This is a genomic window from Sorangium sp. So ce296 (assembly GCF_051529605.1).
GTDB classification, from domain to species: domain Bacteria; phylum Myxococcota_A; class Polyangia; order Polyangiales; family Polyangiaceae; genus Sorangium; species Sorangium cellulosum_D.
The window spans coordinates 8,064,668-8,122,338 of sequence record NZ_CP150325.1; the positions used below are offsets into that span (position 1 = coordinate 8,064,668).

Sequence of the window (57,671 nt, forward strand, 5' to 3'; positions counted from 1 at the left end):
ATGTCGGCCGGGGTGGCGTGGCCGGTGCGCGCGGCGACGTCGCGGATCAGCGACTGGAGGCGCGGGTGCCGGCCCTCGCCGAGCGGGACGCCCGGGTCCTGGGCGCGCCGCCGCCGCGGGACCAGGCCCCAGGCGACCCAGAGCGCGCCGGCGCCGCAGAGGAAGCCGGACGGCTCGATGCCGTCGCCGTACTCGGATTGCGCGTACGGCACCCACAAGAGCCCGAGCGCGATCCCGGCGGCGAGCAGGTAGAAGCCCACCGCCATGCCGAGCAGCCACGCGGCGCGGTGCGCCAGGCCGCGCGGCCTCACGGCGGCCACGACTCCATCGCGACGCTGACGGCGCCGTGCAGGGCGTCCTCGCGCCGCGCCAGCGCGAGGAGCGACTGCCGCTCCTCGGCGGCGAGGGCGCGGTGCCGGGCCCGGCCGAAGTGCAGGGCGGCGCGCACCGCGTCCGGCAGATCGTCGATCTCGGAGAAGCGGGTCCCGTCGCGCACGTACTCGATGAGCCCGCGCGTGAACGCGCGCCCGAGCGGCGAGTGCTGCTCCAGCCTCGCGAGCGCGGCCCCCGCGCCCTCCGCGTGGACGGCCTCGGCCATGAGCAGCACCCAGACGGGCAGGGACAGGTGGTGGAAGACGGCCTTCTCGGCGCCGGTCAGGCGCGCGACGGCCGCGCGCGGATCGGCGCGCGACAGCACCGCGAGCTCGAGGGCGTCGCGCAGCGCCGGGTCGCTCACCCGGGCGAGCTCGGGCGCGCTCACCTCGAGCCCCGCGTCGACGCGCGCCCGGAGGCGCAGCAGCGCCGTCTCCTCGTCGCCTTTCCCGCGGAGCGAATCGAGCGCGCGCTCGATCGAGGCCTTCGGCTCGAGCTGGGCGAGGAGCAGGGCCTGTTCGGCGAGCTCGCGGCGATCGAGCGAGCTCTCCTGGCCCGCGGCGAGGGCGGCGGCGACGAGGCTCCGCGCCCGCTCCACCTGCCCGAGCCCGACGGCGGCGGTCACCTCGAGCGCGACGCTGTCTTCGGCGAGGGCTCGATCGACGCCGCGCAGCTTCTCCAGGGTGTCGAGGGCGAGCTGATGCTTCCCGTCGTGGCCGGCCTGGTACGCCAGCGTGCGCAGCAGGTAGGGGTGGTCCGGGAAGCGCTCCAGCATGCCGGCGAGGACCTCGTTCACGGCCGGCCCGGAGAGCAGCCGCACGTAGAGGTACGCCGCGTCCGCCGAGCCCGGGTCGCCCTCGTGGCGGCCCTTGTACTCGTCGATGAGCTCGTGGCGGCGCCCGACCATGGTCATCACCTTCTGGTACTGGCGGTGAAGCTCGATGGAATCCGGGTGAGCGCGCCGCGCCCTGTCCGCGACGGCGGCGGCGCCCTGCTCGTCCTCGGCGTTCATCAGGAGCACGACCGCCCGCTCCGAGGCCGGGACGTCGTAGCCCGTGTGCTCCGCGTAGCGCGCCGCGAGCTCGGCGCCGAGCGCCGCTTTCCCGGCGCTGACCAGCGCGAAGGCGCACCCGCCCGGCTCCACGGGCGCCATCGTCACGAGCGTGCGCGAGACGAACGACTCCCCCTTGGGCATGCTGAGCTGCTCGGGCGGCGGCTCGAAGATGAAGTCGACGTCGTCCACGATCACGGCCGATTGCCCGCAAAAGAGGGCAGGGGCCGCCTCGTCGCGCGAGCTCGCGTTGCGGTCGGCCGTGTACCGCACCTCCAGCTGGTAGATGGGCGCGAGCCCGAGCACGTTCCACGCGACGACGTCGGTGCCGCGGGGGACGTCGAGCTCGCCCTCCTCGATCGTCCGGCCCTGGGCGGTGACCTTGACGGGCCTCCGCCCGACGCGGCCCTCGAGCCGCTCCAGGCCTTGCGCCGGCACCTCGACGGAGGCGTCGCCGATGCTCACCTCGACGGGGTAGGGGAGCGCGTTCGCGACTCGGACGGTGGTATAGCGGACGGCGGCGAGCGCGTTCCAGGCGCCGAGCGCGACGACCGTGGTGATCCCGAGCGCCACCGCGCGTTGCCAGGCGTAGAGCGCCGGGCCGAGCGGCGCGCGCGCGATGAACCGCCACGAGCGCGCCTCTGTGCCGTTGGCGACCAGGTAGCTCCCGAACGGATAGAGCGGGACGAAGAGGAAGACGAAGAACAGCGTCTTGATGTACGTGCCGTCCTCCGGGTCGCGGTCGGACTCGCCGTACACCGTGGCTCCGACGCCGTTCATCGTCATGAGCCAGGGGCTCCTCCGCATGGGCTCGAGGAAGAGCCGCCGGCGCGCGAGGAGGGCGTCGAGCAGCGCGCGCAGCTGGGCGCCCGCGGCGCCGGGCCGCGGCAGGAGGCGCTCGCGCCACCGCATCCAGAAGAGCCGCCGGTAGACGGCGTGCGGGCGACCCTGCTCGATCGCCCGGCGCACGCCGGGGTTCATCTTCGCCAGATCCGCGAGCTCTGGCACCCGCTCGAGGAGCCCGGCGGGGTCCCGATCCACACCACCCATGAACGACCACGTTACTGGGCGCTCCGCTCCACTGGGAAGAGGCGCGCAGGAGCGCGTCGCCGCGGGAGGCGCCGCGCCGAGCAGCGCTCTCTTCGGAACGGATCGGGCGCGCCTCGGCGCGCGGCGCGCGGCGTTGGAGCAGAGTCCCGCCGGGCCGCGCCCACCGCCGTCGCTCTCCGGTGAAAAATTCGGTCATGAGCCCTTAGCCGGAGCCGGTAAGCCGGTAAGCCGGTAAGCCGGTAAGCCGGTAAGCGCGGTCACCGCGCGCGCGGTGTCTCCCCGGGGTAGTGCTCAAATTTGCCCGGAGAGAGTTCACATGAAGGCGGGAAGGCAGGAAGATCATGGATCTTTTCTTCCCGCCTTCCCGCCTTCATGTTCAATTTTGAGCACTGCCCTCCCCGGAGCGGGCGCCAACCTCAGGCCCGATGTTGGCGCGCCGCGTCTTGGCGGCCGCGCGTGAAATTTCCGCAATCGGGCACGCCCACAGGGGGCGCCGATGTCGTCGATATGTCGATCGACGTGGGTGCACGTGTCGCGGCGTGCTCGCGCATCTCTTTTGAGAACATCATTGCTCCATATGGGATAGATGAGCTACGCTGTGCGTTTATCATGGGGCATCGGCGGGGCATCGCGAGCGATGGGCAGTCCGAGGCGCGGCCCGGGCCTAGCATCCATGAACGCCCGAGCACCGATCGTCGCGCCCCGAGCTCCTCGCAGCGGCCCCCGCCGCCCTCGTCGGGGCGCCCCAGCCCGCCCAGCGAGCCGTCGCCTCCGCCTTCGCCTTCGTCTCGGCCGCCCGCGTCGCGCAAGGTGCGGACGATCGACGTCCTCGTTCAGGGCGCGACCGTGGAGCTCTTTCACTTTTACGGCGTCGCCATCGCGCCGGCGAATACCGGGGATAGCCGCGAGGAGGTGCGCCTTCACACCGATCCCGCGAGCACGGTGGAGTTCTCGGCGCGCGGCTTCTCCGGCTTTCTGGCGCTGTCCGCGAACCAGGGCGTGTTTCGCGCCATGACGGGGGTGCCGCCCATGGTCGACGGCGTCGGCGACTGGATGCGGGAGGTGGCCAATCAGCTCATGGGGAAGGTGAAGAGCCGCCTCGCCCGGTTCCAGATAGCGCTTCAGACCGAGCTGCCGCAGCTGCGCCACCCGAGCGACGTGGAGCGCCGGGGCCGGAGCTGTAAGCAGCAGTGCTGTTATTCTTTCAGGACATTGAAGGGCGAGGTGCTCGTCACGTTGAGCGGCGACTTCGACGAGAGCTCCCTGGTGTTCTCGAACGCGTCCCCGCTCCCCCTCGACGGCAAAGTCATCCTCTTCTGAGCGGCGGTCGCCCGCTTCGGATACGGGCCCATCTCGACGTTTTCGGTGCTCAGCGTGCAGGAGCACGCTTGCGCGCCGAAAACGCCGATCTGGGCCCGTCTCCTGTGCGGGCGACCGCCGCTCGGCGGCGCGGGTGGCCGGGGCGGGGAGCGACGGACGGACGGGCGACGCGGTTTTCGCTCGGGATCAATGCAGACATCTTCCGTGGTTCGTCGCTCGTCCCCCGTCGCTCGTCCCCCGTCGCTCGTCCCCCGTCTCTCGTCTCCGTGCGCTTCTGCGTGCGCGTGCGCGTGCGCGCTGACTCCGGGCGAATCGCGCACGCGCACGCGCACGAAGACGGAAGAGGGGAGACGGAAGAGGGGAGACGGAAGAGGGGAGACGGAAGAGGGGAGACGGAAGAGGGGAGACGGAAGAGGGGAGACGGAAGAGGGGAGACGGAAGAGGGAGGGCGGATGACGGAGACGAGAGACGGTGTACCAGGACCAGCTGAACACCGCTCTAGCCTAGGGACCTCCGCCGCCGCCACCCCCGCCGGCGGTGCCCATCGCGCCACCGTCACCGCCGCTGCCGCCGGTGCCCGTGGCGCCGTCGTCACCACCTCCGCCGGCGGTGCCCGTGGCGCCCCCGTCACCGCCGTCACCGCCGGTGCCCGTGGCGCTCCCCGTCCCGGTGGCGCTGCCGCTGGCCGTGGTGGGGGGGATCGGCGGGAGAGGGTCAGAGCAGACGTTCCACACGACGAGCTGGCCCGGATCGCAAGGATCGGAATCCCAGCACCCCGCCAGCAGCGCCGCGCACGTGACGACGAGCGCAGAAGCCAAGGCGCCGCGGCGGCTGGGCAGCAACAGGCAAGACGGCTGGATATCCATCGTTCGTTCCTCTCTCGACCGGCTCACGGCGGCACCACCTGTCCGTCGCGGATGCGCGCGATCACCTTGACGGTCGGGTTGAGATCGCTGGCAGCGACGTACCCGATGCCGCCCGCCTCCTCGCCCACCGCGCGGAGGACGGCGCTCGCCGTCGGCACCTTGCGCGGCGGCCGCTCGCCGCCGCGGATCTTCCGATCGATCCAGTAGCGGGCGACGCCGTCGGGATCGAGCCCCAGCACCGCCATGTCGAAGCGCTGCCGCAGCGGGGAGTCCTCGGGGAGGTTCACGGGCACCGCCGACTTGCCGTACCACTCCGTGCGCGTCGTCTGGAAGATCGGGCGGAGCGTGTCGCGCCCGGCCGACCTCACGGGATTGGCCTGGTTGACGACGACGACGATCTCATCCGCGTCGGCGAAGGACGAGACCGACGGGGTCATGCCGAGCAAGGCCAGGAGGAGCAGAAGGGATAAACGCTTCATGATTGCGTTGAACCTCTCTCAGAAGGCCAGAATCAGACGAGCGAGCGCGGCCGTGGTGTGGAAGTCCTCCGGCGACGGGAGCGCCGGCGCCGTGCTCTCCTGCTCGCGCAGGACGGTCATGATCGTGCGCAGCACCTGGGTCCGAAGCGTGACGTCCGGCGTGATGTAGAAGTTCAGACCGCCGCCGACCTGGAACATCGTGTCGTGCCCCAGGAACGGCGCGTGCAGCATGGCGCCGATGACGAACGGCTCCATGTTCAGGAAATCCAGCCGGTGCGCCGCCACGGCATACGTGGAGGTCTTCCAGGCGTCCGGCGCGTAGGACCCGAATCCCCCCTGGCGCTTCCCTTCGTCGTACACCACGCGGACGACCGCCGCCTCCGCGCGCACGCGCGTCTTCCCGATGTCGAGCGAGACGTCTCCGGCGCCGGTGTACTCCTGGAAGGACCACGTCGAATGGATGTCCGGACCGGGGGCGTTGAGCTTGTAATCGACGACCCAGTCGCGAGCGTGGCTCGCGATGAACGACGCCCCGAGCTTCAAGGTCAGCTTGCCGGGGTCCTCGTAGCTGGCGTGCAGGCGGCCGCCGAACCCGCGGTTGTCGTCGAAGGCGAACGGCGCGTTCTCGTTGCGACCGTTGCTCACGTACGCGTTGTACCCGAGCTCCCACGGGCCCGCGAACGCATTGCCGTAGATCATCACCCCGGTCTGCCGCGTGGGAAACAGGCGCGACGTGATGAAATACGGGATGGCGGCGGTGATGAGCACCGGGCTCCCATGGTCGACGTTGTAGATGCCGATCGGGGTGAAGAACTGCCCGACGCGCACCTTGAAGAGGTTGAAGCGCGTCCAGTCGATGTGGGCGCGCTCGATCGACACCAGCCCGCCATACAAGGTCGGCGAGCCGAGCGCGACCGACGTCGAGTCGAAGGCACCGTACTCCTGCGTGGTCATCCGGTACGCGACGTCGGGCGGCAGCGGCGTCGTCACCGGGACCGGGGCGCCGCCGGGCGCGGTCGTGAACCGCAGCTCCCCGAGGAAGCGAAAATGATCGCTCGGCTGCGCGTCGAGGTAGAGGTTCAAATTCCCCACGACGAAGTTCAGGGCGTTGGCCTGCGGGAGGGCGGCCGCGAGTCCCGAGTTCTCCGGTGCCCACGTACGCTGGACGCCGACGTCGATGAACCCGTAGAGCTGGAGTAGCTCTCTGCCCTCATCCTGCGCCGGCGCGACCTGCGCGTCCTCGATCGCCGCGAGGCGCTTCTCGAGGTCCGCCGAGCGCTTCTCCGCCGCCTCGAGCCGCGCGAGGATGGCAGCCTCTCCGGCCGCGGCGGGCGCAGCGTCGGCCGCAGGCGCGGCGGCGGCCGCGCCCGTCTCAGGCGCAGCGGGCGGCGCGGGCGCAGCGGCGGGCCCAGCCGCGGCGGCGGCCGCGCCGGGCGCAGGCGCAGCGGCGGGCGCAGGCGCAGCGGCGGGCGCAGGCGCAGCGGCGGGCGCAGGCGCAGCGGCGGGCGCAGGGGGCGCAGGCGCAGCGGCGGCCGCAGGCGGCGCAGGCGCAGCGGGCCGCGGGGCGACGCCGGCGGCAGGGCTCTGCGCGTGCGCGAGAGATGCCGTGACAAGCACCCCTGCGATCGCAGCGCTCGAAGCGCGCGCGAGGCGCTCTGCTCGCGCTCGCCGCGGTGAACTCCGACCCATGATCATTGCTCTCTCCCTGTCCGAAGAGCTTCCATTGCGGTACAGGCGCGGCGCCGCGCGCGCTCTTGCGGACTCGCGACCTTCACGCGTAGCATACACAGCGTCGATGCCGCGGGGAAACAACGCGATCCGCCCGGGTCCGCAGAACACGGCCAGTGAAACGTCGCAACAAGAAAGAGCCTGAATCAGGAAGACGCACATGGTGCGCGAAGGCGCGGCGATGACGGCCGCGTCCGCGCGCCTCGCCGGTCGCTCGTCAGCTTCAATCCTTTTGGGGCCAACGTGAGGACACGGCGCGCGATTTCATGCGTGCTCGCGGGGCGTCTCGCTGTAGAGAAGGCGAGCCGTCGTCGCGCCGCAGAGGCCGCGTCGAGGAAACGGGGGCATGCCTACCTTGCGTAAGGCGTCGATTCGTCTGAAGCTGTGGTCGCTCGCCGGCGTGCCCGTCGTCGGCGCCCTGCTGCTCGCGGCGATGATCGCGGGCGACGCGCGGCAGCAGGCCGCGAGGGCGGCGGCGATCGGCTCGATTGAGGACCTCGCGCAGCTCTCGTCGATCATGGCGCAGCCGCTGCACGCGCTCCAGAGGGAGCGGGCGTGGACCGCGCTGGTCGAGGGGCTGGAGATCCGGCCGCCGGACGCGCGGGACGCCGAGGCCGCGCGGGGCGCCGCGCGGCCGTTCCAGCGCGCCGTGGCGCTCGCGCGCGCGAGCGCCCAGCTCGAGACCGCGCGGGCGGCGACCGACGAGAGCCTCGCCCACCTCGACGCGTTCCTGGCCGAGCGCGATCTCTCCCGCCTGCCGTCCCGGCTCGCGCGCGACCTCGCCGACGCGCGCGCCCACGTCGGCGAGCTCGGCGCGTTCCGGCGCCAGGCCGACGCGAAGGCGGCGCCGCTCGACAGCGCCCTGAAGATCTTCGGCGGCATCAACGCGAGCCTGATCCGGGCCAACGCCGGGCTCTCCGAGCTGAGCGACGAGGGCGAGCTCCTGCGGAGGATCCAGTCGATCGTCGCCGTGCACGAGCTCGCCGAGCGCGCCAGCCGCCAGCACGCGCTGCTCGCCCACGCCTTCGCGTCGACGCAGTTCGAGCCGGGCGCCTTCAAGACGCTCGTGACGCTGATGACGGAGGAGCAGCTCTATCGCGAGATGTTCCTGGCCAACGCGTCGGAGCCGGCGCGGGCGCTCCACGACGCCGCCCGTGACGACCCGCGCGTGCGGCGCGCGGACGAGCTGCGCGCCGCGGCGATCGCGTCGACGGACGAGGAGCTGGCCATCGACCACGACGCGTGGTTCGACGCGCAGCAAGGGCGCCTCGACCGGCTCGCCGCGATCGAGCACGAGGCGATCGCGGGCATGCGGCGCGCCGCCTCCGACAAGGTCGCGGACACGCGGAGGACGGTGCTCAACGGCATCGCGGTCTCCGGGGTCGTGCTGCTCGTGTCGGGCGCGCTCGCGCTCGTGCTCGTGCGGGGGCTGTCCCGGTCGCTCGAGGTCCTCGGCGAGGCCGCGGCCCACGTCCGGCGGACGCGCGACTACACGACGCGCGCCCGCAAGACCGCCGACGACGAGTTCGGGGCGCTCACCGACGCCTTCAACGAGATGCTGGCGGGCATCCAGGCGCGCGACGAGGCCCTGGAGAGCCACCGGCAGAACCTCGAGGCCACCGTCGCCCAGCGGACGTGCGAGCTCGCGGAGCGCAACCGGGAGATGCGCCTCGTGCTCGACAACGTCGATCAGGCCCTCGTGACGATCCACCGCGACGGCACGATGGAGCCCGCGCGCTCCGCCGCCTTCGAGCGCCTCTTCGGCGTGCCGGCGCACGACGAGCACTTCGCCGAGCGCATCGCCGGCCACGACCCCCGGGCCCGCGCGCTGCTCACGATGGGGTGGGAGGCCGCGTGCGACGACTTCCTCCCGCTCGAGGTCGTCCTCGATCAGCTGCCGAAGGCCCTGCACCGCGAGGGCCGCCACCTCACGCTCGGCTTCAAGCCGATCCTGTCCCACGACGGCCAGTTCAGCGGCGCGCTGATGGTGATCACGGACGTCACGGCCACGATGGACTCCTTGCGGGAGGCCGAGCGGCAGCGCGAGCACGTCCAGGTGTTCGAGCGCGCCGTGAAGGACCGGCTCGGGCTCCTCGGGTTCGTGAGCGACACGAGCAAGCTCGTCGACGCGGTGAGCGCGCGGAGCATCGCCGACGTGGACCACGTGATGCGCCTCGTGCACACGATCAAGGGGAACGCCGGGCTCTGGGACGTGACGAGCGTGGCGAAGGTGGCGCACGAGATCGAGAGCTTCGTCGTCGAGGAGCGCTCGCTGCCGCCCGACGAGCAGATCGACGCGCTGAAGGACGCGTGGTCCGCGTTCGTCGCGCGGGTAGGCGGCCTGCTCGCCGGGGCGGCGCAGGCCTCGCGCGTCGACGTCGACGACGCGGAGGTCGAGGCCCTGCTCGCGATGGTGCAGGAGCGGCGCGACCACGCCGATCTCGAGCGGGCCATCGCGGCCCTCCGCGACGAGCGCACGGAGGTGCGGTTCAACCGGATGAAGGATCAGGCCGAGACGCTCGCGCGGAAGCTCGGCAAGCCGAGGCCCGACGTGCGCATCGACGCGGGCGGCGTCCGGCTCCCCGCGCCGCGCTTCGCCGCGATGTGGCAGGCGCTCGGGCACGTCGTGCGCAACGTGATGGACCACGGGATCGAGCGGCCGGAGGCGCGCGAGGCGGCCGGCAAGCCGCCGCGCGGCGCGCTCACGCTCCGCTCGCGCGCGACGGCGGACGAGGTCCTCATCGAGGTGGGCGACGACGGCGCCGGCATCGACTGGGAGCGCGTGCGCGAGAAGGCCGGGGCGGTCGGGCTGCCGAACGCTACGCGGCGGGATCTCGAGGCCGCGCTGTTCTCGCCCGGCTTCACCACCGCCGAGGAGGTCACGGACGTCTCCGGCCGCGGCGTCGGCCTCGGCGTCGCGCTCTACGAGTGCCGCCGGCTCGGCGGCCGGGTGGAGATCGAGACCGAGCGAGGGCAGGGGACGACCTTCCGCTTCCGGTTCCCCCGGGAGCTCGGGGACGCGGCCGGCGCGCCGCTGCCGCCGTCGAGCCGGCGCGGCGCGCCCCTCGCCGGCCCTCCGCGCGGATCGAGCGCGGGCCCCCCCGCCGGGCGCGAGCCGCCCGGATCGGGTGTCGCGATGAGCGCGTCGACCATGGACAGCGACAGATCGAGGAGAGCGCAATGAACTCGGAGAGCTGGCACCGCATCTATGACGAGCTCGCGGCGTCGTGCGTCCACCTGTTTCGCGACAACGGCGTCGAGCTGCGGCTCCTGGAGCACCAGGACTCCGAGGCGACGCCGGGCAACGCGGTGGTCTCGTTCATCGGCTTCACGGGCGATCACCTCCGCGGGAGCCTGACGATCGTCGCTCCCGTGGCGCTCATCACCCGCTGCCACCCGCTGCGAGGGCGGCGCCAGCTCGACGAGGACATGGTGTGCGACTGGGCGAGCGAGCTCGCGAACCAGCTCCTCGGGCGGGTGAAGAACCGGCTGCGCCACCTCGGGCTCATCATCGTGCTCTCGACGCCGAGCGCCGCGATCGGCGAGCACCTGCGCGCCCGGGAGGAGCAGAGCGAGGGCTTCCGGCGGCTCCTCTTCGACGCCGGGACCGACCGGCTCGCCGTGCTGTTCGACGCGATGGCCCCCGACACGGCGCTGGAGCTCGAGGAGGTCGACATGCCCGATCCGCAGCGCGAGGGGGAAGTGCTGCTGTTCTGAGCCGCGGACCGCGCGCGCCGAAGGAGATACGACAGATGGCCAAGAAAATTCTTCTCGTCGAGGATTCGAACACGGTCCGCCAGCAGGTCGGCATTCTCCTGTCCGGGGCGGGCTACAGCATCGTGGAGGCGGACAACGGCCGGGACGCGGTCGCGGCGGTCAACGCCCACAAGGGCGATCTGGCGATGATCATCGCCGACGTGAACATGCCCGTGATGAACGGCATCGAGATGCTGGAGAGCCTGCGGGACAAGGGCCTCGCGTCCGGCGTGCCGATCCTCATGCTCACGACCGAGGGGCAGCCCGAGCTCATCGACAAGGCCCGCAAGGCCGGCGCGAAGGGCTGGATCATCAAGCCGTTCAAGCCGGACCTCCTGCTCGCCGCGGTGAAGAAGCTCGCCGGCGAGCCCTGACGCGCCGGTCGCGCCGCCTGCGGCTTCCACGACCTGTTCCGCCGTTTCAACCCGTCTGTCGCTCTAGGCTAGCGCGGTTAGCTCCCCCCAACGACGCTGATGCAACAGCTTTATCCATGCATCGAAGGGGGGCAGGGGTCCACGAAGAGGCGCTCACCCGGGGCGCGCGACGCGGCACAGCCGGAAGCCGATCGTGGGGTCGCCGTGCAGATCCGGGGGACTGCCCATCCGGAACGAGACGCGCACCGCCCACGCGCAGTCGGCCCAGGAACCCCCGCGCAGGACGCGCTGCTTCGCGGCGGCCGGCCCGACCGGGGCGGCGCGCGGGCCCTCGGCATAATAGAGCGCGTCGTAGCCGTCGCCCGTCCACTCGCGGACGCCGCCGCTCATGCCGAACAGGCCATATCCGTTGGGCGGGAAGCTGCGCGGCGGGCGGAGCGAGAACTCCTCGAACCGATCGAAATCGCAGAGCGCCGGGGACGGCGGCGCGTCCCCCCAGGGGTACGGGCAGCCGACGAGGCCGCCGCGCGCGGCCTTCTCCCACTCGGCCTCGGTCGGCAAGCGATAGCTGACCTGCTCCTGTTCTGCGGAGAGCGAATCGCCGAGCGCCACCGCCTGATCCCACCGGACCGCGACCATGGGCTTCTGATCGTAGGTCCACGGGCGCGCCGGATCGCCGCGCGCGACCTCCCCGAACAGCTCGCGCGCCGTCATGACACGGCCGCCCGACCGCCACTCGGCGTCCGGCGCATGGGCATGCCAGTCGTGCGCGCGGACCGTCTCGCTCTCGCAGTACTGCCGGCGAATCTTGCCGTCGTTGTAGACCCGGAACGCGTCCGCGTCGATCTTGCCCTCCCTCGTCGGTTTCGACGGAGGCCCGCCGTCCGGCGGGGGCGGCCAGCCGATGAGCGCGTGGTACGCGGCCCAGGTGATCGGCACGTCGGTGATCCAGAACGCGCCGAGCTCCACCGGGTGCACGGGCCGCTCGTCGGGGTCGCCGTCGTCCGCGCCCATGAGGAATGGGCCCGCGGGCACGTAGCGGAACACGAGGCCGTGCTCCTCGATCTGGAGCCGATCGAGCAGGCGGGCGCGCGCCTCGGCGAGCGCCGGGTCCCCGGGCGCGAGGCCGAAGGCGGCGTCGCAGGCGGTGGCGGCCAGCTCGAGGCGCCCCTCCCCGGCGAGGCGCGCGGCGAGGCCGAGGAGCTCCGCGGCCGAGGGGAGCTCGCGGTCCGCGGACAGGAGCCAGGTCGGGTCGGGCGCGCTCACGCGAGCCTCCGCTGCGCGCGCAGCACGGTGAGCGGGTTGTGGCGCTGCGGCGCCGCCTCGTGCCGCGCGAGCCACGGATCGGGGGCGTTCACGTCGCCGGCCATGACGAGCGAGCGCGCGCGGCACCCGCCGCCGAAGGAGGCGGTGCCGGCGCCGTCGCCGGGGAGGCCGCGGATGGCGCGGAAGCGCTCGCTCTCGCGCCAGATGTGCTCGAAGGGGGCGCGGCGGAGGTTCTCGGCGACGAAGCCGGGGCCGAGGAAGCTGCACGGGTTCACGTCGCCGCCGACCGAGATGGAGCACACGGTGTTGCCAGCGCCGCAGCCCCAGTTGTCGTGCACGACGGCCCGCGTCTCGCCGCGGCTCCTCGGCGAGAAGGGGTCGATCGCGCGCGCGGCCGTGGCGCGGCCGTCGCCGGTCGCGCCGAGCGTCCAGAGGGCGCCCAGCGCGGCCTCGTAATCGTCGAACGAGGGCCACAGCTCGGCGCGCGACCCGGCGGCGCCCACCGGGTAGAGCGGCCGGAACACAGCGGTGTGCGCGCCGGCGGCCGCGGCCAGCTCGGCGAACGCCGCCGCCTCGGACGCGTTATGGCGCATGATCGTGAACGCGAGCGAGAAGCGCGCGTGCTCGCGGAGCATGGCGACCTTCTCCAGCACGCGCGCGAACGTGCCTTCGCCGCGGACGGCGTCGTTCGTCGCGGCCGTGGCGCCGTCGAGGCTGACGTTGAGCCACACGAGCGAGCGCTCGCCGAGCTTCTTCGCGGTCTCCTCGGTGAGGAGGAGCGCGTTCGTGGTGAGGCACGGGTGCAGGCCGTGCGAGGTCGCGAGATCGAGGATGTCGAACAGATCCTTGCGGAGCAGCGGCTCGCCGCCGGTGAGGCCCAGCCGGAACGAGCCGAGGCGCGCGAGCGAGGCGAACAGCGTGTCCAGCTCGGCGAGGGTGAGCGGCGGCTCCCGGCGCGGGAGCTCGCCCGCGAAGCAGTGCGCGCAGGCGAGGTTGCACGCGGCGACGACCTCGAGGTGCACGGCCAGCGGCCCGGTGAGGTGATCGGCGGGCGGCGTCACGTCGAGCGCGACGCCGTCGAAGAGGAGGTCGTGCGTGAAGAAGGCCCGCTCGTAGAAGGCGGAGGCGAACGCGGCGAGCGCGCCGCGGCGCTCGGGCGGCGCGGCGTCGACGATCGCGCCGATCGGGGTCGCGCGGGCGCGGAGCAGGATGTCCGTGGTCTCGTGATCGAACGGCAGGTAACGCGACGTGCGGCGGTCGAAGACGGTCGACCCGAAGTGCTGCGGGACGAGGACGAGCGGCGGGCGCGCGGTCACGGCGCGCCCCCGAGGTCGACGTCGAACGAGCACCGGGCCCAGAGGTCGCCTTGCGCGTCCGGCAGCCCGACGGCGCGCGCTCCACGGCTCATGAGGTCGTTGAAGTGCCAGCCGGCGCTGCCCTGCGCGGGCGCGAGCGCGCGCCAGCCGCGCTCGTCGAAGCCGGGCAGCTTCCACGCGTCGCCGCCGGGGTCGCGGGTGGTCCCGACGATCGCCGCGCCGGCGCCCGAGCGGACGTCGAGCGTGCGCCCGATCGACCTGTCGCGCCGGGGCTCGAGCGGGGCGCGGGTGTCGGCCTCGTCGCTGTAGCGCAGGGAGAGCGCGAGCCGGGCGGGCGCGTCGTCCGCGGCTCGGATGGCGACCGCGAGGACGTGCGCGCCCGGGCGGGCCTGGATCCGGCTCGATCGCACGGGCGCGCCGTCGAAGAAGACCTCCGCCTTGCCCGCCGTCCAGAGGCGCAGCGTCAGCGGCAGCGCCTCCTGCGGATCGATCCAGCGAAGGATCCCGCCGCCGCACCCCGCCGGGACCTCGCAGCTCGAGTAGTCCTCGAGCACGAGGCGCTCCGACGATTTCTCGTAACGCGCGAGGTCGTTGACGACGAGGTCTCGCTTCTTGGCCATGCGCCGAGGATAGCGTGCCTGGGCGCCTCGGCGGCGTCCGTTCGCAGGTCTATCCGCCGTGGGCTTCAGCGGAGAGGCGGATGATCTCCCTGGCGACGGCGAGCGCGTGGTCCGTCGCCTTGAACGCGAGCCTCAGCGCGGCGTCGAGCTCCTCCTGGTTCTCGAAGATGTGCTGGAGCCGCCCGCTCATCCGCTCCATCTCCTCGTCGGAGAAGCGCAGGCTCAGCTCCTCGTGCAGCTTGCCGAGCTCCACCCCCGAGTCGAAGGTGAGGCACGGTCGCGAGCTCGACTCGTCCTGTCCGAGCGCCCTCGCGAGCGCCAGCTTCGCGCCCGCCAGCGCGTCCTCGATCTCGCGCGCGAAGCCGCCCGCCATCCGCTTTTCGGCGACCTCGCGCTCCAGCCGGATCACCTTCGCCTGCGCCTCCTCCAGCGCTGCCGTGCGCTCCCGGACCTTCTCCTCCAGCGCGCCGTACAGTGGGCTGTCCTCGATCGAGGTGGCGCCGGGCTCGGGGTTCATCGTCCGGCGCGGAGGCCTCGCCGTCTCCGCCGCGGGCCCCCGCGGCGTGAGCTCCGCGTACGTCTCATGGAGCTGCGCGACCTTGGCCTCCGCGCCCCACCGCGCGTAGCCGTGGACGGCGTCGGCCATGTACATGCGCGCGATCTTCGTCCGCCCCTTCGCCAGGTGGAACCGCGCGGCGAGCTCGTTCGAGAGCGCCTCGTGGTGCAGGAACTCGCTCTCCTGAGCGGCCCTGATCGCCTCCTCGTAGAGATCCGTCGCCGCAGCGTCGTCCCCCGAGACGCGCGCGCGCTCGGCGGAGATCAGGAGATGCTTGTGGCGGAAGTTCTCCGGGCAGCTCTCCGCCCACGCCGCGACGTCGGCCGCGTGGCGCGCGATCTCGCTCGCGTAGCGCGCCTGCTCGGCGCCCGGCGCCTTCGGGCAGAGCGCCAGCAGGATGAGGCTCGCGTAGAACGGGACCTCGGTCGACATCCACATGTTCGCCAGGTGCGGGCGCAGCGGCTCCGCCAGGGCGATGAGCGCGCGGGCGCGCTCGTGGTCGCCGTAGAGGAACGCGAGCTGCGCTCTCTGGATATGATAGAACGCCGCCATGAACTCGTGGTTCGGCGCGCCCAGCGTCGCGCTGAACTCGTCCTCGTCGAAGACGCCGTCGCTCAGGGTGTGGTGACCCAGCGTGCAGCCTCGCAGGTTCGCGATCATCTGCTTCGACGAGGTCACGATGAGGCCCGACATCACGTCTCTCGTCCGCTGCAAGAACGGGAGGAACCGCTCGATCTCCTCGGACACCGCGCCGAGGGCGACGCCGTGGCTCAGCCGGCTCGTGACCCCGTGGAGGAGGGAGTAGCTGGCGAACTGGAAGTCCCCCGTTTCGCGCCCGTCCCGGTGCGCCTGCGCCAGGTACGCGAACGACCGCCGGAGCGGCTCCCGATAGGGCGAGATGAACACCGCGAAGCTCGACTTCACCTTGGACGACATCACGGCGCAGCCCATCTTCTCGTCGAGATCCATCGCGAGCCTGCCGAACTCGTAGGCTTCCGCGTACCGGCCCTGCTCGATCAGGACGATCGCGTAGATCAGATATCCCCAGGCGGAGACCTCCGCGTGGCCGTGCTTGAGCGAGATGTTGGCGTGCTTGACGCACACGAGGGCGTGGAGGGACGGCTCCGCGCCGAGGATGGCGGCGCTCACGTTCGTGAGGATCGTCAGCGCGGCCTTGTGCTCGGGGCTCTTGAGCTCCGGGGCGTCGAACAGCTCGGTGATCTGGCGGCTCGCCAGGTTGCGCGGCACCTCGGCGAGCTCCGCCGCGAGGGCCGCCCGGATCCGGTCTTCGCGCTCGGGCAGCTCGATCCCGAGCAGGGCGAGCGCCGTGCGCGCGCAGCGCACGGACTCGTCGAACCTCGCGACGGTGTTGAAGAGCAAGATGCGCCGGGCGTAGACGTGCGCGCGATCGAGGTCGGTCCTGGCGCGGGTCAGGGAGACGTTGAACAGCGGTTCGGCCTCCGCCGAGCGGCCGCTCAGGAACCCGCAGTCGGCGCCCTCGAGGTGGAGCGCGAACGCGAGCTCGTAGTCCTGCTCCCACCCCTCCTCGTCGACGAGCGACACGCCGGCGCCGAAGTAGCCGGCGGCCACGTCGTAGGCGGCCGACGCCTTCGCCTTCATGCCGGCGGCGAGGTTCAGGCGCGCGAGGATGGTCCGCTCGTCCGGCGAGGCGATCCGCGAGGCGCCGAGGTTCAGGTGGTTCACCGTGTCGAACAGGTGCTCGTCCCGCTCGCCGAGCTCCCGCCGCGCGAGCATGAGGCGCCCGATCCGGAGGTGCAGGTCCTGCTTGCGGTCCTCGTCGACGAGCGAGTAGGCCGCCTGCTGCACGCGATCGTGCAAGAACCGGTAAGAGGCGTCGATGTCCCCGGCCGGCAGCCCGCCCTCGCCGCCGTGGTCGGGCGCGGCGCGGACGTACCGGTGCTCGGCGTCCGCAGGCAGGACGACGCCCTCCCGGAGCGCCTCCCGGAGATCGGCGGCGGTGGCCTCGGGCGGCCGCTCGTCGACCAGCGCGAGCGTGCCGAGGTCGAACTTGTGGCCGATGCACGCGGCGAGCGTGAGGACCCGCTGCGCGCTCGGCGAGAGACGCCGCAGCTTCTTCGCCATGAAATCGACCACGTTGTCCGTGATCCCCGCCCTCCGGATGCGATCGAGATCCCAGGAGAACGCGCCGGACTGCGGATCGAAGGCGATCAGGCGGTCCTTGTAGAGCGAGACGAGGAACTGATTGATGAAGAAGGGGTTCCCCTGGGTCTTGTCGAGGACGAGCGTCGCCAGCGCGGCGGACCGCTCCGGGCCGCAGCCGAGCGCGTCGGCGAGGAGCTGATTGACGTCCGCGGGGCGCAGCGGATCGAGGGTGATCTCGACCATGCTCGCCCCCGCCTTCCGGAGCTCCGCCCGAGCCGCGGAGAGCGGGTGTCCCGCGTCGACCTCGTCGTCGCGGTAGGCGCCGATCACGAGCAGGTGGCCGCGCTCCGGATCCGACAGGAGCAGCGTGAGGAGCCGGAGCGAGGCGAGATCCGCCCACTGCAGATCGTCGAGGAAGAGGACCAGCGGGTGCTCCGCCGTGGCGAAGACGCGCAGGAAGCTCTGAAATACAAGGTCGAGCCGGTTCTGGGACTCGGCCGCCCCGAGCTCGGGCACGGGCGGCTGGGGGCCGATGATGAGCTCCAGCTCCGGCAGCAGGTCGACGAGGACCTGGCCGCTCTGGCCGAGGGCGGTCGCGAGCTTGCGCCGCAGGCGCGAGAGCGCCTCGCCGCGCTCGGTGAGCAGGTGCCGCGCGAGCTCCCGCAACGCCTGCGCCAGCGAGGCGTACGGGACGCTCCGGTTGAACTGGTCGAACTTGCCCGAGATGAAGCGCGCGCCGTGCCCGGCGATCGCCCGGTGCAGCTCGCTCGCCACCGCCGACTTGCCGATGCCGGCGTGACCGGAGATCAGCGCGAGCTCGGCGGCGCCCCGGCTCGCCCGCTCCCACGCCGCGAGCAGCGCCGCGATCTCCGCGTCTCGGCCATAGAGCTTCTGCGGGATGGGCAGCCCGTGACCGCGATCGTCGTCACTGCCCATCATCGTTGAATAACACCCGCGCACCACGTGGGTAAATGGCTTCCACGCGGGACTGTGATGCGCCCAACGCCGGTTTGCTGCGCGGCGCGGGAGCGCTCCGCGGGATCGCCCCTCGAGGCCGGAGGGTGATCGCGCGGATCGCCTCGCGCTGGCGAGGGGCGATCCCGCGGATCGCCCCCGGGCCCGCCGGATCTCGGCGACGCCCGGTGGAGCCTCGGCGGCCTGGCCGTGCGCGCCCGCGGCCTGGCCGCGCGCGCCCGCGCCGCCGGCGTGGAACGTCGCGTGCACTGGCGCCTCGACCAGCGGTCGCGCCGGCATCCAGGGCGCATCGCAACCACGAGGAGGGCATCATGGCTCGCAAGATCGCGGTGGGGGGTCTGTCGCTGGCGCTGGGGTGGATCGTGCTGCTGGGCGGGTGTCTCGTCGCCGACGACGAGGCGGCGCGGACCGAGGCCAGCGCCGAGGACGCGGACGCGCTGCTCGTGTCCAGCGTCACCGAGGGGGACTACGTCATCCGCTCGGTCGCCACGAACAAGTGCCTCGACGTGCCCGGGGCCAGCACCGCCGACGGCACGCGGATGCAGCAGTGGACCTGCAACGGGACGAACGCGCAGAAATTCCACATCTCCCCGACGACCGACGGCTACTGGAAGATCGTCAACGTGGGCAGCAACAAGGCCCTCGACGTGCGCGACGTGAGCACCGCGCCGAACGCGGTCATCCACCAGTGGACCTATGTCGGCGGCGCCAACCAGCAGTGGAAGCTCGTGAATCGCGGGGGCAACCAGTTCAGCATCCACGCGCGCCACACCGATCAGGTCGTCGACCTCGCGTGGGGCAACGCCGCCGACGGGACGGATATCCTCCAGTATCCCTACGGCGGCACCACCAACCAGCGCTGGACGCTCGACAAGGTGAGCGGCGGCTCCTCCACCGGCTCCGGCGCCCGCACCCTCACGATCGTCAACAACTGCTCGGCGCCGATCTGGGTCGCCCACTCGACCAACGTGCAGGGCCCGCAGAACGTCAAGCTCACCCGGGGCGCCGCGTACACCTACGACGTGCCCGACGGCGGCATCAGCGCGACGCGCTTCTGGCCGAAGACCGGCTGTGACGACGGCGGCCGCAACTGCACCACGGGCGACAGCGTCGCCCCTTGTCCGGCGGGCGGCTGTCAGCCGCCGATCGAGTCGAAGTTCGAGGCCACCTTCGCGCCCAGGGGCAGCGCGGACCAGACCTGGTACAACCTCAGCCAGGTGGACGGCTACACGCTGCCCTTCAAGGTCGTCCCCAAGGGCGCCGGCGCCGAGCAGGGCAGCTGCATCACCTCGGACTGCTCCGGGCTGTCGCTCTCGCTCTGCCCCGGCGACGAGGATCTCGGCAACGGCCAGTTTCCCGGATACGCGCACCAGGACCTCCGGGTGCGCGACAGAAACGGCGTCGTGGTCGGCTGCATGGCCCCGTGCAAGAAGTGGAATTACCCGGCGCCCTGGGGCCTGGGTCAGCCGGAGAGCGCCGATCCCGGGCTCCACCTCTGCTGCCCGACGCCCATCGATCCGGCCACGGGCCAGTGCACCGCCGAGCGAGGGTGCATGACGTCGGACGCGTGCCGGAACACCGCGGATCCGCGGAGCGTGGAGCACACGGACTACGTGATCCGGATGCACCAGATGTGCCCCACCGCGTACAGCTATGCTTACGACGACGCCGCCGGGCTCCACGCCTGCTCGTCGGAGACGAGCTTCGAGGTCACCTTCTGCCCGTGATCCGCGGCACGGAGCGCGTTCGGCGCGTCGATGCGGAGGGCGCGGAAGGCCAGCGCGACGCCGGAAGGCCCGGCGCGGGATCGCCGGTCGCTCACGTCGACGCGCAAGCGTGAAAATCGCGCGAAGCGGGGCTCGAAGGGCGGCCGCTCCGCGCGTCAGGGCCGCGCGGGCAATCGCCTGCTGATGAGGCGGTGCGCTCCTGGCCGCCCTCGGCCGTGACGTCTCCCGCGAGCGCCAGGCACAATGTTCCCGCCGGCGCGCTGGCACGGACGATGCTCGAAGACGAGGCTCGACGACGATGCTCAAAGAGGACGCGGTCCCGGCCACCTCGTCCGCGTGGGGCGGGGGACCGACGGGATACGCGTGCTCCACGAACCAGAGGGGTGCCCATGGTTGGTCCGCTCGAAGAGTCCACGAAGCCGCTACGCTTTGCGCCGGTCGACCTTCACACCGTGCGGGAGAACCGCGGCTGGTTCCTCGCGATCGGCGTGACCTCGATGGTGCTCGGGGTGCTCGCGTTCCTCCTGCCCTTCGTCGCCTCTCGGGTCGCCGCCATCGCGCTCGGCTGGTTGATCGTGGTCGCCGGCGTGGCCGAGGGCTGTCACGCCATCCAGAGCCGCGGCTGGGCCGGGGCCGGCTGGGAGCTCGTGAGCGCCCTGGTGCAGGTGGCGTTCGGCCTTCTCCTCGTGGCCTTCCCGATGACCGGCAAGCTCGCGCTGATGGTGCTCGCCTCGGCGTACTTCGCCGCCGAGGGCGCGCTCAAGCTCGTCCGCGCCTATCAGCACCGCGGGCTGCGGGGCTCGGGGTGGCTCGTGTTCGACGGCATCCTGGCGCTCGGGCTCGGGGTGCTGATCGTCACGGGCGGCGTCACCACCGCCGCGAGGGTGCTCGGCTTGCTCGTCGGAATCAGCCTCCTGACCGGCGGCACGTCGATGATCCTGATCGCGCTGGGCGGCGCTCGCGTGCTCCACACGCGAGCGTGAAGGAGGCGGCCTCCGCGCCGTGCAGAAGGGCACACCCGTTGCTTGGGGTGGGAAGCGCGAAGGCTAGGTCGGCAACCCGGACACACTCTTTGGCCATGTCGCAAGCAAGGAAGCTCATCAACGAACTCGCGGCAGGACGCTACGACGCCCGTCTGCGAGGAATACGGAAGGCGTGCGCCGTGCAGCTCAGCGACGACGAGCGCGTCGTCGTGGAGATCGCCGACGGGTCCTTCGGAATCGCGCCCGAGGGCGCGAGCGAGGACTGCCAGCTCTCCTGCTCGCTCGACGATTTCCTGCGGATCTTTCGCGGTGAGCAGAACCTGATCACGGCGATCATGCAGGGCCGCGTCGGCGTGCGAGGAGACCTGGGCGTCGCCCAGATGTTTCAGAGCGTCTTCTCCCCGGGGGACCAACAGACTCCAGGAACGACGCGCTGAGCCACCGTCGTCGGAGGGGACCCATGGAACGGCAAGTGAGCATTCTGGACGGCGGCACGTTCGTCGTCAGCGATCTGCGCGGCAACATCGAACACTCCGTCAGCCGGCCGCTCGGCCTCTTTCACCTCGATACGCGCTTTCTCTCCGAATGGATCCTGACGATCGACGGCGTCGTCCCCGCCGCGCTGTCCACCGACGACGTGCAGTACTTCCAGGCCCAGTTCTTCCTCGTCCCGAGGCCTGCGGCGATGTACGTCCAATCGACCCTCTCGATCGTCCGGAGCCGGTTTGCGGGCGATGGCTTCCACGAGGACCTCCTGCTCATGAACCACGGCAAGGATCCCGTCGACCTCGAGGTCCGCATCCAGGCCGCCGCCGATTTCGCCGACCTGTTCGAGGTCAAGGACATGCTCCCGAAGAAGGGCGAGCGCTATCACCGCATCGAAGACAATCGGCTCGTCCTCGGCTATCGACGCGAGCGCTTCGTGCGCGAGACGTGGATCTCCGCCTCGCAGCCCGCGCAGATCGATCCGAACGGCTTGACCTTTCGGGCGAGCATCGCGCCGCACGGCCGCTGGAGCACGTGCCTCGACGTCGTGGCGGCGATCGACGGCCTCGAGGAGCGGCACACCCGGGTGAAGTACGCCCATGGCGAGCGCCACGCGCGCCCGAACATCGGCATCAGCCTCGAGAGCTGGATGGACCACGCCCCACGGCTCGTCACCTCGAACGAGACGCTCGCCCGGACGTACGAACGGAGCCTCATCGACCTCGCCGCGCTGCGCTTCTTCTCCAAGCTGATGCCGGACGCCGCCATTCCGGCCGCTGGTCTACCGTGGTTCATGGCGGCCTTCGGCCGCGACAGCATCATCACGAGCCTGCAAGCGTTGCCGTTCGTCCCCGAGCTCTCGCGCTCCACGCTCCGCTATCTCGCGCGCCGCCAGGGCAGCCGCCGGGACGACTTCCGCGACGAGGAGCCGGGGAAGATCCTCCACGAGGTCCGCTGGGGCGAGCTGACCGCCTTCGAAGAGCGGCCGCACTCTCCCTACTTCGGCGCTGCCGACTCGACGCCGCTCTTCTTGATCCTGCTGGACGAGTACGAGCGCTGGACCGGCGACGCGGAGCTCGTCCTGTCGATGGAGCACACCGCGCGCGCCGCGCTTCGATGGATCGACCAGTGGGGCGACCGCGACGGCGACGGGTATGTCGAATACGACACGCGCAACCCCGAGACCGGCCTGGAGAACCAGTGCTGGAAAGACTCGTGGGACGCCATCGTCTTTCATGACGGATCGCTCGCGCCGCGGCCTCTCGCGTGTTGTGAGATCCAGGGCTACGTCTACGACGCGAAGGTGCGCTGCGCCCGGCTCGCGCGCGAGCTCTGGCGGGACGCCGATCTGGCGGCGCGCCTGGAGCGAGACGCGGCTGAGCTGAAACGTCGATTCAATCAGGACTTCTGGCTCGACGATCGCGGGTTCTTCGCGCTCGCGCTGGATGGCCGGAAGCGCCCGGTCGACTCCTTGACCTCGAACATCGGCCACCTGCTCTGGAGCGGTATCGTCGAAACATCGAAGGCCGAACGAGTGGTGGAGCACCTCCTCGGACCTCATCTGTTCAGCGGCTGGGGCGTGCGTACCCTGGCCGACGACGAGGGCGGGTACAATCCCATCGGATATCACGTGGGCACGGTCTGGCCGCACGACAACTCTCTGATCGCGCTCGGGCTCCGGCGTTACGGCTTCAGCGTGGAGGCCGGGCGTATCGCGACGGGCAACCTGGCCGCGGCGCCCTTCTTCCACTACCGCTTGCCGGAGGCGTTTGCCGGGTACCCACGAGAGCTCACCAAGTTCCCGGTCGAGTATCCGACCGCGTGCAGCCCCCAGGCCTGGGCCGCCGGGGCTCCCTTGCTCTTTCTGCGCGCCGTGCTCGGGCTGGAGCCGATGGGCAATCGCCTGTTCGTCGATCCGGCGGTCCCCGCCGAGCTCGGGGAGATCCGACTGCTCGACATCCCCGGGCGCTGGGGCAGGAGCGACGCCTTCGGTCGAGCGCGCCCGGAGTCGGGCCTCCGGGCGGCGTGAATCGCCATGGCGACGGCTGGCCCGTAGCCGTCGCCATGGATTCGCAGGATCCGTGCGGGTAGCGTCAGGCTGCGCTGCGCGCCTCGGCGGGGCGCTCCGGCGGCGCCATGAACTCTGGACCCACCGGGTCGCGCACGGCTCGGGTGAGCACGGCGTCGATGTGGGCGCGGGCTTCGTCGTCGAGGCTCCATCCCACCACATCGTTGATCGGCGCGAGCTCCTCCGGCCGTCGAGCTCCCCAGAGAGCCACCGAGACACCCGGGTGGTCGAGCACCCAGCGCACCGCGAGCGCGAGCACGCCCCGAGCGTAGCGGTCGCGCGCGAATCGATCGAGGTCCCTCACCGCGTCGAGGTACTGCGCGAAGCGTGGAGGTTGGAACTTCGGATCGGTCCTCCTGAGGTCGTCCCCCTGGAACGCGGTCTCTTCGTCGATCGCGCCGCTCAGGAGCCCGCGGCAGAGCGCGCCGTACGTGAGCGTGGCGATCCCGTTGTCGCGGCACCAAGGCAGGATGTCCCCTTCCGCCTGCCTCTCGAAGAGGTTCAGCGGCGGCTGCGCCGAGGCGATCGGCGCGACGGAGCGGAACCGTTGCATCGCGTCGATCGAGTAATTGGAGACGCCGATCGCGCGGATCTTGCCTTCACGCTGGAGATCGAGGAGGGCCTGGGCCGTCTCTTCGTAGGGCGTTTGCGGGTCCGGCCAGTGTACCTGATACAGGTCGATGTAGTCGGTGCGCAGACGCATGAGCGAGAGCTCGACCTCCTCCAGGATCTGCTTGCGCGTCCCGTTCCGGAAGAGCGCATCGCCCCGCCGCTCGAGGCCCACTTTGGTCGCGAGGACCACCCGCTCGCGCTGGCCCCGCTCGGCGATGGCCCGTCCGACGACCTCCTCGGAGTGCCCGAACCCGTAGGCCGGCGCGGTGTCGATCAGGTTGATCCCGAGGTCGAGCGCCGCGTGAATCGTGCGGACCGACGCGTCGTCGTCGGCACCCCCCCATTGAACCCCGCCCATGGCCCAGGTCCCCAGGCCGACCCGGCTCGCTGGAATCGGGACCTCACGAATGTTCGCTCGCTCCATGGTGCACCTCCTTCGTTTCTTCCGCTCGCCGCCGACGCAAGACGACCCGCGCGGGAGCCCTCCAATCCTCTCCCATCTCGTTTCACCTCCTCCCATCTCCTCCCATCTCGTTCCATCTCCTTCCATTTCCTTCAATGCATCCGCCACACCCGCCGGCGCCGGCGAGACGGCGGGCTCAAGCGGCCATGAGGTTCACGGGCGACATCGGCTCCTGTCCGGACAGGACCCGAACGACCTCGCTCGCCGCAAATCGTCGGACGAACTCGATCGACTCTTCCGAGTAGTAAGCTGCGTGGGGCGAGATGACGACGTTCTCGAGCGAGAAGAGCGGGCTCGTCGGACTCCAGTCCCGGCGCTTCGCCGGCTCCTCGGCGATATCGTCGAGCCCGGCCCCCGCGATCCATCCCTCCGCGAGCGCCCGGTACAGAGCGCCGTCGTCGATGATCGGACCACGGGCGGTGTTGACGAGGATCGCCGTCCGCTTCATGCGCCGGAGCTCGCGTTCTCCGATGAGACCACGGGTCCCGCGGGTCAGCGGCGCCTGGATGACGAGGTAGTCGGAGCGCTCCAGGAGCTCGTCGAAGGACACCGGGGCAGCGCCGGCGGCGCGGATCTCGTCCGTGTCGAGGAAGGGGTCGTGCGCTGTGACGCGCACACCGAAGCTCGCCATCCGCGCGGCGATGTTCCGGGCGATCGCGCCGAACGACAGGAGCCCCAGGGTCGCGCCCCGCATCCGGTGGATCGGCCGGCCATCCTGCCAGGACCAGGATCCACCGCGCGTGGCACGATCGTACGCGGGCAGCTTGCGGGCGAGCGTGAGCAAGAGCGCCACGGCGTGGTCAGCGACCTCGTCGGCGCACCAGTCGTTCGGCGCGTTCGTCACGCGGATCCCACGGCGGGTCGCTGCCGCGACGTCGACGGTGTCGACCCCGGTGCCGTACCGAGCGATGACCTGGCAGCGCCGGAGCCCCGAGATGGCTCGCCCCTTGACCTCGGCGTACTGCGTGAGCACGCCGACGGCGTCGCGCGCGACGGCCACGACGTCCTCTTCGGTCTTGCACTGTGCGGCGACCACCTCGAAGCCGGCCGGCTCCACGAGAGAGCGCTCGATGTCGACGTCGCCGAAATCGTAGTCCAGCACGACGACCTGCCCCGTCCGTTCCACGCTCATGGTCCTTACCTCCGTTCCCGTGCCGTTCAGTGTGAGTGACGAGGCAGCCCGTGAAGCTGAACGAGGTGCTGGTACCGAACGGCCGGCTCGAAGCAGGCGCCGGTGGACAGGGGACCGACCGCGTTCCGGTAGATCTCCTGCCATGGCGTCTGGCTCTCGAGCTCCGGCAGCTTCAGGGACTTGCGGCGCTGCTCGATCTCCTCGTCGGAGAGCAACACGTCCACGCGACGCCGGCGCAGATCGACCTGGATGCGATCCCCCGTCCGGATCAGCGCGAGGCCGCCGCCCACCGCGGACTCGGGCGACGCGTTCAGGATCGAGGGGCAGTCCGAGGTGCCGCTCTGGCGGCCATCGCCGAGCGTCGGCAGCGTCGTCCCCTCCCGAACCAGCGCGTCGGGCGGCTGCATGTTCACGACCTCCGCGGAGCCCGGATAACCGACGGGCCCCGTGTTGCGCATGACGAGGATGCAGCTCTCGTCGATGCCGAGCGACGGATCGTTGATGCGAGCGTGGTAATCCTCCGGCCCCTCGAAGACGACGGCCCGCGCCACGAAGACGTCGGGATGCGCGGGGTCCGAGAGGTAGCGGTTGCGGAAGCTCTCTCCTATGACGCAGCTCTTCATGACGGCCGAGTCGAAGAGGTTCCCGCTCATGACGAGCAGGCCGGCGGCGCGGCGCAGCGGATCTTCGTACGGTCGGATCACGTCGCGGTTGGCGGCGACGGCGCTCGCCACGTTCTCACCCACGGTTCGTCCGGACACCGTGAGCGCATCCCCGTGGAGACGGCCCGCGCGGAGCAGCTCGTTCATGACGGCGGGCGCGCCCCCCGCGCGATAGAAATCCTCTCCCAGGAATCGCCCGGCGGGCTGGCAGTCGACGAGCAAGTGGACGTCCTGCCCGACCCTCTGCCAATCGTCGTTGGTCAAGTCGACCCCGACGTGGCGCGCGATGGCGTTCATGTGGATGGGGCAGTTGGTCGACGCGCCGATCGCCGAAGCGACGGCGATCGCGTTCTCGAACGCCGCCTTGGTCATGATCGCGCTCGGCGTCAGGTCCTCGTGCACCATCTCCACGATCCGGCGCCCGGTCGCGTATGCCATCTGCGCCCGCTCCCGATAGGGCGCCGGGATCGCCGCGCATCCGGGCAGCGACATCCCGACGGCCTCGGCGAGGACGTTCATCGACAAGGCCGTTCCCATGGTGTTGCAGTGTCCCGCGCTGGGCGCCGCCGCGGCGACCATGTCCATGAACTCCGCGTAGTCGATGCTGCCGGCCGCCAGGAGCCGGCGAGCCTCCCAGATCACGAGCCCCGAGCCGGCGAGCCTTCCCCGGTAATATCCGTTCAACATCGGCCCGCCCGAGAGCACGATCGCCGGCAGGTCGACCGTCGCCGCCGCCATCAGGCAGGACGGCGTGGTCTTGTCGCAGCCCGTCATGAGGACGACGCCGTCGATCGCGTATCCGAAGAGCACCTCCACCAACCCGATGTACGCGAGGTTCCGGTCGAGGCCAGCGGTGGGCCTCTTGCCTGTCTCCTGGAGAGGGTGCGCCGGGAATTCCAGCGGGATCCCGCCGGCGTCGCGCACGCCCTCCTTGACTCGGACGGCGAGGCTCAGATGATGGCGGTTGCATGGCACGAGGTCGCTCCCCGTCTGGGCGATCCCGATGACGGGGCGGCCGGATTGGAGCTCTCCGCGGGTCAGCCCGAAGTTCAGGTAGCGCTCGAGGTACAGCGCCGTCATATCCGGATTTGTCGCGTCGTCCCACCACGCTTGGCTCCGCAGCCTTCGCTTCTGGTTCATCGTTCACCTTTCTGGACCGGGGGGCGCTACGGCCTACCCAGCAGCCCGAAGCCCTTCGTCGCGCATCGCCGTTCCGGCCGCTGCGATGTGGATCACCGTCTTCGCTCCGCCCCCCGCTGCTCGCAGCGAGGCCGGCGCCTCGTCGAGCGCGATCCGCCGCGCGATCACCCGGCGCGCGGCGTCGGGGAACAGGAGCAGGAACTGCTCGAGCATCCGGACGGCTGCCTCGTACGACTTGCGTCCGGCGTTCACGGTCCCGAACATCAGCTGGTTCTGGAGGACGAAATCGCGCATCAGACCGGATGCGTCGAAGTCGATCGCGGGCCGCGGCGCAGGGATGCCGGTGAGGATGAACGCGCCGTTCGCCGCCAGCGCGGGGAGGGTCTTGAACGCGAACTCCGGCACGCCGACCGCTTCGATGATCACGTCGAACCGCCCGAGGCGCCTCACCAGCCCCGGCACGTCGGTGGCCTCGCTCGATACGTAGTCGGCGCCGATGCTGCGCACCAAGCGCGCCCGATCGCCGTCCTTCGGCTCCCTTGAATACACGACCGCCCGCGCTCCGTTCGCGACCAGCCCCATCGCCGTGAGCACGCCGATCGGTCCGGCGCCGAGGACCAGGCCCCGCGCCCCGCCGTCCTCCCATGGCAGGCGCGTCAGGGTGGCGTCGAGCTGGGCGAACGCCTTGGCCACGACGCTCAGCGGCTCGACGAGGACGCCGAGCTCGCCGACCGCCGGAGGGACGGGGACGAGGTAACGCTCATCCTCGACGAAGAGCTCGGTCATGAAGCCGTCCGCTCCGCAGATGCCGCGCTCGATGAACTCGCCCGTCGCGCAGAAGTCCTGGTGCCCGACGCGGCAGGCCGGGCACTCGATTCTGGTACAGGCCCGACGCACGGTCGGCACCACGAGATCTCCGGGACGAAGGCGAACCACGCCGTCACCCGTCTGCACGACCTCGGCGAGAGCCTCGTGTCCCAGCACGAGCCGGTCCGTCCCTGCCGGGGCGGACCCGTAGGTGAACGCGGCAATCTCCCGGTCGGTTCCGCACACTCCGACTGCGAGGGTGCGGAGCAGCGCGTGCCCGTACGGAAGCCGCCGAGCGTCCGGCTGGTCTTCCTCTTCCACGAGACACACCACCCTCTCGGCCATCAAGGCAGCGACCGACTTCACGCGTCCCCCCTTCCTGCGAGCCGTGCCCGCTCGTCGTCGTGCGTGCCAGGCAGCGCACGTCGGCGACGGGTCCCATGGGGCGTTCGTTCGGGGGCGGCAAGCCCGAGGCGACCACCCGCCGGTGACCCACCGCTTCGGAGAAGGCGGTCGCTCCCCGACGAGCGCGGCGGCGGTGAGCTTCTCGCTCGATCGCGTCTGACCGGATTTGACGGGACTCGACCGGCCGCTTACCCACTGCCGCCAGCGACCGTCGGCTATCGTCGGCTATCGTCAGTTACCGTCAGCAAGGCCTACGCCGCGGATGGCAAGGACACTTCCTTCCCGGCTCTCCTTGCGTCGATGATGTGTGCGGTGTTGACGACCCCGACGTGAGAGAACGCCTGTGGAAAATTGCCGAGCTGGCGGCGCAGCTCGGGGCTGTACTCCTCGGCGAGCAGGCCGACATCATTGCCGAAGGAGACCAAGCGATCGAGGAGCGCCTCCGCCTCGTCGAGGCGACCGACCATCGCGTAGTTGTCGGCGAGCCAGAAGCTGCAGATGAGGAAGGTCCCTTCGTCCCCCGGCAGACCGTCCACGCCCGTTTCGGTCGCGTAGCGCAGGACGAGGCCATCCCGGGTGAGGCCCTTCTCGATCGCCGCGACGGTGGACAGCATGCGGGGATCATCGGCGGCCAGGAAGCCCATGTGCGGGATCAGGAGCACGCTGGCGTCGAGGGCTTCCGAGCCGTACGATTGCGTGAAGGCGCCGACGCGCGTGTTGAATCCGCGCGAGAGCAGGTCGCCGCGGATCTGCTCGCGCAACGCGCGCCAGCGCTGGAGCCGCTTCTCCAGTCGATGCTGTCCGCCTACACCGAACTCCTCGATCATGCGTACGGCGCGATCCACGGCCACCCAGGTCATCAGCTTCGAGTGCGTGAAGTGCAGCTGCTTTCCCCCGCGTACCTCCCAGATGCCTTCGTCCGGCCGCTGCCAGGACTTCTCGACGAAGTCCACGATCTCCACGATAGGGTCCCACGTGTGCGGCAGATCCGGCAGGCCGTGTGCGTGGGCATCGTAGAGCGTGTTGAGCACCTCACCGTAGACGTCGAGTTGAAACTGATCGTATGCGCCGTTGCCGATCCTCACCGGTCTCGATTCCTCGTATCCCGGGAGCCACGGCAGCTCGATCTCGGTGAGCCGATGCTCCCCGGCGACGCCGTACATGATCTGCAGCTGCGCAGGAGCACCGGCGACCGCGCGCATGAGCCAGTCGCGCCAGGCCCGAGCTTCCTCGAGGTACCCGCCGCGCATCAGGGCGTCGAGCGTGAGCGTGGAGTCGCGCAACCAGCAGTAGCGATAGTCCCAGTTGCGAACGCCGCCGAGGTCCTCCGGCAAGAACGTGGTCGGCGCCGCCACGATCCCACCCGTAGGCGCGTAGGTGAGCGCCTTCAGCGTGAGGAGCGACCGCACGACGGCATCACGCCAGCGGCCCTGGTAGCGACAACGGCCCGCCCACTCGCGCCAGTGACGCTCGGTTCGCGCGAGCTCCTGCTCCGCGTCGACGGGGTGGGCCGGCGCGTGCTCATGCGACGGGTAGAACGTGAGGGTGAACGGCAGGCGCTGACCCGCGCGGACGACGAAGCTCGTCTCCAACCGGGCGGCGTTCCAGTCGGGGTCGAGCGGCGCTGGGCTGCTGAACGCGATCGCGGCGGGTCCAGACGTGAGCGTCGCGCGGCCTCCGTCACACTGGATCCACGGGATCACGCGGCCGTAGCCGAACCGCGCCCTCAGATCGGAGTGCATCGGGACTTCGCCCTCGACTCCCTCGACGATCCGGATGACGTCGTGCTCGACGATGCCATAGGCTCCGTCGACGAGCCGGGGAGCCTCGTGCGCGGCCACGCCTGGGGGCATGAAGTCGATCAGGCGCGCGCGGCCGCTCTCACAGACGAACTCGGTCTCAAGGACCAGCGTGTCCCGCCGATAGCGCCGCTCCAAGCTTCGTATCGCCGTGGCTGGCCGGATGGTCCAGTAGCCGTGTTCGTCGCGTCCGAGCAGCTTCGCGAAACACGCGTCTGAGTCGATGCGTGGCAAGCAGAGCCAGTCGAGCGAGCCGTTACGTGAGACCAGACCGACCGTGGTCGTGTCACCGATGAGACCGTAGTGTTCGAGCGGAGCTGGCATCGCTGCAATATGCAGGTCCATGCCTGGACCGCAATCCTAGTACTACGGCCGCACGTCGCGGAATCTCCGCGGATTTCGAGGAGCGGGCGGACGATCGTGACGCTTGGCTCCTCCGCACACTGGTGGAGCCCAGCTCGTTCGGTGCTCACCGACGTGCGGCTGTAGTACTAGGACCGCGGATCAGAAATCCCGCCAGGAACACCGGTCGATACCGAGCAGTCGCCGGAAACGGCAGCGATTCCCATGGTTTTCGCCCATCTCCCCGCCCAGGGCGGCTCCGATGTGGCCCAACGGGGCTCCCTCCGCCTCCGCGTCGTCAAAGGGGCCGCGTTCACTCCACAGTCTGCGGCGGCAGGAACAGGCTGGGCCGCCGGTGCCGGCGCTCGATCAGCCAGCGCGCAGCCTCGCTCCGCTCGATGCTCAGCTCAGGATGGTTCGCCTGGATCCATAGGAGCGCCTGCTCGATCACCGCAGGTTCGTCCGCGTAGAGGATACAGGGGGACACGCAGAACTCGAGGTAGGCGGGCGTCGACCAGATCACCAAGTCGTCGCTGGTCCAGAACGACTGCGTCCGGTCGCTGAGCTCGGGCGCGCGCGGACGCCAATGGCCTGCGCCAGCGCCTTGCCCACGTCCTCGGAGAGGCTCGCGCAGTGGCGGGCCGGCCACCCCGGGATCACGTCCGGAGCCTCGAGCCCCAGGGCGAACCGCTCCAGAAAGATGCGCCACGAATCCGCGAAGACGAAGCGCTCCACCACGCCTCGTCGGCGAGGATCGCGCCGTCGGAGGCCATGAAGTACAGGCCCCTGGAGAAGGCGCCGATCGGCACCAACCCGTCGCGGGGCAGGACGCCGCCCTCGATCTCGAGCGCGGGGCCCACCCGCGCGCTCAGCGCGTGAAGTTTTGGACGGCCCAGACTTTGCCGGCGCTCGTCGTGTAGAAGCCGCAGGCGACTTGGGTGACGGAGTCGTCGGTCATGTTGATGAAGTGGCCGTACATTTCGTAGCAGTCGCCGGTGCAGTCTGCGGTGGGTGGCGGGCCTTCGTCCCACATCTGTTGCATGCACAGACCGATGACTTGCTTGTTGGAGGAGTAGCCAGGGCAGGAGTTTTGCGAGCCGCCGGGCTCACAGATTTTTGCTCGGATGCCGGCGTGAGCCATGTTGTGATCGGCGTCGTATTTCGCCATCTCGTTGGCGCAGGCTTCGCCGTCTTTGCGGCGCTTGAGCGCCGGCAGGCAAGCGCACTGCGTGAGGAACTGGTTGATGCGATCGACGCAGTCTTGCGCGAGGTCGCCGGTGCTCGGCGGTGGGTCCAGCTTGCAGGCGAGGTTCTTGACGCAGGGCTCGCCGCCGCCGGTTCCGCCGCTCGCTCCGCCGGCTCCGCCGCTCGCCCCGCCGGCTCCGCCCATCGCTTCGCCAGCTCCTGCCGACGCTCCGCCGCTCGCTGTGCCCGCGCTTCCCGAGGAGCCGCCGGCTGGCTCGCCGCCCGTCGACGCTCCGCCCATCGCGGCTCCTCCTGTCGTTGCGCCGCCATTCGTCGCATTGCCGCCGGCGCTCGTCGCGCCTCCGTTCGGTTGGGTGACGCCGCCAGTGCCGCTCGTGCCCGGGGCGCCCGCGGCGGCGCCCCCTGCGCCTCCCGAGCCGCCGGGCTCGTCTGGCGAGCTGGAGCAGGCGAATGTGAACGCGAGCACGCTGAAGGAAGCGATACGCATACCTGCAACTGTGGAGCTGCTGCGACTAACCGATCAAGTAAAAAGAAGGATGACGCGAGGCGTTCGAAAATTCCGCTGCGTTTGGACGAGATTCGCTTCCAACCGCTCGCTTCGTTACGGACAGCTCTTGATGTCGACCGACGCCGCGTGGGGCCACGCCACGCAGAGTCCAGATTGCGACGAGCGGTTCACGGTAAAGTCTGGTGAACGGCGTATCTTGCCCTGCCGCACAGCTCATGTCGGCCAAGGTTCGCGCCTTCTTGGAGTTCGTCGTCGCGCTGACGCGCGCGTAGCGTCGGGATCGTCGGCGCCGCGCGGCTCTTGACTGAGCAGCGGAGTGCATGGGCCGGCGAGCGCTAACGGGTCCTCGCGGCAGCCTCACTCGACGGGGAGTGCGACATCACGGCAGCGGCAAGCCGAACATCGTCTCGCAGACGGCGACGTGCGCGGCGCAATTGCCGGCGGCTCCGTGGTCGCCGTCCTTGAGCGCGAGCCGGTGCGACCCGCCGTACGGCGGCGCCGCGCCCGGGACGTCCACCTCGACGAGCTCGCCGGGCAGGCCGATGAGGTCGAACGCCTTGAGGTGATCCGGGTGCTGCTCATCGCGCTCGCCGGTCAATCCGAACATGCGATCCACGGGCGTCGCCGACGGCTCCGAGAGCCAGATGGCGCTCACCGGGTTCGTGTCGCGCGGCCCGGCCAGCGACACCACCCGGTCGAGCCGGACGACCTTGCCGATGCGGGCGGCCGAGCTCGCGCCGTGCGAGTGGCCGCTGAAGATGATGACCGACCAGCGCGGGCTCCCGTCGTCTTCGAGGAAGTAGCCCCAGTCGCCTCGCGGGTGGACCTCTTTCAGGTGCGCGAGCGCCCTCGCCAGCCGCGCTTCGATGCTGTCGGCCCTTGCCACCTCGATGAGCGCGGTGTGGTCCTGACCGTCGAACGCCTCAAGCCGCGCGTCGCCGAACGTGTCCGGATCATTTTGAACGATGTTGTAGTCGTTCTTGTAGGCGACCGCGAACGCGTGAAAGCCGCGCGCGGCGACGAAGCGGGTGAGGTCGAGCGGGCCGGGAGGCTGGCTGCTCCCCGACAGCGTGACGACGAGCTTGCCCGCGAACCGCGCGACCCGAGTGTCGAGGAGCGCCACCTGCTCCAGGTCGCGGTCGGAGACCTCTGGATCGAGCTCGCTGGGCTTGAACCGGATCTCGCTGAGCTCGGGCGAGTTCGTGTCCACGTGCAACTCGCGCGGCGCGCCGCCCGCGCCGTTCGCGCCGCCCGCGCCGTTCGCGCCGCCCGCGCCGTTCGCGCCGCCCGCGCCGTTCGCGCCGCCCGCAGAGTCACCGACGCCGGAGGTCGCGGCGGCGCCGCCGGTCCCGGTAGTCGCGGTGCCCGTGGCTGCTCCGCCGCCAGCGCCCGGGGGGGCGCCGTCGCTCGACGAGCCGCCGCACGCCACGCACCCGAGCGCCCACCAGGCGCAACCGATCCACGCCGTGAGCCGCATGCTCGAAACGTTACCAGATCACCGCCGGCGCCACGCGGTGGACGAGCCGGATCTCCCGATTCTCTCGGTCGCGCAGCGCGGTGCGGGCGCGCGTGGCCGTCATTTTCCCGCGCGGGTAGAAGGCGGCTGCCGGTCCGGCGGCGCGGGCACGCTCGAAATTGCGAGCCAGCACTCCGCGGGACCATCGTCGAACCGGCAGCCGCCCGTCCCTCCGGACGCGACCGTGCCCCCTTCCGGCACGCAGCTGCCCGCCGGTAGGCAGACGCCGCCCGCCATCGCGCATCCCGCGGCCTCGAAGGCGCGGCGCCTCCCTCGCCGCTGGTACCGCCCTGCCCCTGCCCCCCGGCGCCTCCCTCGCCGCTGGTGCCGCCCTGCGCGTAGGTAAAAGAAGCCGGATCGCAGCGCGAAGAAGCGTAGCGCGGCAAACCGAAAGGGTGGGACCGCGAGCGTCGTGATGGGCTCGGTCCTGGGTCGAAAGAGCGTGGTCCGGGCGGCGCCGAGCGCGCTAGGGGGCGCATCGGCGTGCCGTGGGCACACGTGTTCGTCCGGGCGTTGGTCTGGCCCAGGAGGCGCGTCGCGAGACGCTATGCGGCGTCACCGGGCGCCTTGCGGCGCAAAACGGTGCTCTTCCAGTACGGCCGCCCTCGGTTTGGAGAGCGTGCTGGAACATCGGTCGGCTCGCCGAGCGCGGAGAGAAAGCGGGCGATGTTCCTTGGCTCGGTCACCAGGGCGACGAGCTTCATCCGCCCCTTGCAAGTTGGGCACCCGAGGACATCGAGCCTGCACATGCCGCGCCGGGCGTCAGGCTCCGCGCGCCTCCCTTGAGCGACCGCGCCGTCAGAGCAGAGGCTGCAACGCCGCGTACCACTGCTCGCCCAGCAGCACGTAGCCCTGGAGGTTGGGGTGCCACTGATCTTCGAGCAACGTGGCCTTGTTCGGATTGAAGGGCGTGTACATGTCGACGGAGATGATGTGTCGGCCTGCGTCCGCGCGGGCCTTCACCACCGCCGGAATGGCGTCGTCGTAGGTCTTGATGCGCGCGCTGAGCGCGGTGTCGTCGCCCTTGCTCGCATCGCCGCGCGACGGGACGGGCGCGGCCACCACGATGAGAACATCGGGGAGCTGCGCGTAGATGCTGTCAATCAACGCGCCCAGACGTTTGGGGGCGTTGGGCATGTCGTAGTTGTCGATTGCGTCGTTGGTTCCAATCATCAAGAGCACGATGTCGGGCTTGTATTGCGGCATGACGGTCGACACCAGCGTCGAGATGCCGCTCCTTCCGCCGGCGGGGGCGATCGTCCAGCCGCTGTGGCCCTCGTGGTTGTGCGGGAACGCCACGCCGTCAACGGTGTTCGGTCCGTTCGATCCCGAACCGACGAACGTGATGTTCTTGCCCGCCGCGTGCGCGAGACGGAACAGCTCGACGCGATAGCCGCCCGGCGTGTCCCCGTTGTATCCGTCGGTGATAGAGTCGCCGAACGGCATGATCTTGCATGCCGTACCGTCGGTCGGGCAGGGCCGATAGGTCGAGCCCGCGCTGCCGCCGGCGCCACCCTGCGCGCCCGAGTCGCCGCCGCTACCGCCGGCCGCCGCGCCGCCGCTACCGCCGGCCGCCGCGCCGCCGCCATCCCCGCCACCGCCCGTTCCCGCGAGCGATCCACCGGTGCCGGCCGCAGAGGTCGTTCCGCCGGTGCCCGCGGCAGCGCTGTCCGTGCCGCCGCCGTCGCTCGTTCCGCCTGCGCCGCCGCCCGCTTCGCCCGCTCCGCCGGCGCCCGCGCTGCCGCCGCTGCAGCCGAGAGCGATGACGACGAGCCCGGCCATGACCGGCCAAGATGTGATCGGCTTCATGCCGGAGGATGGTAATGCCGAAGGCTACGGCGTTGTCAACTGAAACGACGGCAGCCGGAATCGACGATCGGGCAGCCTATGGCGATCTCACGGCGCGACGACGGTCGCCCATCCGGTGCCCCGCATCGAGAACTGCAGCTTCGCTCGCCCAACGGACGCATTACAGCGAAGGCGCGCTTGAGCGAGAGCCGCACCAGGCCGTCCTGCTGCGGCTCGACGCGCTCCTTTGCGATCGGGGGTCGCAGCACGTAACGCAGCAGCGTCTCCCTCGCCGCGGCATGGTGCGCACCGGCGCGCGTCTCGGGCGGCGCCGGGAACGACGTGCTGGTGGGCGACGGGGGGGACGACTTGCTCAACGGCGACGCGGGCAGCGATACCTTCTTGGAGAGCGGGGTGGACGATGCCTACGACTCCGGGAGCATCCCGACTCACCAACGGCGCCGACGGCGACGTGTGCCTCGTTGAGGCCGCCGACTCCGCCGCCAACTGCGAGCTTTGACGGCGTCGCCCGGCGACCGCCCCCCATCGTCGTTGCGCCCGACGCAGCCCTCGACTCGAAATCAGAATTGCGTGATGAATTTCCACGCCTCGGGGGCGTTCCAGCTCGTCGATTGCCCGGGGTCCTTCGGCTCCCAGCCGTGCGGGCCGTCGAACACGCAGTACTTGGTGGGGTGACCTGCGGAGCAGCCCTTGTACTCGGTACACGTGTGGGGCTGGCCAGCTGCCGGGAAGGTGGTCGCCGACGGCTCCTCCATGCAGCCGTTGACCTTCGCGAACTCGGCTTGTTTGACGCGACCGCTGGTCGGCTGGGGGGGGCCGCTGCTGTCACCGCTGGCTTGCGACGCGTAGTAGGCGATCGGCTTGGTCAACGTCGCCGTGCAGGAGCCCGTGAGATCTGCCCCCGAAAAGAAGGCGACGCCTCGGAACACGTCCGCGCGGGTGCAGGCGAGAGCCAACGACATCGCTCCCCCGAAGCTGAAGCCGGTGGCGAAGATCCGAGTTTTGTCGATGCAGAGATCTCCCTCGAGCTCCTCCAGGATCGCGTCCGTCAGCTCCACGTCCGACTTGCTCCAGGAACCGGCGCCGTTCGCGGCGTCCGGCGCGACGAAGATGGTGGTAGCTCCAGTGTCGAGCGTCGCCATCGTGAAGTAGTTCCGGTTCGCCACCGACATGGCGGAGGAGCCGGACTCCGCGAAGGCGAACACGAGCCGATACGGCTTGTCCTTGTCGTAATCGCTCGGCACGCGAAGGATGTACTTGCGAGAGGCGCCGCCGAACGAGATGTCGATCGTGCCGTTTTGCAGAGTCTTCGCTTTGCCGCAGCCAGCGCTCTTGACCGCGTCCGTCTCGGTCGCGCCGCCTGCGCCGCCGCCGCTGCCGCCCGCGCCGCCGCTGGCACCGCCGGGATCGGAGCCACCCGACGCGGCGTCGGCGCCGCCTGCGGCCGCTCCGCCCGCGCCCGCGGAGCCGGGCTGGCCACCGCCCGGGGTGCTGCCCGCGCTCGCGGCGTTACCACCGGCGCCCGCCTGCGCTTGGCCGCCCGCGCCTGCGACCCCCGCTTCTTCCGACGGAGGGGTGCTGCTCGACGAACAAGCAACAGCCGAGAATGAGAACAGGGCGAGGACCAGGGAGGAGCAACGGGCGCTTGTCATCGGTAACTCCGCGCGCGCGAAGGGCGCGACTGGGACTCGACCCTAGCTCATGGCCTCCCGACCAGCAATGGATTGAGGCGCGCCGGTTCAGTTGTGAAGCAACAGCTCAAAATTGGCGCGTCACCATACCGGCCGCGACCGTATCGTTCGGCGCGTAGGTAAAAGAGGCCGGGCGCGTAGGTAGAAGAAGCCGGAGCGCAGCGCGAAGAAGCGTAACGCAGTAAACCGAAAGGGTGGGACCGCGAGCGTCGTGATGGCTCGGTCCTGGGTCGAATGAGCGTGGTCCGGGCGGCGCCGAGCGCGCTAACGCCGGACGTGCGTTGCACGACGGTCACCGCGCCGCTCTTGACCGCGCCGCACGCGCCTCGGCGCGCGGCGCGCTCTTCGTAGAACCGCTCCACGCTCTCGACGAAGAGGCGGGTCAGCACCCCGAACAACGCCCCGTCCTGGCGAGCCTGCGCCGCCACGGAAACGGAAACGTCAACACCCACGGCCGGAACGCCACCTCGGGCAGGACGTCCTCGATCAGGTTCGCCGCCGTGGCACACATGCGTCGGCCCAGACACGACGGGCAGAAACCGGGTCCTTTACAGCTGAAGGTCACCAGCCGACTCTCTTCGCAGCGCTCGCACCGGAGCCGCGCGAACCGCGGCAGAGCAGCCCGCAGTCGAGGTGGGCTTCGAGCTCCTTCTTCGCGTGCTTGGGTATCCGGACGGCGATGGCGCCGTCGTCGATGGCGCCGTACAGCGTCTCCACGTTGTCGCGCACGATCTCGTAGAGCGTCGTCTTCTGGCACTGGCGAGCGGCAAGGCTCCGGCAGCGAGTCGACGCGAGCGGCGGGCTCGACGTTCGGCCCAAGCTTGCTCACCCCTCCGGTGCCACCGGCAGCCCGAGCAGCTGACCGATCGCCTCGTGCACGACCCGGGCTGCCTCCGCGTCCCCGAGGGCGACGGCTCGGCTCAGGGTGCCGGCGAGCGACGCAACCATGGCGGCTCGAGGCGAGGGATCGACCGTCGCGAGCTCTCCGGGCCCAGGGCTCGGCGGTTGGGCCCGGGTTGGGGCCATGCCCCCCGAGGGGGTGCGATCCATCGTCACGCCCTTCCAAAATTCCTGGAGATGCGACGGATCGCGACAGTTCGCCCCCGCGGAAGAGTCCCGCCAGGGATCTGGCTCGCGAGCGAGGATGAATTGCAACACAAAGGCGCTAAGGCGCAAAAATACGTAATTGTTCTTCTTTGCGCCTTTGCGTCAAAGAGGAGCGGGCGACCCCACCGGCTCGGCCAGCGGCGCTCGTCAGGCGGCGCCTACTCGCACGCCGCCCCGCCGAAGCAGACCGCGGGGTCCTCCGCGAAGCGACGGAAGTTGTCCGCCTCGGGGTGGCCCGGGAACGGGACATAATAGTAGACGGCCTTGTCGTCGAAGTCGCTGCCGTCATAGTAGGTCTGCCACGTCAGCGCGTAGGAGACGCCCGCGCTCTTCGCGATCTCGAGCAGGTGCTCGTTGTACCAGTCCTCCGTGACGGCGCCCTGCCCCGCGTCCGGGAAGAGGCTCGTCAGCTCGGTCGAGGTGAGCGCGACGGCGGACGCCGCGCTGAGGCCGTAGTTGTCCAGGAACTCGGCCTTCATGCCCTGATCGAACAGGGTGTCGTACCACCGGCTCACGTGGTCCGCCGGATACAGCGCGAGCGACTGGCCCGCCGCGAGCTTGCTGACCCGGTGCAGGAGGTGCAGCCGGTAGGTGCCCGTCTCGCTGAGCGCGTGCGGCTTGCCCTTGGCCGCGCCGACCGCCGCGACGGCGCTCGCCATCGCCTTCATGTCCTCGAGGTCGGCCGGGGACGCCGCCCGCTCGTACGGGTAATAGAGATCGATGCCGAGGATGTCGATGAGGTCGTCCCCGGGATACGCCTCGAGGTAGTACGCCTCCAGCAGCTCGGACGGCGGCTGGCCGTCGTGGTCGAGGATCGCCTGCTGGGGCGGGCTCTCGTAGGCCGCGCCGAGCTCGGAGAGCTCCTCGACCAGGCGCGCTCGGAGCAGGTCGCGAGAGAGGCTCTCTGGATCTCGGATCTTCGCCTCGGCGGGCGTCACGTCGCTGTCGCTCAGCTTCCGCAGCTTGTCGGTCGAGTACGCGAAGATCACGTTCTCCATCCCCGGCTCGCTCCGGACGGCCTCGGCGAACGTGCGGTACGCGGCGCGGTAGGCGTCGGGGCCGGTGACGGCCTGATCGTCGCCGAGCAGGGCCTGGCAGTTCCAGTACGGCTGACCCCACCAGAACCACGCGCCGGTGTGCTCGTGGAACGGCCTGAGGACGACCGGCTTGCCGTCGAGCCCGTGGTCGCGGAAGAACTGGGCCACGTACTTCGCGTGGGCCACGAGCCAGTCGCGCGCCGAGATCCCGGCGAAGGTCCCCTCCGCGATCGGCACGTCATTGGCGATCTTGCAGACGCACTTCAGGTTCTCCGGGATGTCGGCGCTGGAGCCCAGGGACGCCGAATAGTACGTCTCGGCGTAGAACGGGGTGCCGCCGCCCTGGGCGTGGATCGGGACGCTCTGGCCGTCGACCGTGATGGTGGCGAGCGGCGTCGCGATGTCGGCCGCGAAGTCCGAGCTCGCGATGTCGTAGTTGCACGGGGGCGTGTGCCAGTCGATGGCCACCATGCCGCCCGGCTGCTCCAGCGTGTACGCCACGGCGGCGGCGGCGACGTCGCGCCGGTTCCAGGCGACCGGGTCGAAGACCATCGCGTCGAGGGAGAGGCCGAGCAGCCCGGGGTTCTCTCCCACGGTCGCGCCGGCGTCCGACGCCCACGCGCGCTCGTCGCGGCTGGCCGCGCCCGCGAGGGTCGCGAACCAGTCGTTGGTCGAGATGAGCCCCTTCGTGCCCGGGTCGTAGAGCCCCCACAGGATGCTGTGCTCGTACCCGAACCGGAACTTGCCAGCTCGAGACGAGGTCCAGAGGTCCTCGAGGAGCTTGCCCCGGGGCGTGTCCGGAAACTCCGGATCATCGCCGGGCAGGTTGTCGTCCGGCGGGTTGTCGTCCGGCGGATTGTCGTCCGGCAGGTTGTCGTCCGGGGGGTTGTCTCCGGGCGGGTTGTCTCCGGGAGGGGGATCCCCCGGCGGCGCGCCGTCGTTCGACGACCCGCACGCGGCTGCCAAGCACAGAAGGAACGCGGCGCACAGGCGTGGGCTGAGCTGGTTGAGATTCATGGTGGCTTCCCTGCGAACGGTACGAGTGGCGGGGCGAGAAATAAGATCTGAATCGGTTCAGCGTCAATGCCGATGTCCGATGCGAGGAGCCGTCGTCGGTTTCGTGCCGGGTTCACCCCGAGCGCGCTCCGGCGCGGTACTGCGTCGCGTCGCCGCCTGTCGACCGGAGGCGTGGGGCGGCTGCACGAGGCCTACCGAGCTCCCGCAAGCGCGTGTCCGCGCGGGCGCGTTCGGCCGCCGTCGGGCCCACGAAGTTAACCGGTTCATTTTGCCGAGGCCACGGCCAGCGGTGCGCCTGGGTCGCTCGGGGTCGGCGGCGGCGCGGAACGCACGCCGGGTAGAATCACCCGGGGGGCGCCTGTAACGGAAGTTTTCGCTTGTGCTGTTGGCGCGGCGATCGAGGGCGCCGGCGCGACGCCGACCCTCACCTTCAATCCGCCGGATGTGGGGGATCGTTCACGCCCTGAAGGGGCGCGCCCTGCGTCAGCCGTGTTGACGGTCGTCGCTGCGCTCGCCGCTCCGACCCGGAGAACGGCGATGGCGCCGCACGAGCGGCCGCGGATCGATCCGGCCGGTGAGCGTGAGCGACCGGCGGCCGATCACACGCTGCCGCTCACCTTCGCTGTACGGGTATTCCCGTCGAGCGACGTCTCGATCGTGTACAGCGCTCCCTGGTACGAAATGGTCCCGCCCTCACTCAGGTTTCCGCCGCGCAGCACGTTGGCGGCGCTCTCGTACAGAAGAAAGGAGGCGTGGCCGTAGGGCAACGCGCTCGACAGCATCCAGGTACCCTCCTGGCCGCCCTCTTCGATCACGAGGTGCTGCTGAGCGCCGGACGCGTCGAGCAGCACTCCGAGCGTCGAGCCGCTCCGGTCGCGCGACGTGGCGCGGAAGCTGAGGGGGGCAGCGGTGGCGAGCAACTGGGCGGAGGCGACTGGCTTCTGGGGGATGGACATGGCGGTGATCAACAAGCTCCGTGGACGGCCCTTGCGTGCGGACCGGGTGACGTGTCTTTCCGTGACGGCCTGGCGGCCGAGCTCCCGTGGAGCCGTCGCTCACAGGCCTGAGCGGGCGATCGAGCGCTTCGGCTGCCAGACGAGCCCGCCGTACTTCCGGGGAGAGCCCGAGCGGTCGAGCCGCTGGAACGTCTCACCCGTCTTGAGGTGCCGCTGCCTGTCGCGATCGAAGGGGCCGTGCTGGCCGCTCGCCGGCTCGTACGTGACGTCGCTCCGCCCGTGCACCTGGAAGCGCCAGCAGAGCCTTTGTTCCACACCGTCCACCACCCGCGACAACCACGGCTTCACGGTCTGTACCTCCCCGCGCTCAGCGCGCGAGCTCGTGGCCGAGGCAGGGCTGTCGCCCTGGGTCGCTTCGACCGGCGCGGCGGTGATGCTCGGCGTGCACGTGTGAGTCATCTCGACGTTCCTCCGACGGTGGAAGGCACGAGACGCGCGTGCATCCCACGGCTGTGCGAAAGTTGCCTCGAACGTCGCATGACGGCCGTGTTTGCCGGGCCTGGTCGATGGGCCAGACGGCATCGCCGACAACTTCACTGCGTGTGCGCCAATGTATAGCAGAAAGATGCGCCACGGCACACGCATATCGGCGCAGCATGCGCCGATTTCGCCGGGGCGACGCTTTTTCGCGTCGTGGCTGCTCGGGCGTGGTGCGAGCTGTCTCTTCCGGGGAGGGCGCTCACCCCTCGGCGCCCGCGGTCCCGGTGTCCAGCCGGGCGACCTGGCGCTCGTGGGGCATCGAATCCGACAACTCCGGAACCGCGTTTGTCGCGCGAGTATGTCCCCGTGCCACTCGATTCGATCTCGCCCGTGAGGCGAGCCCGCGATGGGCGAGCCCGTGGGCCCGCGCGCGGGCCATCTGTGATTTCGTTCATCGGCAATATCACCTCGGGCGCGAATCGGGCCCGGTCGTGCGCTGGATACCTCGGCGACATCGGCGTGAGTCCTCTCCACGGGGCCATGGACTCCTCGGTCTGGTTGGAGGCCTATCGTGGTGGGCAGTGGCAACCCTTCGACGCGCGCAACAACGTGCCTCGGATCGGGTGCGCGCCGATCGCCCGCGGGCGCGACGCCGCGGGCGCGGCGATCACCTCCACCTGCGGCCAGAAGAGGTCGAAGACCTTCGGCGCCTGAAAGGAGGAGGCGGCCGGCGCGGCGGCCTCGCCGGCGCCGGAGAGGACCCGGGTCACCGGGCCGGGAGCGCGCGGCGGACGACGGGCGCCGCCGCAGCGTCGTAAAGCTGCTCGCGCGAACCGCGGGTGTGTACAACCTGGACGACCGGGGAGGGTGGCGGAGCGGCAGCGCTCGGTCTGCTTCGGTGCGATTACTCACCGGCTCGGACAGCTGGGCGCCCATGGCGGCCCGGGTGGAGCGTGATAGTCTGCGCGCCCATGAACAACACGCCTACCGACGGCATCGATGGGGAAGATTGGGGACGACTGCACGTCACGCGAGCTTGCTGCGGCGTCGGTGTCTGCAGGAACTTCGCGCCAGAGCTCCTGGGCGAGGTGGCGCCCGCGCACTGGGAGGCCATGGACGGCGACGTGACGCGGCGCGGCCCCGCCGTGCTGGAGGGCACGTACGAGGAGGGGGCGTTCACGGGCGTCCTGCGCCAGCCGCGGAGCCGGGCCGACTTCGAGGCGGCGCGCACGGCCGTGGCCTCCTGCCCGGTCCACGCCTTGCGCCTCAAGCCGCCCGCCGCGCGCCCTCGCGCCGGCGAGCTCGGCGCTCCTTTCAGCACCTGGCCGCGCCGCATCGAGGAGGACGTCTGGGCGCTCGGCGAGCCCTCGAGGGAAACCGTCGGGGCCACGGCCTACTTCATCGAGCGCCCCGGCGGGAACGTGCTCGTCGATCTGCCCAAGCCGAGCGAGGCCATCTTCCGCTTCCTCGAGGAGCGCGGCGGCGTGCGATGGATCTTCCTCACCCACAGTGACAACACCGCGCACCACGCCGAGTTCGCGGCCCGCTTTCCCGGCGCTCGCCGCATCCTCGGCTACGCGGACGTGAGCGCGCGCGGCGGCGCGTACACCGCGGTCACCACCGACGTGGAGATCCAGCTCCCCGACCGCCCCGAGCCCATGACCCTCGAGGGCGCGCCGCTCGCCGACGCCGAGCTCGCCGGCGCCGAGCTCGCCGTGCTCTCGCAGCCCGGCCACACCGCGGGGTCGATGTGCCTGCTGTACCGCGGCCGCTTCCTGTTCACCGGCGATCACCTCGCCTACTCGCGCCGCCTCGGCCAGATGATGGCGTTCCGGCTCCAGTGCTGGCACGACTGGGAGCGCCAGACCGGCTCCGTGCGCCGGCTGGTCGCCCTCGCGGAGGCGGGCCACCTCCGGTTCGCGTGGCTCCTGCCCAGCCACGGCGAGTGGCACCGCCTCGACGGCGACGGCAGCGCCGCCGCGACGGCGGCCGAGCTGAGGCGCACGGTGGCCTGGATGGAGCGGCAGGCGCCTGGCCGCCTCCCGATCGCCCGCTTCATCCCCTGGGTGCAGAGCCGCGTGCAGCCCCGCGGCCGCATCGCCCGCGCGGTGCGCGCGATCGGCGGCGAGGGCCCCGGGAGCGAGGCGTGGGTGCTGCCGCGCGCCCTCCACCCGTACCTGCCCGATCACCGGCCGGAGAAGGTCAATCCGGCGCTGATGCGGGCTTCCCTCGCGGCGGCGAGCGCGATCGGCGCCGCGGCGTCCGTCGTCTGGCTCGCCGCGCGCGCGGTGGGGGCGGTGGTGAAGCGGAGGGCGTGACGCGGGCGCGGGGGCGCGCGCTCGCCGCTCAGCCGCTCGCGCCGCCCTCGCCGTCCTCGCCGTCCTGGCGCAGCAGATACCGTGTCTCGGGGTTCTCCCGGCGCCAGATCACGTTATCCATGAAATAGTGGTGGATGTTCACGAACACGTAGATGGCCGCGAGGTAGGGTGTCGGGCCCAGCCCGGCCATCGTCTCGTCGCCGCTCGCGCTCAGCACCAGCGCGCCGTCGAGGAGCGCGGGCGCGCCGCGGAGCACGACCCACCCGAGGCCGACGGCGGAGGCGGCCAGGAGGCCGAGGCGCAGGCTTGTCGGCCTCCCGAACAGCGGCGGGCCCTCGGCGTCGCGCGCCTCGTTCCGCTTCAGGAGCCAGACGAAATACAGATACTGGACGGAGTGCAGCGCCGGAATCACGTACATCATGAGCCGGTCGAGGCTCGAGTACACCGTCCAGAGCCACACCGTGATGAGGAACCCCGCGAGCGGCGAGAGCGGCGGTAGCCGCCGGTCCGCGCGCCACCGCCGCGCGAGCGCCCAGCACAGCGCGAGCGCGCTCAGCGCGAAGGCCGCGCCGGCGATGGGCTCGAGGGCCGTCGGGTGCGCGATCGAGGTGTAGACCACGCCCTTCTCCTCGAGCTCCCTGCCCGGATCGGCCGGGCTCGCCCACGCATAGGCCCAGGCCGCGAAGCAGTGCGCGAGGATCACCCTGCGCTCCAGCGGGCTGAACCGGAACCCGCGCCGCGCCGACAGCACCGTCAGGACGCCGAAGCCCTGCTTGACGTAATGCCAGCCCACCAGGAGAAACATGAGCTGGATCATGAAGCCCATCGCCCGCGCGGAGCCGGTCGAGAGCGCGAAGGCCGCCCACGCGAGCAGCGCGAGCGGGACGAGGAGCCCCGCGACGACGGTGCGGGCCCGCTGCGCCGGGGGGAGCGCGCCGTCGAACGCGCGGCGCCTCGCGTCCCTGTAGAACAGCAGGTACGTGACCGCGAAGTGAGGATCGTTGATCACGGACGCGGCGTGGAACGTCAAGAAGCCGATCGCGAGCTCCGACGCGTCGAGCCCGACCGCCCGGCGGAGCAGCCACGCGAGCGGAAAGAGCACGAGCGTCGCGCCGCCCACGAGCAGGAACTCGATGAGGCGGGCGCCCGAGGCCTCCCGGCGCGGCGCCGCGACCGGGACTGGCAGCGTCACGCTCGCGCTGGTCATGCGCCGAAGTTACCACACGGGGGCGCGCCACATCCTTCATCGAAGCCCGTACGAACGCCGCGCGCGCGAGCGCCCGCGCGGGCGCGCCGGAGGCCGGCGATCGGCGCTCGTGGCGTAACTTTACCGATGGATCGAACGGGAGTCCGCGGGCCCTGCGCCGAGGCGCGGCCGGCCGCCCGTCACCGGCGCTTCAGGGCGTACGCGATGCCGCCTTGCAAGGTGCCCTCCGTGACCAGGCCGCGCAGGTCGATGTCGAGCTCGATCATCGTCCGCGCGATCGCGGGCTGGATGCCGGTCAAGACGACCTCGGCGCCGAGCAGCCCGGCCGCGCGCGCGGCCTGCACCAGCATCTCGGCGACGCGCTCGTCGACCGCCTTGACGCCGGTGATGTCGATGATCGCGATGCGGGCCGCGTGCCGCTCGACGCCCTGGAGCAGCGTCTCGATGATGCGGCCCGCCCGCGCGCTGTCGAAGAAGCCGATGAGCGGCATGACGAGGACGCCCTCGGCGATCGGCAAGAGCGGCGTGACGAGCTCCCGTATGGTGTCCTGCTGCGCGACGATGAGCTCGTCCCGCGCCGCCTCCCGCTCGCGCTCCGCCTCCTTGACGCGGGTGATGTCGAGCGAGACGCCGGCCATCGAGCCCTCCGGGATGCCCTCGCCCGAGACCGGGAACTTGATCGTGAAATACGTCTTCTCGCCCCCGGGGTGCGGCACGGGATCCTCGGCCTCGAACGGGGTGCCGCTGCTGCGCACGAGCGCGTCGACATCGTTGTAAATCGCCGCGACCTCCGGCGGGAAGAAGTCCTTGTCGGTCTTGCCGACCATGCCGCCCGGGGCCGCGCCGACGATCTCCTCGAGCGAGCGGCTCACCAGGAGAAAGGCGCCGTCTCCGTCCTTCGCGTAGAGCAGGACCGGAGCGCGCTCGCAGAACGCCGCGAGCAGCGCCTCGCTCCGGAGCAGGCGCCGCTCGCGGCGCCGCCGCTCGGTCACGTCCTCGGCCGACAGGAAGATCTCGTGCGCGGCGCCGTCCTCGCCGCGGGTGAAGACCTCGGCGCGGACGGCGAAGAGCCGCTCGTCCCCCTCGCGGCCCAGCGCCCGCAGCTCGCCGTCCACGACCTCGCCGTCCCGCGCCGCCGAGAGCCGCTCGGCGCGCGCGGCCAGGCCGGCGAGGTCGTCGGGGTGGATGCGGGCCGAGAGCGCCGCGAGGCCGCGCGTCGAGAGCTCCTCGTCGGAGCAACCGAGCGCGCGGGCGAGGGCGGCGTTGTGCGCGGTGAGCCGCCGCTCTCTCATGTCCACGACACACAGGATCGCCGGCGTCGCGTCGAGCATCCGCTGAGCGCGCCCGCCGGTCGCCTCAGGGTGGTCCTTGCCCCTGGTCTCTTTCATCCCGGCACGGCCTTGTTCATGGTGGCTCCTTCGACGTCGGGCGGCGGCAAGCGCGCGGGCCTGAGCTTGCCACATGATAGCCACTGGCCGCGGGGCGCGCGGCCGAATCGACGGTGCCGCCTCGTCGTCGAGGGCGCCCGGCGCGGCGCGCCAGCGTTTTCGCGCAGGCGCGAGCAGCGATGGCGGAGCGCGTCACGCGACGTCGCCCGCGGCGCGCGTCACGCGTCGTCGCCTGCGGCGCGCGTCACGCGGCGTCGCCTGCGGCGCGCGTCACGCGGCGTCGCCTGCGGCGCACCGCACCGCCGGGCTCAGGGGAGCAGGCTGCAGTCGGACAGGGGCGTCCGGTAGTCCATCGCCTGGGTATTGCGCTCGAACTCGTCCAGGTTGTTCGGACAGACGACGTACCAGCCAGCGTCGGTGAAGGGATCCACGCGCCGATCGGTGGTGACCAGGTCGTACGCCAGCATCACGGTGTCGTAGCCCCAGCCGAACAGCTTCTGGCCGAGGAGCACGTCGACGTAGCCGGCGCGCATGCGATCCAGGTACTCCGGCAGCGTATCGAACGCGACCGAGTGGATCTCCTTCGCCATCGCCTTCTCGGCGAGCAGCGGCGCGTGGGCCTCGAGGTCCGGCTCGCCGAGGAGCTTGCTGTAGGAGAAGAAGAAGCCCGTGATCTCCGGGTCGTCCTCCAGCGCCTGCTCCGCCTGTTGCGTGCAGAAGGGGTCTTGATAGTCGCAGCAGAGGCAGGGGAGGGTCGCGGCGTTCGTCATGTCCGGGTACTTCTTCAGCGCCTCGGAGAAACCGGCGGTCCGGTCGATGAAGGTCCCTGCGGCGGTGGGGGTGTAGCCGCCGTCCTTGCTCTCTTCCATCATCGTCTGGAAGGCGATCTTCCCGGTCTTCCCGTTGATGGTCGCGAGCGCATCCATGAGGAAGGCGGCAGCGGCCTTGTTGTCCATGCCGTAGTAGGTGTGGCGCTTGCTGTTCGGCGCGTCGCCGCCGTACGTGACGACCTTGATGCCGGCATCCACGGCCCGGTTGATGATGTCGTTCTCGCAGACCCCGTCGAAGACGTCGACGGAGATGGCGTCGACCTTCTCGTTGATGACCTTCTCCAGCACCGCCATCTGCGGCCGGGAGAAGTAGCACTTGTCGTCGGGATCGCGTGGATCGCCGTTTTCGTCGAGCTCCGGGCACTCGGGATCCAGGATCATCACCTCGACCGGGCGCGCACTCGTGGCCGCGAGCTCCGTGCTCGCCTGCCTGGCGCCCTCGCGCCCGAGGTCGTGGAATCGATTGCACTTGTTGTGCGTGATGTAGGCGATGGTGATCGGATCACCCGTCGCGCTTTCGCTGTCGCTGCAGGCGAGCAGGCTGGTCACCAGGAGAATACCGGAGAATGTTTGATAGCGCATGAACCCCCTCCACGCTCAAGAACCAAGAGAGCCGTCAAGAACGATAGTGCGATCGGTGAGAGATGTTCGGCTGCCAACGCGCGGCGTCCATCACGGTTCGTCGCCGCCATGACCGCCTGTCCCGCCGGCGCCGCCGTGACCGCCTGTCCCACCGTGACCGCCTGTTCCGCCGTCGCCGCCTGTCCCGCCGGCGCCGCCTGTCCCGCCGGCGCCGCCGTGACCGTCGTCACCGCCGCCGTGCGTGTCCGCGCCGCCGCCGGTCGAGGTGGTCCCGCTCGCGCGGGAGGAGCTCGCGGAGACGCCCGTGTCCGCGCAATTCGGGTTGTCGACCTCGACGTAACAGCCCACCTCGACAGGGTGGCCGACCTCGATACAGCCCCACGCAAGGAGGCACGCGGCGGCCGGCGAGCCGACGAGGAGCGAGGAGAGGATCGGTCTCTTCTTCACGGCAAAGCTCCAAGGGGCGCGCGCGACGCCGTCGCGCGCGAGGAGGGCCCGGCCGCCGCGGGCGGGCCGGCGGCAGCGTCATCGCCGCCCAGGTGAAGCTCGATCCCGGCGAAGACCGTGAGCCGGTTCGTCAGCGCGAAATCCGCGCTGGGGCCGCGCTCCACGAGGTAGCGCGGCTGTCCCTGGTTGGGGCCGACGACGTAGGGCTCATAGGCCGAGAACGCGTATTGACCGCCGAGCGTGTACCCGGCGCCCTTCACCCCGGGCAACGCGCCCGTCAGCGCCGCGCGGAGCTCGAGCTGCGGAGACACCTCGGGGCGCGGGGCGATGTTCGACGGATTGCCGCCAACATACGCCTGATCCGCGATCCGGCGGCCCATGTACGCGGCCGCCAGCGACACGGCGCCGGCGCCGATCTCGTACGAGACGTGCGCGTTGCCGTACACCGACGGCGCGACGGTGAGGGGGACCTCGTCCCCGACGCCGAACTTCGCGTTGTCCTTGATCTGCTGCTCCGACATGCGGCGCCGCGTCACCGCGAACGTGGAGTTCGCGCCGACGCGCAGCCGCCGCTCGAGGAAGCTCGCCTCGAACCCGAGGTTCGCGCCGTAGTTCCGGATGCCCGGTACGTTCTTGAAGCTCGAGACGCTGGGCGCCCTGGCCTTCACGATCTGGAGCTCGATGACGTCCCGCCAGGTCGAGGCGAAGCCGCCGGCCGTGATCGCGTATGCGCCGGTCCGGAACGACGACACCGCCTCCACCGACGAGACCTTCTCCGGCTTGAGGCCGTCCGGGTCCGGCAGGAGCCTGCCGCTCAGCATGTAGAGCTCGACGAAGCTGGGCGCGCGGAACGCGCTCGAATAGATGAGCTTGAGCGAGACGCGATCGTCCGGCTCGGCGATCAGCGCGGCGCGCGGCGAGATCGCGGCCGGCAGGTGCTCGAGCGGGATGCGCGAGTCGAGGTCGACCCGGATGCCCGCGTTGAGCGCGATGGGTCGGAAAGGGCGCAGCGTCTGCTGCACGTAGGCCCCGAGCGCGGCCTCGTCCTCGAGGCGGTGCCCGCCGCTGTGCCAGCGCGTGAGCGCGGTCTCGGAGCCGTAGCTCTTGCCCGTGAGGTCGTCGAACGCGACGATCTCGTACGCGGACGTGCGGAGGCGCCCGTCGACGCCCGCCAGGGTCGAGAAGGCGCCGTCGCCCGCCCAGTCGACCACCGCCTGGAGCTCCAGCCCGACCCAGCGGGAGAGGAACAGCGCCTCCTTCCGGCAGGGCCCGGACGGCCCGCGCGGGCACTGCTCGGGATCGCTCACGCTGAGCGGCACGCCCGGCACGAGCGCGTCGTGGCCGACGACGTAGCGCGAGCGCAGGAGGCGGCTGTACCCGAAATACGCGCGCGCCACGCCCTCGAGCCGCTCGCTCCAGCGGGCGCGGTAGCGCACGCTGGCCAGGGAGAGCGACTGCGTGTTGCTGTTGTGCGCGTCGTCGTAGGCGCCGACGCGGTTCTCGTAGAGATCCATCTGGGGCGCCGCCCACACCGAGCGCGTCACCTGCGCGACGGCGCTCAGGTCGCCGACGTCGACGCGCAGGTACGCGCCCGCCTTGCGGCGGAACCACTGCTCTTTCACCGGACCGCCCCAGGTGCCGGGCTCGGCGTGCGAGCCGAGATCCAGCGAGGGCGCGCCGTCGGGCCCGACCGGGATGGGCTGCTTCGCGAAGGCGAAGTGCGGGCCCTTGAACGTGTGCATGTCGGCCGCCGCCACCACGCCCGCGGGCTGCCCGAGCAGCGTGAAGCTGCGCCCGAGGCTCAGTGCCACGGTGTTCTCGCCCCCGGGGCTCTCGACCGCCGGGGCCATGATGCTCCCCGACTCGTCGAGCGGCGGCGACGCCCCGAGCATGAGCGAGGCGTGGAGGCCCTGGTGGTCGGCGGCCTTCTTCGTGACGACGTTGATGACCCCCAGCATGGCCTGCGCGCCGTAGAGCACGGAGCCCGGCCCCAGGATCACCTCGATGTGGTCGATGGCGTCGACCGGGATGTCGTGCAGGAAGACCGCGCCGCCGCCCTGCTCGTTCACGACCATGCCGTCGAGCACGAGCAGCACGTGGCTGTTCGCGTCCCGGGTCAGCGCGACCCCGCGCGCGCCGACCTCGGGGGCCGACATGCGGTAGTGCGCGAAGACGCCGCTCCCGAGGAAGTTGAGCGCGTCGGCGAGGCGCTGGATCCCGAAGCGCTTGAGCTGCTGGCCGGTGATCACCGACGACATGGCGGGCGCGTCGCTCGCGCGCTCCGCGGCGCGGGAGGCGCCGGACACGACGTTCTCCTCGAGGATCTCGAGGAGGGAGCTGACGTCCTCCGCCCGCGCCTCGCGCGAGGCGGCGGTCGACCACGCGAGCGACGCTGTGCAGAGCAGTGCCAAACCGGGCGAGCGCACGTCAGTAAATCCTTGCCAGTTTGAGGATGGACGCCGGGAAATCGATGCGCTGAGCCCGGGCCTGCGCGAGGTTGATGCTCATGCGCGGCTTGCCGTTGGCGACGTCGACGCCGAGCACGGCGCCCTGCGCGACGTAGGGCTCGACGGCCGCGAAGCTCAAGACGCCCGTATCCGCGAGCGCGCCGCGGATGGCGGCGACGTCCTTCGCGAGCCCGGAGGAGATGTAGACGACGTGGATGTCGCGCGCGCGGCACGCCGCGGCGAGCTCGGCCGCGCTGGAGTACTCGATGGACTCCACGCGGATCGGCCGGTCGCGCACCTTGCCGATGTCGAGGAGCGCCCGCCTCATCTGGTGCGCGGCGCTCGCCGAGTCCGCGTCGCCCGCCCTCGTGAGCAGCAGGAAGGAGACCTGCGCCTTCACCCGCTCCGGGAAGCCCCGGTCGTACGGCAGGATGCGCGTGACGATCTCCGCCTGCACGTCGAAGGGCGCCGTCGCCGTCTCGGCCCGCGCGCGGCGCGGGGCGAGGGCGGCCGCGGCGAGGAGGCCGAGCACGAAGGCGCGCCGGCAGAGCGTCACGCCCTGCGTTCCTTGGCGCGGGCGAGGCCGGAGAGCTTGCGGATGCGGAGCGCCGCCTCCACCTGCGGGGTGAGGGCGAGGAGATCGCCCTTCCTGCCGAAGACGCCGTCGAAGCCGAGCTCCGCGTACCGGGCCCCGGCCTTGGCGTCGGTCGTGTAGAGGTAGAAGAGCGGAGGCCGCTCGGTCGCGGGCATCGCCGCCTTGAGCGAGCGCAGGACGGCGCCGCCGTCGAGGCCCGGCATGAAGAAGTCGATGATGACCAGATCGCAGCCGCGCAGGTGGCGGGCGGTGCCGACGAGCTGCGTCGTCGTGACGACGTCGTAGCCGGCGCTCGACAGCTCGACGCGGATCCGCATCAGCACGATCTCGCTGTCATCGATCACCAGGATGCGTCCGCCGTGTGCCATCGGTTCAATCTCCGTTGCTGAGGGGAACGGCCCGGTCGCGGGGCCGGATCACGAACGCCGTCCCGGTCTGGCGCGACGCGTCCACCTCGATGAGCCAGCCGACCGAGAGGAGGTCGGCGCGGACCGCCGAGAGGCCGACGCCGCGGCCGGCCAGGTCGCTCACGTCGCCCTTCGTGCTCACGCCGGGGGCGAACGGGAGCTCGCGCGCGCGGCGCAGATCGGTCGGGTCGACGCCGGCGCGCGCCGCGAGGGCGTGGAGGTCGAGCCCCCGGCCGTCGTCCTCGACGACGATCGTGGGCAGCGGCTGAGCCTCGGCGCAGACGGCGCGGATCACGCCGAGCTCGGGCTTGCCCGCCTGGGCGCGCGCGTCGGGGGTCTCGATGCCGTGGGCGATCGCGTTGCGCACGAGGTGGATGAGCACGCCCGGGAGCAGGCCGGCGAGATCGGCGGGGACGGGGACCTCGCGGCCCTCGATCTCGAGGCGGGCGCGCTTGCCCTCCTTCTCGGCCCAGCGCGGCACGCGCTCGACGAGCGCCGCGAGCACCTCGCCGAACGGACGGGACGCGAGGCGGCGGGCGATCTCGGCGGCCTCGCCGCCCTGCCCGGCGAGGAGCTCGCCCAGCCGGCTCACGTCGGTGCGGCGGACGGTGATCTGGTCGAGGACCGCGCGGCCCACGGGCGACGCGTCGACGAACGTCTCCTGCGCGCGCGCGAGCTCCTCCGCGACGCGCTCGAGCCGCGCGCGAAGGGCCGCCGCGCCGAGGTCGACGGAGAGCTCGTCCTCCGAGCGCGCGCGCGCCTGGACCGCGGCGAGCTCGTCCTCGAGGGCCATGACCTCGTCCGCGAGGCGCTCGAGGTCGAACGAGCGGGCCTCGCCCTTCAGGGTGTGCAGCTGCTGCAAGAGCTCGTCGAGGTCCGCGGCGCCGAGCCGCCCGCCGGCGCCCAGGATCTCGGCGCACCGGGCCACGCGCTCGCGCGAGATCTCGACGAAGCGGACGAAGACCTGGCCGCCGCCGGCGACGAGGCGGCGCATGGCCGCGATCTGGCGCGCGTGCTCCTCGTCCTTGGTCTTGACGCTCGCCTCGAGGCGCCGGAGCTCGGTCTCGTCGGTCGCGAGCAGCATGATGCGCGCGACCTGCTGGCCGGAGACGACGGGGCAGAACTCGAGCCGCAAGAACCTGCGGTCGCCCGGCGCGCGCTCGAACCAGAGCGAGCGCGGGGCGAGCTCGGCGACCTCCGGGAAGAGGTCGAGCTCCGCGCCGAACGCGGCGTCGATCCACTGCCGGAGCGCCTGGCTCTCGACGCCGAGGGGCTCGTCGCCGTAGAGGAGCTCCGCGACGTGGCGGCCCGCCTCGGCGCGCTCGCCGAACAGCTGCCTCGCGTGCTTCGAGGCCTCGACGCCCAGCCGGCCGTCGGGGCCGAAGGCGACGATCGCCTCGCGCATGTTGTCGAAGAGCTCGCGGAGGCTCTCCGTGGCCATCTCCAGCTTGCCCTCGCGCTCGAGGATGGCGGAGCTCATCGCGTTGAAGACGTCGGCGAGCCGGCCGAGCTCGTCGTTCGTGCGGACGCGCACGCGGACGGTGCGGTCGCCCTCGCCGAGGCGCCGCGCGGCGTCGACGAGCCGCGAGAGCGGGCGCACGATCTGCCACCGGGCGAACCCGAGGAGGAGGAAGGCGGTCACCGCGCCGACGAGCCCCGCGTATTCGAGGATGTCGCGGCGCGCCGCGGCGAACGCGGCGTTCTCGGGATCGAGGGAGAAGACGAGGGCGAGCGTCCCGAGGCGCCGCCCGTCGTCGCGCACGACCGCGCGGGCGACGCGGATCTCGCGCTCGAGGACCTGGTTCTCGGCGCCGCGCGCGATGAAGACCGACAGGCCCTCTGGCGGATCCCCGACCTTGGCGACGGGCTCGGCGTCGCTGCCCCATGCGATCGCGCCGATCAGCGCCCGGTTCGACCGGAGCTGGTCGAGCTCGCCCTGGGCCGCGTCGCGATCGCCGAAATCGAGCGGCGCGGTCAGGGACCCCGCGAGCAGATCCGCCATCATCGAGGCGGCGTTCGCCTTCGCCGACACGAGATCATCCCGTGTCTTTTCGATGACCTGATTGGCCACCAGCACGGTGACGCTGGTGAGGACGACCACGGTCGCCGCCGCGAGCTTGACGCCGATGCCGAGGGGAACGCCGGCGCGCCCGGCGCGCTGCCGGTCGGGCGTCGAGGGCGTGGAGGCGGCGCCGGCGTCCAGCATCAGGCGACCGGCGCGGCAGCGCGTACCCGATGCAAGGAACGGTCGAATCCAAGAGCGTACGTCATCCGCGCCCCCACGAAAGACAAAGGCAAGTCCGGGCGCCGGCGCGCAGTGTCAGCGTCCCCCCGGAGGAGCGCGGACAGGCGCACGGAGAATACCCTTCAGTCCCCGACGGTACGTAGCTTATTTCATATTTGCAACAGGAATTTCCTTACCCACATTGGAGGGAGGTGTAAGCTCGTGGCACCTGTTGGATGGCTCACGGCGCGTGCCGGCGCTGAGCGCGCGGCGCGGGGCAGGCGCGGCGCTCTCATGAAGCCACGGGCGAGCTCGGGCGCTGGGCCGCGGCGCCGCTACTGGTTCGCGTCGATCGAGCTGAGGAAGTCGTTGTAGTCGTCGACCTTGTCCCCGCGGACCACGTCGAGGCCCGTGTTGACCCGGGTGCCGTCGACCATCTGCGGGGCGAGGATGTTCTTTGTCGCCTCGAGGCCGAGGTTCTCGATGCCGTAGAGGATGTAGGGCACGAGATAGCCCTGGTAGTACTGCCGCTGGATGTGCGTGGCCCGGATGCGCCCTTGGCGCATGTACTCGACGGTTATCGGATCGAAGTCGAAGGCGACGATGGGGACCTTCGCGCCCGCGGCCTCCGCGGCCATCGCGCACCGGTACGAGACGTTGAACAGGCCGAGCATCCCCACGACGGGCGGGTCCGCCGCCTCGATCTGGGCCGTCATCCACTCGACGTCGTCGGTCTCGCCCGAGAGGTCCCAGTGGGCTTGGCCCACGACGACCTCGTAGCCGGCTGCCTCGAGCCTGTCCTGGGCGCCCTGCGTTCGCTCCAGGCCGGCGCTCCCGGCCTCGTCGGTGCTGCCGTGGAGGATCACCGTCCCAGGGGGCGAGGGCAGCATCGCGAGCAGGGTCTCCGCTGCCGTGGTCCCGGCAGACTCGTTGAGCGTCCCGACGTAGATCGAGCGCTTCGAGGCCGCCACGTCGTTGTCGAGCGTCACGACGTGGACCCCGCTCGCCACGGCCTCGTCGACGGCGGTGGTCTGGAGGTCGCCGAAGGGCGCGAGGCCGATCCCTTCCGCCTGGTCCTCCACCGCCTGCGCGATTTGCTCGTTCTGGACCTCATCCGGCTGAGGGCCGTCCTCCGACAGCGCGATCGGCCCGATCACGCTCCCCACGACCCCGAGCTCCGCCATGGCCCGGGTCGCGGCCGTCACGACCGGCCCCCAGAAGCCCGCGGCGTTCTTCAGCACGACCGCCATCCGCATCGGCCGGAGCGCGCTCGCGTTGATCTCGGCGACGAGGCGGTCGACCGTGTCCTCGAGCTCCACGGGCGTGAACTCGTTGTCGGGGATCGGGGCTCGCTGGATGGGCGTGAGCTGCTCGCCCGCGCCGGGGGGCTGGTCGGACCCGCATGACGCCGTCGTCAGCGCGAGACCGAGGACCGTCGTACTCCATCGTCCAATCCGCCCCATGAGCAGCTCCTCCTCGCCCGTGGCTCGTCGATCGTGCGCACTCCTGCGTGAACGTCACGCTCGCCGCGAGATCATTGCCTGACGCTGCAGGTGACGGGGACGGGGGCGAGATCGACGAACGTCTCGTCGCGGATGGTCCACTTCTGCATGAAGTGGTGCTTGTTCGCCCCGTAGATGTCGAACTCGTACTCCGCGGCCGCCCCCACGTACCGGAGAGGGACCCCCTCGCGAAGCCTGGTCATCGCCGTCTTCAGATCCCGCCACGAGGCCGGCTCGTTGTCGGGGCTGTTGAGCTCGCGGATGATCTTCTGCAGCGCGTTTCCGGAGGAGGGGATCTCCCCGCTCGTCGCCTGGGCGTACACGAGGCCCATCGCGATGAGGACGACGCCGTCGTAATAGAAGTGCGCCGCGGGGAACGGCACCTCCCCGCCCCACCGGCGGGAGAAGTGGTCGATGAAGGCGGCGGCGTTCCCGGTCGTGCACTCGACCTTCTCCTCCGCTTCGTCCACGATCTGGCACTCGCTCCGCAGGCTCAGCGAGGGCGAGACCCCGGAGTAGCCATCGAGGACGCCCGCAGGAATGTTGGCGAGGAGCGCCTCGGCGCGCAGCGCGGGGCCGAGGAGCCAGGCGCCCGGGCGCCCGGCGACGGTCCATTCGGTCACGACGGTCGAGGCGGTGGCAGGAAAGGCGGCCAGGAGCGTGCGGTCGGGGAGCATATCGAAGGCGTACGCGATCTTGTCCGTGTAGGTATGCTCGCCCGCGGTGAGCGGCACCGACGGGAACGCCCTTCCCCTGAGCGCCACGAAGTTGGTCGTGAACTCGCTGTTGACCTTGGCGTTGTAGTCGTCCCACGCGGCGAGGCTGTTCACGGTGCGGATGCCGTCGCGAATGGCGTCCTTCGCCAGCGCGCAGCCGATGTCGAACGGGGTAGGGGCGAGCCGCATCCAGCCCCCCTTCCTCTCGCTGCGCGCAACAGGGGGGGCGGCATACCCCGGCAGCATGTGAAACCGGTCGAGCTCCTTCACGTCCCGCGAGATCTCGTTGGCGAGGTCGTTCTCTTCGGGCCCCACCAGGTAGGCGACGTGATCCTTGTAGAGCAGCGCGGCCAGCTGGTGGATCCCGCGCTCCGAGCTCGAGTGGCTGTCCCGGCTCCGGAGGTCGAACGGCCGCCCGTCGAGCCCGCCCGCGGCGTTCAGGTGCTCGATCGCGAGCAGCATCGCTTGCTCGAGGTTGCGGCCGATGGCCGACTCGCTGCCGGTGAAGGGCAGGAGGGCGCCGATGACGACCGCGTTCTCGGGGCGCTCGGGCTCGCTCGGCGCGCAGGACGCCGAGAGGAGGGACGCGAGCCCGACGAGCAGCCCGGCCTCCAGGCAGCGCAGGCGTCGTCCGCGATGCGTGGATCCCATGCCGGCTCGATGGACGCACCGCGAAGAGGCATGGCTCCCAAGGTACATGCAGGCCTCTCGATGACATCCCAAACAGGATGTGTCTGTCAAGGACGTGGAAGAGTCGACGATGCGGGCTGAAGTGGGAGATGATGCGCTGTAGCCCGTATTACTTGATGTGACTCACGCCTCGGGCCGGCCGCTCTCTTATGCGCGCCTCTTGCGCGCCTCAGGCGCCCTCTTGCGCGCTCACTCCGCCCCGTCCGCCTGAAGGGCTGGCAGCCACATGCGGACCGTCGTGCCTTCGCCGAGCGCGCTCTCGATACGGATGCTGCCCTGGTGCTCCTGGATGAACCGGTGCGTCAGCGACAGGCCGAGCCCGGTCCCTTGCCCGGGCGGCTTCGTCGTGAAGAACGGCTCGAAGATGCGGCTCAGGTCCTCGGCGCGGATGCCGCAGCCGGTGTCGCGCACGTCGATCTCCACGCCGTGGACGTCGCCGCGCGGCAGCGCGCGCGCCCCGACGACGACGGCGCCGCCCTGGGGGCTGGCGTCGAGGGCGTTGCCGATCACGT

The 57,671-nt window shown here is 70.9% G+C and carries 48 protein-coding genes (2 of these 48 running past the window's edge); 11 read left to right on the forward strand and 37 right to left on the reverse strand.

Annotation, left to right across the window (positions count from 1 at the left end):
- Together WME98_RS29825 and WME98_RS29830 are read right to left on the reverse strand one after the other, a co-directional pair.
- Window positions 1-311: the 5' portion of a M48 family metalloprotease gene (locus WME98_RS29825; protein ID WP_437945125.1), read on the reverse strand. The gene continues 1,117 nt to the left of window position 1, outside the view; the window shows 311 of its 1,428 coding nt (coding positions 1-311); it begins with the start codon at window positions 309-311; its stop codon lies beyond the left edge, outside the window.
- Window positions 308-2,473: a hypothetical protein gene (locus WME98_RS29830; RefSeq protein WP_437945126.1), complete on the reverse strand. Its 2,166-nt coding sequence runs from the start codon at window positions 2,471-2,473 to the stop codon at window positions 308-310. Before WME98_RS29830 ends, WME98_RS29825 begins: the two co-directional genes overlap by 4 nt.
- A gap of 810 nt (window positions 2,474-3,283) precedes the next feature.
- On the opposite strand from WME98_RS29830, the gene WME98_RS29835 reads away from it, so the two are divergent.
- Window positions 3,284-3,793, forward strand: a complete 510-nt coding sequence (locus tag WME98_RS29835) for a chemotaxis protein CheX (RefSeq protein ID WP_437945127.1) — start codon at window positions 3,284-3,286, stop codon at window positions 3,791-3,793.
- 503 nt (window positions 3,794-4,296) lie between these two features.
- Here the strand turns inward: WME98_RS29835 and WME98_RS29840 are convergent.
- The 3 genes from WME98_RS29840 to WME98_RS29850 are packed head-to-tail and all read right to left on the reverse strand — an operon-like array spanning window position 4,297 to window position 6,755.
- Window positions 4,297-4,659, reverse strand: a complete 363-nt coding sequence (locus WME98_RS29840) for a hypothetical protein (RefSeq protein ID WP_437945128.1) — start codon at window positions 4,657-4,659, stop codon at window positions 4,297-4,299.
- A gap of 23 nt (window positions 4,660-4,682) precedes the next feature.
- Window positions 4,683-5,138, reverse strand: coding sequence for a hypothetical protein (locus tag WME98_RS29845; protein WP_437945129.1), 456 nt, complete (start codon window positions 5,136-5,138; stop codon window positions 4,683-4,685).
- A gap of 18 nt (window positions 5,139-5,156) precedes the next feature.
- The gene (locus tag WME98_RS29850) at window positions 5,157-6,755 is read right to left on the reverse strand and encodes a hypothetical protein (protein WP_437945130.1); all 1,599 of its coding nucleotides are present in this window, start codon (window positions 6,753-6,755) and stop codon (window positions 5,157-5,159) included.
- A 457-nt stretch (window positions 6,756-7,212) separates the two neighbouring features.
- On the opposite strand from WME98_RS29850, the gene WME98_RS29855 reads away from it, so the two are divergent.
- Genes WME98_RS29855 through WME98_RS29865 form a run of 3 tightly spaced genes read left to right on the forward strand, consistent with a single transcriptional unit; the run spans window position 7,213 to window position 10,996 of the window.
- Window positions 7,213-10,050, forward strand: a complete 2,838-nt coding sequence (locus tag WME98_RS29855) for a nitrate- and nitrite sensing domain-containing protein (protein ID WP_437945131.1) — start codon at window positions 7,213-7,215, stop codon at window positions 10,048-10,050.
- A complete protein-coding gene (locus WME98_RS29860) occupies window positions 10,047-10,583 on the forward strand; it encodes a chemotaxis protein CheX (RefSeq protein ID WP_437945132.1) in 537 nt (178 codons plus the stop codon). The genes WME98_RS29855 and WME98_RS29860 overlap by 4 nt, the downstream gene beginning before the upstream one ends.
- Window positions 10,584-10,618: 35 nt before the next feature.
- Window positions 10,619-10,996: a response regulator gene (locus tag WME98_RS29865; protein WP_061621796.1), complete on the forward strand. Its 378-nt coding sequence runs from the start codon at window positions 10,619-10,621 to the stop codon at window positions 10,994-10,996.
- Between the two features lie 153 nt (window positions 10,997-11,149).
- Here the strand turns inward: WME98_RS29865 and WME98_RS29870 are convergent, their stop codons facing one another.
- Genes WME98_RS29870 through WME98_RS29885 form a run of 4 tightly spaced genes read right to left on the reverse strand, consistent with a single transcriptional unit; the run spans window position 11,150 to window position 17,817 of the window.
- A complete protein-coding gene (locus WME98_RS29870) occupies window positions 11,150-12,262 on the reverse strand; it encodes a formylglycine-generating enzyme family protein (protein WP_437945133.1) in 1,113 nt (370 codons plus the stop codon).
- Complete coding sequence (locus WME98_RS29875) at window positions 12,259-13,578, reverse strand: radical SAM/SPASM domain-containing protein (RefSeq protein ID WP_437945134.1); 1,320 nt, start codon at window positions 13,576-13,578, stop codon at window positions 12,259-12,261. The genes WME98_RS29870 and WME98_RS29875 overlap by 4 nt, the downstream gene beginning before the upstream one ends.
- Window positions 13,575-14,198, reverse strand: coding sequence for a hypothetical protein (locus tag WME98_RS29880; RefSeq protein ID WP_437945135.1), 624 nt, complete (start codon window positions 14,196-14,198; stop codon window positions 13,575-13,577). Before WME98_RS29880 ends, WME98_RS29875 begins: the two co-directional genes overlap by 4 nt.
- 49 nt (window positions 14,199-14,247) lie before the next feature.
- A complete protein-coding gene (locus WME98_RS29885; RefSeq protein ID WP_437945136.1) occupies window positions 14,248-17,817 on the reverse strand; it encodes an ATP-binding protein in 3,570 nt (1,189 codons plus the stop codon).
- A gap of 347 nt (window positions 17,818-18,164) precedes the next feature.
- On the opposite strand from WME98_RS29885, the gene WME98_RS29890 reads away from it, so the two are divergent.
- From WME98_RS29890 to WME98_RS29905, 4 genes are all read left to right on the forward strand, one after another.
- Complete coding sequence (locus WME98_RS29890) at window positions 18,165-19,580, forward strand: RICIN domain-containing protein (RefSeq protein ID WP_437945137.1); 1,416 nt, start codon at window positions 18,165-18,167, stop codon at window positions 19,578-19,580.
- Between the two features lie 389 nt (window positions 19,581-19,969).
- Window positions 19,970-20,563, forward strand: a complete 594-nt coding sequence (locus WME98_RS29895) for an HdeD family acid-resistance protein (protein ID WP_061629372.1) — start codon at window positions 19,970-19,972, stop codon at window positions 20,561-20,563.
- A 179-nt stretch (window positions 20,564-20,742) separates the two neighbouring features.
- Window positions 20,743-21,000: an SCP2 sterol-binding domain-containing protein gene (locus WME98_RS29900; RefSeq protein ID WP_437945138.1), complete on the forward strand. Its 258-nt coding sequence runs from the start codon at window positions 20,743-20,745 to the stop codon at window positions 20,998-21,000.
- A gap of 23 nt (window positions 21,001-21,023) precedes the next feature.
- A complete protein-coding gene (locus tag WME98_RS29905) occupies window positions 21,024-23,078 on the forward strand; it encodes an amylo-alpha-1,6-glucosidase (RefSeq protein ID WP_437945139.1) in 2,055 nt (684 codons plus the stop codon).
- A gap of 64 nt (window positions 23,079-23,142) precedes the next feature.
- Here WME98_RS29905 and WME98_RS29910 read toward each other — a convergent pair whose 3' ends face one another.
- The 10 genes from WME98_RS29910 to WME98_RS29955 all read right to left on the reverse strand — a co-directional run bounded on the left by WME98_RS29910 (window position 23,143) and on the right by WME98_RS29955 (window position 35,518).
- Window positions 23,143-24,153: an aldo/keto reductase gene (locus tag WME98_RS29910; RefSeq protein WP_437945140.1), complete on the reverse strand. Its 1,011-nt coding sequence runs from the start codon at window positions 24,151-24,153 to the stop codon at window positions 23,143-23,145.
- Window positions 24,154-24,328: 175 nt separating this feature from the next.
- A complete protein-coding gene (locus tag WME98_RS29915; RefSeq protein WP_437336248.1) occupies window positions 24,329-25,324 on the reverse strand; it encodes a C-terminal binding protein in 996 nt (331 codons plus the stop codon).
- A gap of 26 nt (window positions 25,325-25,350) precedes the next feature.
- Entirely contained in the window at window positions 25,351-27,126 is a 1,776-nt protein-coding gene (locus WME98_RS29920; protein WP_437945141.1) for an IlvD/Edd family dehydratase, read from the reverse strand.
- A 33-nt stretch (window positions 27,127-27,159) separates the two neighbouring features.
- A complete protein-coding gene (locus tag WME98_RS29925) occupies window positions 27,160-28,299 on the reverse strand; it encodes a glucose 1-dehydrogenase (RefSeq protein ID WP_437945142.1) in 1,140 nt (379 codons plus the stop codon).
- 290 nt (window positions 28,300-28,589) lie between these two features.
- Window positions 28,590-30,461: a glycoside hydrolase family 15 protein gene (locus WME98_RS29930; protein ID WP_437954035.1), complete on the reverse strand. Its 1,872-nt coding sequence runs from the start codon at window positions 30,459-30,461 to the stop codon at window positions 28,590-28,592.
- Between the two features lie 331 nt (window positions 30,462-30,792).
- Window positions 30,793-31,005: a hypothetical protein gene (locus WME98_RS29935; RefSeq protein ID WP_437945143.1), complete on the reverse strand. Its 213-nt coding sequence runs from the start codon at window positions 31,003-31,005 to the stop codon at window positions 30,793-30,795.
- 342 nt (window positions 31,006-31,347) lie between these two features.
- The gene (locus WME98_RS29940; RefSeq protein ID WP_437945144.1) at window positions 31,348-32,172 is read right to left on the reverse strand and encodes a CAP domain-containing protein; all 825 of its coding nucleotides are present in this window, start codon (window positions 32,170-32,172) and stop codon (window positions 31,348-31,350) included.
- A gap of 400 nt (window positions 32,173-32,572) precedes the next feature.
- Window positions 32,573-33,670: a BPSS1187 family protein gene (locus WME98_RS29945; RefSeq protein ID WP_437945145.1), complete on the reverse strand. Its 1,098-nt coding sequence runs from the start codon at window positions 33,668-33,670 to the stop codon at window positions 32,573-32,575.
- Between the two features lie 584 nt (window positions 33,671-34,254).
- Window positions 34,255-34,413, reverse strand: coding sequence for a hypothetical protein (locus tag WME98_RS29950; protein ID WP_437561478.1), 159 nt, complete (start codon window positions 34,411-34,413; stop codon window positions 34,255-34,257).
- 94 nt (window positions 34,414-34,507) lie between these two features.
- Window positions 34,508-35,518: an SGNH/GDSL hydrolase family protein gene (locus WME98_RS29955; protein ID WP_437945146.1), complete on the reverse strand. Its 1,011-nt coding sequence runs from the start codon at window positions 35,516-35,518 to the stop codon at window positions 34,508-34,510.
- 327 nt (window positions 35,519-35,845) lie between these two features.
- On the opposite strand from WME98_RS29955, the gene WME98_RS29960 reads away from it, so the two are divergent.
- Window positions 35,846-35,983 carry a hypothetical protein gene (locus tag WME98_RS29960; protein ID WP_437945147.1) on the forward strand — a complete coding sequence of 46 codons (138 nt, stop codon included), beginning with the start codon at window positions 35,846-35,848 and terminating at the stop codon, window positions 35,981-35,983.
- 95 nt (window positions 35,984-36,078) lie between these two features.
- Here the strand turns inward: WME98_RS29960 and WME98_RS29965 are convergent, their stop codons facing one another.
- From WME98_RS29965 to WME98_RS29995, 7 genes are all read right to left on the reverse strand, one after another.
- Window positions 36,079-37,170 carry an alpha/beta hydrolase family esterase gene (locus tag WME98_RS29965; protein WP_437945148.1) on the reverse strand — a complete coding sequence of 364 codons (1,092 nt, stop codon included), beginning with the start codon at window positions 37,168-37,170 and terminating at the stop codon, window positions 36,079-36,081.
- 421 nt (window positions 37,171-37,591) lie between these two features.
- The gene (locus tag WME98_RS29970) at window positions 37,592-37,774 is read right to left on the reverse strand and encodes a hypothetical protein (protein WP_437945149.1); all 183 of its coding nucleotides are present in this window, start codon (window positions 37,772-37,774) and stop codon (window positions 37,592-37,594) included.
- Window positions 37,771-38,028, reverse strand: coding sequence for a hypothetical protein (locus tag WME98_RS29975; RefSeq protein ID WP_437945150.1), 258 nt, complete (start codon window positions 38,026-38,028; stop codon window positions 37,771-37,773). Before WME98_RS29975 ends, WME98_RS29970 begins: the two co-directional genes overlap by 4 nt.
- 6 nt (window positions 38,029-38,034) lie before the next feature.
- Window positions 38,035-38,157 carry a hypothetical protein gene (locus WME98_RS29980; protein ID WP_437302923.1) on the reverse strand — a complete coding sequence of 41 codons (123 nt, stop codon included), beginning with the start codon at window positions 38,155-38,157 and terminating at the stop codon, window positions 38,035-38,037.
- A gap of 317 nt (window positions 38,158-38,474) precedes the next feature.
- Window positions 38,475-40,370 carry a glycosyl hydrolase gene (locus tag WME98_RS29985; RefSeq protein ID WP_437945151.1) on the reverse strand — a complete coding sequence of 632 codons (1,896 nt, stop codon included), beginning with the start codon at window positions 40,368-40,370 and terminating at the stop codon, window positions 38,475-38,477.
- A gap of 599 nt (window positions 40,371-40,969) precedes the next feature.
- On the reverse strand, window positions 40,970-41,326 hold the full coding sequence (locus tag WME98_RS29990) for a hypothetical protein (protein WP_063752124.1): 357 nt from the start codon (window positions 41,324-41,326) through the stop codon (window positions 40,970-40,972).
- A 99-nt stretch (window positions 41,327-41,425) separates the two neighbouring features.
- The gene (locus WME98_RS29995) at window positions 41,426-41,785 is read right to left on the reverse strand and encodes a hypothetical protein (RefSeq protein WP_437945152.1); all 360 of its coding nucleotides are present in this window, start codon (window positions 41,783-41,785) and stop codon (window positions 41,426-41,428) included.
- 540 nt (window positions 41,786-42,325) lie between these two features.
- On the opposite strand from WME98_RS29995, the gene WME98_RS30000 reads away from it, so the two are divergent.
- On the forward strand, window positions 42,326-42,520 hold the full coding sequence (locus WME98_RS30000) for a hypothetical protein (protein WP_437945153.1): 195 nt from the start codon (window positions 42,326-42,328) through the stop codon (window positions 42,518-42,520).
- Between the two features lie 257 nt (window positions 42,521-42,777).
- Window positions 42,778-44,124, forward strand: coding sequence for an MBL fold metallo-hydrolase (locus tag WME98_RS30005; RefSeq protein ID WP_437945154.1), 1,347 nt, complete (start codon window positions 42,778-42,780; stop codon window positions 44,122-44,124).
- 28 nt (window positions 44,125-44,152) lie between these two features.
- Here the strand turns inward: WME98_RS30005 and WME98_RS30010 are convergent, their stop codons facing one another.
- From WME98_RS30010 to WME98_RS30060, 11 genes are all read right to left on the reverse strand, one after another.
- Window positions 44,153-45,331, reverse strand: coding sequence for a hypothetical protein (locus WME98_RS30010; protein ID WP_437945155.1), 1,179 nt, complete (start codon window positions 45,329-45,331; stop codon window positions 44,153-44,155).
- A 179-nt stretch (window positions 45,332-45,510) separates the two neighbouring features.
- Window positions 45,511-46,719, reverse strand: coding sequence for a PAS domain-containing protein (locus WME98_RS30015; protein WP_437945156.1), 1,209 nt, complete (start codon window positions 46,717-46,719; stop codon window positions 45,511-45,513).
- 308 nt (window positions 46,720-47,027) lie between these two features.
- The gene (locus tag WME98_RS30020) at window positions 47,028-48,131 is read right to left on the reverse strand and encodes a substrate-binding domain-containing protein (RefSeq protein ID WP_437945157.1); all 1,104 of its coding nucleotides are present in this window, start codon (window positions 48,129-48,131) and stop codon (window positions 47,028-47,030) included.
- Window positions 48,132-48,221: 90 nt separating this feature from the next.
- Window positions 48,222-48,578, reverse strand: a complete 357-nt coding sequence (locus tag WME98_RS30025; RefSeq protein WP_437945158.1) for a hypothetical protein — start codon at window positions 48,576-48,578, stop codon at window positions 48,222-48,224.
- Window positions 48,575-51,004 (reverse strand): TonB-dependent receptor plug domain-containing protein, encoded by a 2,430-nt coding sequence (locus WME98_RS30030; protein WP_437945159.1) that lies wholly within the window; start codon window positions 51,002-51,004, stop codon window positions 48,575-48,577. The genes WME98_RS30025 and WME98_RS30030 overlap by 4 nt, the downstream gene beginning before the upstream one ends.
- A gap of 1 nt (window position 51,005) precedes the next feature.
- Entirely contained in the window at window positions 51,006-51,581 is a 576-nt protein-coding gene (locus WME98_RS30035) for a YfiR family protein (RefSeq protein WP_437945160.1), read from the reverse strand.
- A complete protein-coding gene (locus WME98_RS30040) occupies window positions 51,578-51,988 on the reverse strand; it encodes a response regulator (RefSeq protein ID WP_437945161.1) in 411 nt (136 codons plus the stop codon). The genes WME98_RS30035 and WME98_RS30040 overlap by 4 nt, the downstream gene beginning before the upstream one ends.
- Before the next feature lie 4 nt (window positions 51,989-51,992).
- Window positions 51,993-54,233 (reverse strand): HAMP domain-containing protein, encoded by a 2,241-nt coding sequence (locus WME98_RS30045; protein ID WP_437945162.1) that lies wholly within the window; start codon window positions 54,231-54,233, stop codon window positions 51,993-51,995.
- A 353-nt stretch (window positions 54,234-54,586) separates the two neighbouring features.
- The gene (locus WME98_RS30050; protein WP_437945163.1) at window positions 54,587-55,714 is read right to left on the reverse strand and encodes a substrate-binding domain-containing protein; all 1,128 of its coding nucleotides are present in this window, start codon (window positions 55,712-55,714) and stop codon (window positions 54,587-54,589) included.
- 71 nt (window positions 55,715-55,785) lie between these two features.
- Window positions 55,786-57,120: an ABC transporter substrate-binding protein gene (locus WME98_RS30055; RefSeq protein WP_437945164.1), complete on the reverse strand. Its 1,335-nt coding sequence runs from the start codon at window positions 57,118-57,120 to the stop codon at window positions 55,786-55,788.
- Between the two features lie 228 nt (window positions 57,121-57,348).
- Window positions 57,349-57,671, reverse strand: the 3' portion of a protein-coding gene (locus WME98_RS30060) for an ATP-binding protein (protein WP_437945165.1). It continues 2,278 nt past the right edge of the window; 323 of the gene's 2,601 nt are visible here — the last part of the coding sequence; its start codon lies off the right edge, out of view; its stop codon occupies window positions 57,349-57,351.

Coding starts and splice junctions, on each gene's coding strand:
- WME98_RS29905 (WP_437945139.1), top strand. CDS start 21,024: ATGGAACGGCAAGTGAGCATTCTGGACGGCGGCACGTTCGTCGTCAGC.
- WME98_RS30015 (WP_437945156.1), bottom strand. CDS start 46,719: ATGAAAGAGACCAGGGGCAAGGACCACCCTGAGGCGACCGGCGGGCGC.
- WME98_RS29930 (WP_437954035.1), bottom strand. CDS start 30,461: ATGCCAGCTCCGCTCGAACACTACGGTCTCATCGGTGACACGACCACG.
- WME98_RS29890 (WP_437945137.1), top strand. CDS start 18,165: ATGGCTCGCAAGATCGCGGTGGGGGGTCTGTCGCTGGCGCTGGGGTGG.
- WME98_RS30010 (WP_437945155.1), bottom strand. CDS start 45,331: ATGACCAGCGCGAGCGTGACGCTGCCAGTCCCGGTCGCGGCGCCGCGC.
- WME98_RS29980 (WP_437302923.1), bottom strand. CDS start 38,157: ATGGTTGCGTCGCTCGCCGGCACCCTGAGCCGAGCCGTCGCCCTCGGG.
- WME98_RS29955 (WP_437945146.1), bottom strand. CDS start 35,518: ATGAAGCCGATCACATCTTGGCCGGTCATGGCCGGGCTCGTCGTCATC.
- WME98_RS29985 (WP_437945151.1), bottom strand. CDS start 40,370: ATGAATCTCAACCAGCTCAGCCCACGCCTGTGCGCCGCGTTCCTTCTG.
- WME98_RS30040 (WP_437945161.1), bottom strand. CDS start 51,988: ATGGCACACGGCGGACGCATCCTGGTGATCGATGACAGCGAGATCGTG.
- WME98_RS29865 (WP_061621796.1), top strand. CDS start 10,619: ATGGCCAAGAAAATTCTTCTCGTCGAGGATTCGAACACGGTCCGCCAG.
- WME98_RS29965 (WP_437945148.1), bottom strand. CDS start 37,170: ATGACAAGCGCCCGTTGCTCCTCCCTGGTCCTCGCCCTGTTCTCATTC.
- WME98_RS29840 (WP_437945128.1), bottom strand. CDS start 4,659: ATGGATATCCAGCCGTCTTGCCTGTTGCTGCCCAGCCGCCGCGGCGCC.
- WME98_RS29910 (WP_437945140.1), bottom strand. CDS start 24,153: ATGGAGCGAGCGAACATTCGTGAGGTCCCGATTCCAGCGAGCCGGGTC.
- WME98_RS30055 (WP_437945164.1), bottom strand. CDS start 57,120: ATGGGATCCACGCATCGCGGACGACGCCTGCGCTGCCTGGAGGCCGGG.
- WME98_RS29845 (WP_437945129.1), bottom strand. CDS start 5,138: ATGAAGCGTTTATCCCTTCTGCTCCTCCTGGCCTTGCTCGGCATGACC.
- WME98_RS29995 (WP_437945152.1), bottom strand. CDS start 41,785: ATGACTCACACGTGCACGCCGAGCATCACCGCCGCGCCGGTCGAAGCG.
- WME98_RS29895 (WP_061629372.1), top strand. CDS start 19,970: ATGGTTGGTCCGCTCGAAGAGTCCACGAAGCCGCTACGCTTTGCGCCG.
- WME98_RS29830 (WP_437945126.1), bottom strand. CDS start 2,473: ATGGGTGGTGTGGATCGGGACCCCGCCGGGCTCCTCGAGCGGGTGCCA.
- WME98_RS29860 (WP_437945132.1), top strand. CDS start 10,047: ATGAACTCGGAGAGCTGGCACCGCATCTATGACGAGCTCGCGGCGTCG.
- WME98_RS29950 (WP_437561478.1), bottom strand. CDS start 34,413: ATGAAGCTCGTCGCCCTGGTGACCGAGCCAAGGAACATCGCCCGCTTT.
- WME98_RS30045 (WP_437945162.1), bottom strand. CDS start 54,233: ATGCTGGACGCCGGCGCCGCCTCCACGCCCTCGACGCCCGACCGGCAG.
- WME98_RS30005 (WP_437945154.1), top strand. CDS start 42,778: ATGAACAACACGCCTACCGACGGCATCGATGGGGAAGATTGGGGACGA.
- WME98_RS30020 (WP_437945157.1), bottom strand. CDS start 48,131: ATGCGCTATCAAACATTCTCCGGTATTCTCCTGGTGACCAGCCTGCTC.
- WME98_RS29915 (WP_437336248.1), bottom strand. CDS start 25,324: ATGAGCGTGGAACGGACGGGGCAGGTCGTCGTGCTGGACTACGATTTC.
- WME98_RS29990 (WP_063752124.1), bottom strand. CDS start 41,326: ATGTCCATCCCCCAGAAGCCAGTCGCCTCCGCCCAGTTGCTCGCCACC.
- WME98_RS29855 (WP_437945131.1), top strand. CDS start 7,213: ATGCCTACCTTGCGTAAGGCGTCGATTCGTCTGAAGCTGTGGTCGCTC.
- WME98_RS30050 (WP_437945163.1), bottom strand. CDS start 55,714: ATGGGGCGGATTGGACGATGGAGTACGACGGTCCTCGGTCTCGCGCTG.
- WME98_RS29940 (WP_437945144.1), bottom strand. CDS start 32,172: ATGCGTATCGCTTCCTTCAGCGTGCTCGCGTTCACATTCGCCTGCTCC.
- WME98_RS29880 (WP_437945135.1), bottom strand. CDS start 14,198: ATGGCCAAGAAGCGAGACCTCGTCGTCAACGACCTCGCGCGTTACGAG.
- WME98_RS29885 (WP_437945136.1), bottom strand. CDS start 17,817: ATGATGGGCAGTGACGACGATCGCGGTCACGGGCTGCCCATCCCGCAG.
- WME98_RS29920 (WP_437945141.1), bottom strand. CDS start 27,126: ATGAACCAGAAGCGAAGGCTGCGGAGCCAAGCGTGGTGGGACGACGCG.
- WME98_RS29945 (WP_437945145.1), bottom strand. CDS start 33,670: ATGCGGCTCACGGCGTGGATCGGTTGCGCCTGGTGGGCGCTCGGGTGC.